This is a genomic window from Scytonema sp. HK-05 (genome assembly GCF_963872035.1).
Classification (GTDB): Bacteria; Cyanobacteriota; Cyanobacteriia; order Cyanobacteriales; family Nostocaceae; genus Kalymmatonema.
The window spans coordinates 1-57,671 of sequence record NZ_CAWMYC010000147.1 but is presented as its reverse complement, the minus strand read 5'-3'; the positions used below and the strand labels follow the sequence as shown (position 1 = coordinate 57,671).

Genomic DNA, 57,671 nt, shown 5'->3' with positions numbered 1-57,671 from the left:
AATGACTCATAACTCATGACTAATGAAAGCGTGACTCATGACTAATGACCAATGACTGAACCGTTGATTGAACTGAAAGGCGTTTCTATATCCTTTGATAGCAATAAGGTTTTAGATAACGTGGATTTGACGATTTACCGAGGAGAAGCACTAGGAATCATCGGTCCTAGTGGTACAGGTAAATCAACAATTTTACGGGTAATCGCTGGGTTAATTGCTCCTGATTCTGGAGAAATTTATGTCCAAGGAGTGCGGCGAGAGGGGTTGATTGAAGATGCTAGAGATTTGGTTGGGATTGGCATGGTGTTCCAGCAGGCGGCGTTATTTGATTCTTTGACGGTGGAGGAGAATGTGGGGTTTTCACTTTATCAATACTCAAAACTACGGCGATCTCGTATTCGAGAACTGGTGAATGAAAAACTGGAGATGGTAGGGTTATCAGGAATAGGCGATCGCTACCCGGCGGAACTTTCCGGGGGGATGCGAAAACGGGTTAGCTTTGCCCGTGCGATTATGTCTAACCCCGATAACCCCAGAGACACTCCAGAAGTTTTACTGTACGATGAACCAACAGCCGGGCTTGATCCCATCGCTTCTACGGTGATAGAAGATTTAATCCGGCAATTGCAATGTACACAAGGAGTTTGTAGTACCTACGCCATTGTGACTCACCAACACAGTACCATTCGTCGCACGGCTGACCAGGTGGTATTTCTCTACCAAGGTAAAGTGCAATGGCAGGGTAGTGTCAGTGAAATAGATACTACAGACCATCCTTTGATTAGACAATTTATTAGTGGAAGTGTATCTGGACCGATTCATGTTGTTGGTTAATCAGTGCTAAGCAGCCACTGCGTTGCTCCCGCCAGTACGCTCAAAAGGGGTTTTCCTCAAGAGGAACTGCCGTTTTCCCGTCGCTGTTCTTGGAACGTTCGGGTTTTCCCCCCAACCCTAGCCCGCACCCTGCCTTAAGCCGGCACGAGGGAAAACGCCACTGACAACAACACCGGCTCAGCGCCCAAGGCAGTGGTTCCCCTCCTGGAGCTTATGCTCACCACACCCGCTGGCTCCTCCGTGGGGACTCCAAAGCCCCCGAGTCCCGCAAGTGGCGTGCAAGTGGCGTTATTGAATGCTGAATGCTGAGTGAGAATAGGTATTGTAAACATACTCAGCACTTGCAACTCAGGACTAATTGTTGATAGGAGAAATAAAATGCGATCGCGAACATTTCGAGAAGGTTCTGTCGGGTTGTTGCTCCTGCTAGGACTGGGAGTGTTTGGGTTAATTATTTTGTGGTTGAATAGATTCACTGCTGCTCGTAGTTCATACAAAGCTATTGTTGAATTTGACAACGCTGGCGGCATGCAAAAAGGAGCAGTGGTTCGGTATCGTGGCGTCAAGGTAGGCACTATTTCTGCTATTCGACCAGGACCAAACAACATTGAGGTGGAAATTGATATTACCAAATCCGACCTGATCATTCCCAGTAATGTCACAGTTGAGGCTAATCAGTCGGGACTCATTAGCGAAAGCGTTATTGATATCACACCAAAAACGCAGCTAGCGTCTGGGGTTGCTATTGCTAAACCCTTGGACAAAAATTGCAACCCCCAAATTATCGTCTGTAATGGCTCTCGGTTAAAAGGTCAGATTGGTATTAGTACCGATGAACTTATTCGCGCGACGACAGAGCTAGCTGATGTATACTCTAGCCCAGAGTTTTATAAAAACGTCAATAAAGCTGTGGAAAATACTGCTGTAGCTGCAGCAACTGTCGCTGAATTAAGCCGCAACCTCAATCTTACAAGCAAAAGCTTACAACAACAGCTCAACAACTTTGCCGCGACGACCAATACAGTACAACGAGCGACAACTCAACTCACTACATCCTCCACAAGAACCTTAAATCAAATTGGTACCACAGCAAATCGATTCGGTAATACCGCAGAGCAATTCGGTGCTACCGCTAGAGAAATTCGTTCAACTACCGGTCAAGTTAATAAGCTGCTTAACAACCTCGATACTTTGGTGACAAGCAACCGTTCTTCGCTGGTTACGACATTAAACAATATCACTGAAACTAGCAACCAACTGCGCCAGACAGTTAGCAGCTTATCACCTGTTGTCAATCGCGTTACCCAAGGAGAATTAATCAAAAATTTAGAAACTCTGAGTGCTAATGCTGCACAGGCTTCTACGAATTTGCGCGAGGTGACTAATAGCCTGAACAATCCTAATAACGTGTTGGTACTGCAACAAACTTTAGATTCTGCTCGCGTGACATTTGAAAACACCCAAAAAATTACATCTGATTTGGATGAGTTGACCGGAGATCCCGCTTTTCGGCAAAATCTACGGCAATTGGTAAATGGTTTGAGTAGCTTAGTGTCCTCTACACAGCAGATGCAGCAGCAAGTGCAAGTTGCAGATTCTCTAGATTCAGTCAAAGCTGTCATTTCCAACCACAATGCTGCAATTTCCCCAGCGAATACAAATCAACAGCAGATAAAGTTTAATCTCTCACCCACTGCTGCTAAGAGTGCCGACAACATGTTTCAACCTACCACCATTACCTTTACTTCTCCCCCAGAAAGCAGCAATCAAGATTCGTTAAGATTTAATACCTCAAACACTGCTGTTAAGAGTGCTGACAAAACGTTTCAACCGACCACCATTATCTTTACCTCTCCCACCCAAAGCAGCAATCAAGATCCGTTAAGATTTAATATTTCAAACACTGCTGTTAACAGTGCTGGCAAACAGCCTCCTCAACCTACCACCAGCCAAGTGAGACCTTCCTCATCTCAAGAAAACCTCTTGAGGCAATTGAGGGAGCATCGCCAGCAGCAGGAGCAGGGGAAGTAGGGGGATGAGGGGAATGATTTGTGACTTTTGACCGTTGACTAATTCCAATCTTCTTCTTCTTTTTTGCCCCGGCTTTTGTAAATGCCTCCAAGATTGTGTAAGGAGCGCGTTTTCTCAAAAAGTTCTTGTTCGCTAAGACCCCACTGCTGTAGGACTTTATCCAAGTCGCTTTGGATGTCTCTTGCACCAGGAAAGCCTTGGTAGCGGATTCGCAATCTAGCGAGTTCTGCTAAATTATGATCAGTCGCCTCACCAATTAGTAAATTCTCAACGATAGGGCGATCGCGATTGTACAGTGGATGCTGTTGGTCTTTATTTGCTTTGCTCATATAATTTTATTTTTCTGATTTGGATTTTAGATGGGGAATTGTTAGAGACGCTTTCATTCACCGCGTCTGTACATCTTAGGGTTGTCAAAAAAGTATCACTAACCACCAAGAACTTACTACTCATCAAACACCCGTCTTTATAGCTCTGTGTCTCGACTGACGGCAAACACACCTCAACTCTTACGGCTCTCACCACTGTCACTCAATTTTGAATAAAGATACATTGTCATTAAGAAAGTACACAAATGTTAAGGTGAGGGTGAGTCACCAAACGGTGCTAAGCAATGAGTGTTGAGTGAGCAGTAAAATTTCACCATAATCGGAAATGACTCAGAATTCAAAACTCAGACCTTAGCACAGCTGAAATCACCCAAAGCCCAAGCAGCAAGGGAGCAAGAACCCGATATGTTTGAACACTTCACATCCGAAGCAATTAAAGTCATTATGCTCGCCCAGGAGGAAGCGCGTCGCCTGGGACACAACTTCGTCGGAACAGAGCAAATTCTCCTGGGGTTGATTGGAGAAGGAACAGGGATTGCTGCCAAAGTGCTGACCGACTTGGGCGTTACTCTCAAAGACGCACGTCGCGAAGTAGAAAGAATTATTGGTCGGGGTTCTGGCTTTGTACCCCCGGAAATTCCTTTTACCCCCAAGGTGAAAAGCCTCTTCGAGCAAGCGTTTAAAGAAGCTCGCAGCCTGGGACATAACCATATAGGTACTGAACACTTACTCTTGGGATTGACTGAGGCTGGTGAAGGCGTCGCCGCTAAAGTCCTGCAAAATTTGGGGCTTGAGTTGTCGCAAGTCCGCACCGCAGTGATTCGTCAGTTAGGTGAAGCGACATCTGTTTCCACAGGTCGCGGTGGCAATCAAAGGCGCACCCAAACTCTCAGTTTAGAGGAATTTGGTAGAAATCTTACTAAGCTAGCAAAAGAAGGCAAGATCGACCCAGTTGTCGGTCGTGAGAAGGAAATTGAGCGTGCCATCCAGATTCTTGGTCGCCGTACTAAGAATAACCCCGTGTTGATTGGGGAACCAGGAGTTGGTAAAACAGCGATCGCCGAAGGTCTAGCTCAACGGATTATTAACCAAAATGTCCCCGAGATTTTACAAGACAAGGAAGTCATCAGCCTTGACATGGGATCACTGGTGGCTGGGACTCGCTTCCGTGGCGATTTTGAAGAACGCATTAAGAAAGTCATGGATGAAATCCGCACGGCGGGTAATATCATCCTGGTGATAGATGAAGTTCACACTTTGATTGGTGCAGGCGGCACAGAAGGTGGCATGGATGCAGCTAACATCCTCAAGCCAGCCCTTGCAAGAGGCGAACTCCAGTGCATTGGCGCAACGACCCTAGATGAGTACCGTAAGCATATCGAACGCGATGCCGCTCTAGAGCGTCGTTTCCAACCGATTATGGTAGGCGAACCATCGGTTGAGGAAACTATCGAAATATTATACGGTTTGCGCTCTGCTTACGAGCAACACCACAAAGTTCAAATATCTGATGCAGCTCTGGTTGCTGCAGCTCAGTTGTCAGACCGCTACATCAGCGATCGCTTCTTACCCGATAAAGCGATCGACTTGATTGATGAAGCGGGAAGCCGCGTTCGTCTGCGGAATTCTATGAAGTCAGCTGATCGCGAACTCAAGCGCGAATTGGCGCTAGTGACAAAGGAAAAAGACCAAGCTGTCAGAACTCAGGACTTTGACAAAGCTGGACAACTGCGTGACAAGGAGTTGGAACTCGAAACTCAAGTGCGTGATTCACAAACTGAGAAATCTGTCAATAGCCCCATCGTTGATGAGGAAGACATTGCTCAGATTGTGGCTTCATGGACTGGCGTCCCAGTGAACAAGATCACTGAATCCGAATCAGAGTTGCTGCTGCACTTAGAAGACACACTGCACCAGCGTCTTATCGGTCAAGAGCAAGCAGTTACGGCAGTTTCCAAAGCTATCCGTCGCGCCAGAGTTGGGTTAAAGAATCCGAATCGACCGATTGCAAGCTTTATCTTCTCTGGTCCTACAGGAGTCGGTAAGACAGAATTGACGAAAGCATTGGCTTCCTACTTCTTCGGTTCCGAAGAAGCGATGATTCGCCTGGATATGTCCGAATTCATGGAACGCCACACCGTCTCCAAACTCATTGGTTCGCCTCCTGGTTACGTCGGATACGACGAAGGCGGACAGTTAACCGAAGCCGTGCGGCGCAAACCCTACACAGTAGTGCTGTTCGACGAAATCGAAAAAGCACACCCCGATGTGTTCAATATGCTGCTGCAGATTTTGGAAGACGGTCGCCTCACCGATGCTAAAGGTCGGACAGTGGACTTCAAGAACACCCTGATTATCATGACTTCCAACATCGGTTCTAAGGTGATTGAGAAAGGTGGCGGTGGTTTGGGCTTCCAGTTCGCTGAAGATGAAGCTGAGGCTAGTTACAACCGCATTAAAACACTGGTGAACGAGGAACTCAAAGGTTTCTTCCGTCCAGAATTCCTCAATCGTCTTGATGAGATTATCGTCTTTACTCAGCTTAAGAAAGATGAAGTCAAGCAAATTGCTGAGATCATGCTGCGCGAAGTCACAAGCCGCTTGACTGAGAAGGGAATCAGCCTGGAAGTGAGCGATCGCTTCAAAGACCGTGTGTTGCAAGAAGGCTACAACCCCAGCTACGGTGCTAGACCGTTACGTCGAGCAATTGTCCGTCTCTTGGAAGATTCTTTAGCTGAGGCGATGCTCTCTGGTCAAATCGGAGAAGGCGACACAGCCGTTGTAGATGTTGACGATGACGGTCAAGTCAGAGTTGGTAAGTCGGAGAAACCAGAGTTGTTACTCGCAAATGTTGGCTAAGATTATACCACGTCATTTGTTGCTGTAACATTTGAAGACAATCCAACCCCTGCTTCATGCAGGGGAGCCATAAAGGCTCTTCTCTGGTAAACATTTTGTGAAATGGTAATAGTTATTTTTCCCCTGGTATCTCTACCAGGGATTTTTTTTGTGTGGCAAAGACAACACTGCTGAAATTACCATCACTCAGGCGCATATACACAGCAGCTTACCTCTTGGCATCTGGGCTTTGTGGTGAAGATTGAAATTCTTTGTTGTAAAGATTTGTAACAAATAAAAAAGCTTTGCGTAAAATGCACCTCACTAACCCGAGATATATATGGGCGAAAGCTTCTGCCAACCTCAGAAAATTCTCAGGAGAATCCTAAATGGTAATAGCTCAAAGTAACACCACTTTTACTCCAGATGCAGCGATTGTCATTCAAGGCGCTAATAACATCCAAACTTTGGCGGTAGCAGAGAGAAACCTGATTGAAGGGACTGACAACCCAGATATCATTTTTGGCACACCAGGGAATGATGAAATCAGGGCTAAAGGAGGCGACGATATCCTGTTAGGTACCACAGGCGATGATTTACTCGATGGTGGCAGTGGGTTTGATACTGTAGATTACAGCAACTTAGGACAAGCTATCACACTGCTTCCCAGAGGTGCGATCGGCGAAGGAAACTCAAGTGGAGGTCAACTCCAAAGCATTGAGAAAATTGTCGGACCTATTGGTCAAGCCAATACGATTGACGGTTCCAATAGTACAGGAGGAGCATCCTTCGACATCAACTTGGGAGCAAACCAACTCACTGTAAACAATATCCCCAATATCGGTTCGATTAGCTTTACGGTGGAAAACTTTGTTAATGTCACAGGAACGCCTTTTGATGACAGTATTATCGGCAGTGGTGGCAACAATACTCTTGATGGGTTGGGTGGCAATGATACTTTAACTGGTGGTCTAGGTAACGACACACTCCTGGGTGGAGATGGGAATGATATCTTACAAGGTACCACAGACGCATCAACCGTAAGTTCAAACGAGCAAGATGTCCTCACAGGCGGATCTGGTTCAGACAGATTCATTCTCGGCAATGCTTCTGGTTCCTTCTACAAATTTGCTGGTGACAATGACTTTGCTCAAATCACAGACTTCTCCTCTGGCGATCAGATTCAATTGGGAACAGGAGATGTTTACAATGTCCAACGAAATGATGCTGGATTTGACGTATTTGTGGTAACAAACGGCGTGAGAGATTTAATCGCGGATGTGACGGTCATAACAGGAACGGGAACAGCAAGGAGTACAAATACGGCGGGATTATTGGCTGGTTCTGATACTACTGCTGTCTCTATTTTGGATACTCTACCTGAAGGAAATTTCCAACTGACTTCTGGACAGACTTTAGGTAACTTTGTAGGTGCATAGCTTTGTACAGTGCCAATGTAATGTTTGTCTAATGTAAAAGGGCGGGATCGCTCTGCGAAATCGCCCTCACGGGCGATCGCCTTGAGTACGCTTTGTGCTATCAAACAAGCTTATACGGGCGATCGCTCATACCCCATCGCCCAAGCGCAATTTTTCAAATTGTACTAACGAGTTAGATATTTTGTTTGCTTCAAAATCATCCCGACCAAAAAGCCAATAATTACCCCAGAAGTATGACCAACAAAACTAATTTGTGGGGTTGTGTTGTCAAAGATGGCTTGCAGCACAATAAGTGTCAAAATTCCTCGCAAACTTCTAGCAGCTAGGCGCGTTTTTTTCCTTAGCCAATCGTGTAATAAGACAGCGGCAAAAGCACCAACAAGACCCATTACACATCCAGATGCACCCACGACAAAATCAGCTTGAGAATAGCCCATAACTGACATATAAGTAACAGCCAGCATTGAGCCAATTGCACAAGTGAAGTACAATAGTAAAAATCGCGGTATTCCTAGGGCAAATTCCACTAAGCGACCAAATAAATAAAGACCTAACATATTTAGTAATAGGTGCAAGAAACCGAAGTGAAGAAAAGCAGCGCTTAACAAGCGCCACCAACTTCCAGTCACAACTTCTTCTGGCACTAACGCACCTAAACGGTATAAGTTATTGACGTTGGTGCTACCTCCAAGTTTTACCTCTAGGGCAAAGGCAAGTACATTCAAACTGATAATTAAATATGTGGCAATTGGATGACGTGGCTTCAAGCTGATACCGCTATATGTTGCCTCATACTCTATTTCTGTAATGATTCTGGATAAAATCTGTTCGGATTTGTCAGTAAGTACTGATTGGGCTACAACCACAGGAGCGGACAAACGCCTTGCTACTGCGTTGCGGATGCGAACATCACTGCTATGTGCTATACTCAAAAATTGCTCACGAGCTATAATTTCATTTCCAGCCGCTTGGTCAACTGTTGCTAGCCAGAATAGTTTGATGGTGTTTGAATAATTTGCCAGTGAACCACTCAATAATGTTGCTACCTGTTGTGTTTGACCGCAGAAGGCTAGCACCAACATACGTGCAAAATTGTGCGTTCTCAAGTTAGGTATTTTCTCCAGGCTACGCTCATAGCGCTCCCAAGCTTCGAGCATACCATTTAAGTCGCCAGTCTCACCGAGCGCTCTTATGTAGCCGCTCAGCATATCGAAATCCTTGTGCAATACTGCTTCTGGTACGTTATCCTGTATCCACAGCAGCAGTTCTTCCCAACGAGCATCCATTTGGTAAAGGGTGACGGTTGCACAGCGACCAGTCGGTGTTGTAGCGGTTTGATAACGGTCTAAAATTGCAATAGCTTCAGCCATTGCTCCACGCTGACTTAATTCCATAGCGTGTAATAATTTCGGTTGCTCGCGCCAACCATCTAAGGGATGAAGCCAGGAAATCAGGCTAGCCACTCTGCTGGCTTGACCAAAGCGTTGTTGAGCAATAAGTTGGTCAACTTTCCTGTGACCAATGTTGGGCACGATGACTAGAATCGCCCACAAGCATCCACCAATCAAGCCACCCAGGGATGGAGTCAGATACAACAAAACTGCAACTGCAACCAAGATTAATCCTGACACTATAATCCAGCCACGATTATTCTTAGCAGAAATACGAGATGCACTCATCATCGTCGAGATGCATGATAGACACACTAGCCAAATCAGTATGTGATTGAGATCCATCGGATTGACACCAATCAGGAAATCCCTGGTTGTAGAGCAATTACTATTATGATTGTCTTTTGAGTATGCGTGTATTACACTAATACAAAAGCAGTACTTCCTCTGTGTAGCGACAGATACAAAAATTTTAGAAACAAAATATTAAGTAGAGTGCGCCTTATCATGTGGAAGCCACGCTTTTGGCGTCTACCTAAGCGTTACGCACCACCCAATCATAAGATGGTGCGTTAGGGCAAAAAACAATCAAAATAATAATTAACATTGGTTAGCGCCGTAACACACTATACGCAGCTATACTCACGAAAACAACGCGGGAGTGCGGAAGCCCCGAACTGTGTCTGTCAAAAAATTAAATGAATTGACAGACACACGTTATTTATATTTATATCGGGGAGGAAGCACGACACGGCTAATTTATTAGCCGTCAAACAAAGAGCGAATGAACTCACGAATAACGTCAGACTTGCTTCTTTTGTGGTTCTTGCAATAACGCTCAAGTTTTTCGTACTCTTCTTGATTAACCCGAATATGCAACTGTTCTCTTGACATCTTGTGTACCAATACGGTACATATATTATCTGCCGAAATAGCGAAGGGCGCTGTGGTAGCCACGCAGAAAGGGTCTCGCAGTAGGCAAGTATCGGAGATTGATACGCAAACCGTGGCTTAATGGGGGTGTCCGGGAATTGCCAAGGGAGGTAGAAGCAATATCGAGTAGTCGATGTTGAGTAAGCCATCCTCGAGGTTCAAGGGCTAGTGTTGCGAACCGTTACAGGAACCAACCGCTAGTTTCTTAGGGCTACTGAAAATCTTCGTTCTAGAAGTTGTAAGCGTGGCGAAAGCCCCTGGCTTCTAGCCGGGGGTAAGCTTACTACTTATTTGTTAGCATTTCTGGTAATTCTTTACCCTTAACAGCATTGTCGGAATAACCGGATACAGGAGGAACTTGCCAACCGTCTAGCGCGTCTTTAATGACACCAGCTAAAGGTACAGCAATCAGCAACCCCAACACTCCACCAATGTAGGTTCCCACTAGCAAAGAAATTAAAACCCATATTGGTCTAAGTCCTGTAAAACTTCCCAAGAGTCTCGGAGCAATAGCTTGGTCAATTAATTGGTCAATGACAACGGCTACAGCCAAAACCCTTGCTGCTAGCCAAAAATCATTTGACGCTATGAGGAGAGTGACTATGGCAAGACTAACAACATCACCGAAGGGAATTAAGCTCAAAATCCCTACTCCCAAACCAAAGACTAAAGCAAACTGGACTTGAAAAACTAGAAACAGTATAGTTAGTGAAATCCCCATCAGGAAAGCCAAAGCTACCTGACCAATTAAGTAATTTTGAAAATTCTGCTGAACAGATTGCCTTAACTGCTGACCAAAACTCAAGGGCAACTTCTTAAATAAACTATCCCAAATTCTCTCACCATCTATTAACAAATAAATAGTTAGTACGACTGTAATTAAAGCTTCGGAAATACTATCAATGGTGTCGAACACAATACTAAAGAGTTTATCTACCACATATTCCAATTCATTTGGTAAGTGATTGGTTATTTGAGTAAATATCTGATCGAAATTAACCTTCAAGCCGTGGCTAACTGACCACTCATTAAGATTCTGGAATTTTTGCTCACTAGAATCAATCCATTGAGGAAGTACTTTCGCCATTTCATGAAACTGATCTAAAATAATAGGAACTACAGTCATTCCTAAAGCAAATATAATTATTAAAGTTGATAAAAAAACTAATGTTACTGCAAAATTTCTTTTCACTCCGCGTTTTTGGAGAATCGAAACAGGATAATTCAAAATGAAGGCAAGTAGAGCTGCTAAAAGAAAAGTTGTCAATAGAGGTTGAAAATATTGAAATACTTGAACCGCTAGCCAGCCATTAAGAAAGACCAGTGGAAACAGTAGTGTCAAAATTAACCACTGTAGTAGTTTGGTAAGTGAAATATCCATACTAAAGAGTCAAAAATTGTAATTTGGGCAAAGCCCATTTATCATAATAAATCTAATTAATTACAAAGCATTCGGTAGAGACGCTCGGATAGTGCTTTTGATACTCTTGCCGTCTATAGCCAATCATTGTTGTTGATCCAGTTGCAGATCATCTCTAGCTCAGTTACAGTACACTGCTGAACCATGCATCGAAATCGATCCCCATCATGACGGGCGCGGAAGGTTGAATATGATGCAATACGGTTCGGTTAACGGTAGGCGTCACTCGCGCACGCTGCGGATACGGGCAGACAGATAAAGCCTGCGTAGGCAGGCTTCGTACCCTACCCTAGAAGCATCAGTAAGTGTTTGTGAATAATTGTTAGCAAAGTTACTACTGTTAATTAACCCTCAGAACCAGGTTCTGAGGATGGCGTGGGTTTGAGCCTTTCTCGCCAAGAACGTGTTGGAGATGAAGAACCTGAGGAGGGCGAGGAGTTGGTTTCAGGAGGTGTATACTGTCGTCTACTCCTTGTTGGAGTTGAAGAATCAGATTCTTGTGTTCTATATCGCCGTCGCCGTGGACGATCCGATGAGGATGACTCACTACTGGAACTTGATTCTTCGCTACGATAACGACGACTGTAGCGCCTTCTTGGTCTTGAGGTTTCCTCTTGTTGTTGCTGCTCCTGTTGATAATAGCGTCTCCTATTTCTGCGTCTTCTAGATGAATCTTCACTACTATCATCAGAATTTACTTGTTGATTTCTTCGTCTATATGACCTGCTGTTCGTTTCTTCATCGGATTGCTGGTCATCTGAGGTAATAGAGCGATTTATAATTCGCTTGGCTTTGATAGGTTTCGCCTTGATACTGGCTTTTCGACCTTCTAGCTTGGGTCTTTCAGGAAACTTTTCAACGGGTATTTCCTTGACTGCTTTTTCCATGAATTCATGCCAAGTGTAAGCAGCACTACCACTGCTACCGTCGGTGGGTTTGTTATCGTCATTACCTAACCAAACCCCTGCCACCATTTGGGGAATATACCCAATAAACCATAAATCGCGAGCATCATCGGTGGTGCCAGTTTTGCCAGCAACGGGTCTATCTAATTGAGCAGCACGACCAGTACCATTTTGCACCACGTTGCGGAGCATCCAGGTCATAATGGCAGCACTTTCAGCGTCGATCGCCTGCTTCGGCTTGAAGTCAGCAGACCAAATCACCTTTCCTTGACGGTCAAGAATGCGAGTAATACCATGAGGTTCTACGTGCAAACCTTTAGTCGCAAACGAACCATAAGCGCTGGTCAACTCCAGCAGATTGACTTCTGAAGAACCAAGTGCCAAGGAATACATGGGTTTGAGGTCTGATTGAATCCCCATTTTGTGGGCGAGTTGAATAATTGGTTCAAATCCCACTTTCATCAGCACCCTCACCGCAACAATATTGACGGATTTGGTGAGAGCATCCCTCATGCTAAGCATACCCCGGTAACCCTCATCAAAGTTTTTTGGTTCATAACCATCTATAACTAGAGGTGCATCGAGGTAGGTGTCGTAGGGGTCCATCCCACTTGCTATAGCGGCAGCATAAACAAACCCTTTAAATGTTGACCCTGGCTGACGCTGTGCTTGGGTTACCCGATTAAATTGGTTCTTCCCAAAATCTTTCCCCCCAACCATTGCCTTAATTTCACCACTGCGGGGATCAACGGCAACTAAAGCCGCTTGCTTAAAGTTTTCCCAGCGACCTTGATTTCGCAACGTTTTGGCAACAGTTGCTTCCGCCGCCTTCTGCCAATTCAAGTTCAGGCTAGTTTCCACTGTGACGCCTGCTTTTAGTGCTTCGGGGGAAACATACTTGGGCAATTCTTTTTGAATGTAGCTGATAAAGTAGGGAGCTTCTACTTCCCATCGCTTAGGCGAACTGGGTTTGATGTTGATTGGTTCTGCGCTTGCTGCTTGTTTTTCGGCTGCTGTAATAAATCCATCTTCCTGCATCCGTTGCAACACCAGATTTCGCCGCTGCTTTGCTGCTTCTGCATTCACTTGTGGTGAAAAGCGATTTGGTGCGGGAGGTAATGCCGCGATCGTTGCCATTTCGCTTAACGTGAGTTGATCCACAGTTTTACTGTAGTAAACCCATGCTGCATCTGCAACACCGTAAGCTCCAGAACCTAAGTACACCAAATTCAAGTAGCGTTCCAGAATCTCGTCCTTGGACAATTGTTCTTCTATTTTCTGTGCCAGACGAGCTTCCTTGACTTTTCGCCAGACAGTTTTCTCTTGTTTCAGAAAGAGAATTCTTGCGACTTGTTGCGTGATGGTACTACCACCTTCTACCACGTCTTGCGATCGCACGTTATTTAAAACTGCTCTGACAATTCCTTGGGTATCAACTCCATTATGTTTGTTAAATCTTCTGTCTTCCGAAGCAATAAAAGCTTGCTTAAATTTATCTGGTATTTCCTCTATCTTTAACTGTTCTCTAGTTGCTTCGCCTTGCTGTTGTATGATCGTTCCATCACCAGCTTTAATAGTCAGTGTACGCTCACGAACAATCGCGTTGAGTTCAGCTTTATCGGGTAAACTTTGGTCTATTGCCGCAATACCATAGCCTATAGCAATCATTCCACTAGTTATACCCAAGCCTGCCCAAAACCAATAGCGACGATAAAGCGGTTTATTACTGCCAGGAAGTTTGGAGAGTATCTGGTTCAGTAATTGGTTTCCCTTTCCCTGCTTGATTGGTGATTTCGTCTCCGAAGTGGATTCTTCGTTGTCAGTTTGATGACCAGGGGGCGGTTCTGGTTTCTCTTTATCAGCGTCACTCGAGTTTGCTGGTTGTTCCTGGAACCAGGAGTTAAACTTTACCACGTCAATTCCTCACTTCAAGCAGTTGCAATCTAACCGCCATAAAAAGAAAGTTTTTAGAGTTTTTAGATTAGTGCGCCACATTCGTGATAGTATATCACTTCATGATTAATTAAATATATTCCTTTTGGCAAAATTATATTATAATTTTGCGTTATTGTTTATACAAAATTATATTTGATTATTGCATCAAGCAATACTACTGTAGAAAGAATTTGAAACAAAAAAGCAAAACACGTTGCTTAAAACAGTGAACAGTGAACAGTGAGTCCAGCGCTGCAGGCGGGTCTCCCGCCGTAGGCGACTGGCGTTCGTCGAAGACGTGCCGAAGGCATACCCGAAGGGTGACCAGTGACCAGGCGTATAGTGTGGTTGTACTGACACCAACGCTTTCTGTGCTCTTGGTGGAGGACTTAAACCTTTCGGATGAAACTGATAACTGATAACTGATAACTGGTAACTGTTAATGAATGTTCATACTGCAATTGCTCTTGGGAGTAATCTTGGTGATTCTCGTGCTATCTTGGAAGCCGCTATCGAAACTTTAGCCCAAACACCGGGAATTCTCTTAGAAGCCAAATCAAGTTGGTACAAAACTAAAGCTGTCGGACCACCACAACCAGATTACATAAATGGCGCTGCAATACTGCGGGTGGAGATGCTACCACAGTTGCTGTTAAAAACTTTGTTACAAATTGAAAATAAATTTGGACGCGTACGACAACAACGTTGGGAAGCACGCACCCTAGATTTAGATTTGTTGTTATATGATGACTTAATTTTGAATACACCAAACTTACAGCTTCCTCATCCCAGAATGCGGGAACGAGCGTTTGTGTTGGTACCACTTGCGGAAATTGCTCCAGATTGGATAGAACCAATTTCCGGGTATGCTATTAAACAGTTGGTTAAAGCGGTAGACTGTTCTGAAGTACACCGATTGGTGAGCAACTTATTTGACCAACCATAAACACAGACAACGCTGATTTTTACATCCTCCGAAAGTGTTAGTCTGTGTCTTTTTAAACAATGGAATTCGCTTATGCCATTAGGTAGAGAATTACCCCAGCTGCTGAAAGAGCGCTTGTACTACAAAGGGCGCAAATTTAATTTTGAGGTCAATCGCTTACGTTTACCTAACAACGTAGAGGGAGAATGGGAATGTGTTCGTCATCCAGGTGGCGCTCTGGCTATACCCGTAACTCCAGAAGGTAAACTAATACTCGTGCGCCAGTACCGTTTCGCGGTTCAGGGAAGAGTGTTGGAGTTCCCTGCTGGTACATTAGAACCAAACGAAGATCCGCTAGAGACGATTCAGCGTGAAATAGAGGAAGAAACTGGCTACCGCGCCCAGAAGTGGCAAAAACTAGGAGAGTTTTTCCTCGCTCCAGGGTATTCTGACGAAATCATCTATGCTTATTTAGCACAAGATTTGGAAAAGCTGGAGAAACCACCAGCACAAGATGATGACGAGGATTTGGAAACAGTGTTTTTCACTCCAGAAGAACTGGAAAAATCTATTCTGGAAGGAGAGCCTGTAGATGCTAAATCAATTTCTAGCTTTTTCCTAGCTCGTCCCTTGTTGAATCAGTTCTATTCAAATAAAGCGGGAGGGTGAGAACCCCTACCTTTTAAGGAGGGACGGGATACCCGACACGTACGACTTCAGTCCGCAGCGACCTGTTAAGTACCTCAATAACATTATTGAACAAGACCACCGCTTTATCAAACGACTAGTGAATCCAGGGATGGGAGTCGGATCGGGAGTTGTTGCATAATTAAGAGCTCATTCATACGAAAGCTCTGTCCTTTAATTGTTTTTGCAACATAACCCTAAAAAATAACCATGAGAAAACTCATCCTCCGGCTGATCTTCGTCATTCTGGTGGTATGTAGATTGGTGGGTTACGGTGCTGTGGATAGCCCAGCGTCTGCTTCAGGCTGCGCGATCGCCACCCGTTCCGCCCCTATTAGCAATGGAACGTTGTCCTACAACGAGGTTGGCACTGGACAACCGATCTTACTGCTGCATGGACTATTTGCAGACAAAGAGCAGTGGAACAGTATGATGTGTCAGTTGTCTCTTGCGGGCTATCGGGCGATCGCTCCCGACTTACCGGGCTATGGTAACAGCACTCTTGTCGCAACGAGGGACTATGCCTTGGAAAATCAGGTTGCACTGCTGCACCAGTTCACGAATCAATTAGGAATTCGCTCGTTTGATATAGCAGGGAGTTCGATGGGAGGAGCGATCGCCACCCTTTACAGCCAGCGTTACCCGGAACAGTTGCGTAGCCTTGCCTTTATCGGTTCACCTTTAGGTGTGACTGATTGGGCTTCAAGCGTCAGAAATTCCATCTTTGACGGCATAAACCCCTTTATTCCAACCACCAAAGAACAGTTTGACCTGGAAATTAGCCTGCTGTTTGTCACGCCTCCCACCATCCCTGATTCTGTCAAAACAGAGAAAGTGAACGGCTACATCACTCGTAACCGTCACTATCAACAGGTTTGGGACATCGTGAACCTGTACGATGACGTTCTCTGTCAGGGGCGAGCAACTCAGCTTCCGACGCTTGCTATCTGGGGCACAGAAGACAAGATCTACGACATTCGTGGAGCTGATCGGCTGCAACGCTGTATTCCCGGAAGCAAAGTGATCCGATTACCAAAGGCAGGACATCTGCTGCTAATAGAAAATTCAGAGGAGGCAACTGCGAATTACTTAAGATTTCTCAATGTGTTTCACTCTAAAAGCACATTGCCAATGTCTTAGAAAGCAGTAATTTTTATGCGTAACTTCTGTATTTCGATGTAAAATCTACATTCTGTAGAGTGGTGTGGCAGTGCGTGCAGCATAGGTTGCCATTTATCCAATTGTTTTATAACCGTTAAATATTTAAGAAAACCATCATAACAAGAATAATGGCTAAAAATTTTAATAGTAATTCACAACTTCCCTTAAAGAGCCAAACTCCTATCAGTCGCACAGCAAAGCCAAGTTCTGAGTTCTACTCTATTTTTTCTGAAGAAGAAGTTTTAGGGATAATTCATGCATTAGAAGTCAGACGAGAAATACCTTTAAAGTATTCTTACAAAGGTAGAGGCGCAAAAATTTGGGATGATTTTTATCAAAAATATATTATTCCTAGATGGTATCGGACATCAAATGTAGAAATTGACCTTTTAAAAAAGAATTTTGAATACATTAATGGCAATCATCAAAATTGTGAGAAAGTTACTATTGTAGATGTAGGCTCAGGAAATTCATATCCTGTCAAAGAATTCATTGGTAAACTTAATAAATTAGGTAAAATTAATAAATATATTGCGTTAGATATTAGCGAAGAATTACTGAATTTATCCAGTAAGAATTTTAGTAAGTGGTTTCCATTAATAGATTATAAAAGTTACACACTTGACATAGAAAATCATTCTATACCAAAAAAATGGTTAAAAAATCAGGCTAGCCTTGAAACTGAGGATACAGCGAAAATCTTTTTACACTTAGGTGTGACAATTGGCAATCATCAAAATAGAAATGGAGTATTCAAAAACTTTAGAGACAGCATGGGGAAGAATGATTTTCTGGTGTTCACTAACGAAATTGGTTCTAACTCTCAATGGGATGGAAGAGTGAGAGGTGGCTGCAAGTATCATGCAGAACAAGTTTATGCATGGATTAAAAACAAGATTGGGATTAGGTCGCAAGATTGTGAACTTGTGAGAAAGTATGATTTAGAAACAGATAGTGTAGTTGCCAATATGAAACTCCGTCAGGGCTATACTATAAATTTCAATTTTATGGAAATAGATAAGAACATTGAAATCTCTGAAGGTGAAGAGATAACTATTTGGAGACATCATAAGTACGAAATACCTGAACTTCTGCAGGAAATAGAACGAGCTGGACTACAACTTGTCCACTATAGTACTAATAAATACTTTTCACATATCATGGTGATTTGTAAGGTTGCCAGTAATATCGTGTCCGGTTAAAGATTTATCATTAAGACCGCAAGGGGGCAGGGGGCTCTTAGCAGAGGGAGACAGGTAGCTTTATTCACTTCGCAATGCAGCGATGATATCAATCTTCGTCGCTTTGAGTGCGGGCAAGAAACTAGAACCGACTCCTACCGCAACTGCAGCTCCCATTGACAAGGCAGCATTACGCAGAGAAAACTGATAGGGAGCTTGGATGATGACTTTGGTTGCTGTCTGGGTTAAGCCATGCACGCTGATAATCGCCAAGCTACCACCAAAAATGCTCAAAAGGAGTGCTTCTAGGATGAATTGCACCATAACCTCAAATTGAGTTGCCCCAAGTGCGCGGCGAATGCCAATTTCTTCGATGCGTTCCAAAACAGAGGCGATCGTGATATTAGCAATACCTACACCACTAATCAGTAGAGCAATGACTCCCACAACAGCAAGTGCTTGTGTGGCAGATTCCTGGAGTTCCCGTTCTTTGAGCAAATCTGCAGCGTTATCAAACGTTTCCACAACTGTCTTGGGATGACGCTTTGATAACACTTGTTTGACCTTTTCTTTCAACTGTGGCATATCTTCCAGTCGATCAGGACTAATCTGGAGAGTGCTAAACTGAAAATTCCCTGCCACAGTACTTGCAAAAGTGGAAGGTAGCCAGAGAGTACCAGATTTTTCCCCAAATTCTTGACCACTCGATTTTGTTTCCACAACTCCAATTACAGTAAGACGGGTATTTGCTAGAAAGATTGCCTGGTTGACGGGAGATTGCTCTCGGAATAAAGTTGCTGCCAATTTTTGATCGATGATTGCCACAGGGCGATATTGCTCAAAGTCAACTGTCTTAAAAAAGCGTCCTTGTAGTATTTGGCGTCCAGTTGTGCTGATGTAATTTTGAGAGACACCGTAGGTACGCACATCTTTTGCCTCGTTGTCCTCATACTGCACAGAACCAACATCATAAATTTGACTAACAAAACTGACTGAGCGAATGATTGCAATACTACGTTTGAGGGCAACTTCATCGTCCTGATTTAAATCGTCGCCAACAGCATACCCATTTTCACTCATTATGTAAGGTGTTAGGTAAGGTTTGTCTCGCTCAGCTAATTTAGCTTCAATTTGAGCATTGGTAATGTCGGCAATATTCAATGTAGCGCTAATCGCTGCCACTCCCATAAACACCCCTAGTGTTGTCAATCCAGACCGTACTAGGTTAGTGTGAAGCGATTTCCAAGTTAGGGAAAGCAGATCAGGAATAGAGATGCTCATAAGCAATTCAAAATTCAAAATTCAAAATATGTCCTCCGGACACGCTACGCGAACAAAATTCACCCATTAAGAAAACCAGTGCTGAGAAGCCGCTTATTGTGCTTTTGTGTCTGCAGGATTTGGTGAAATTGATGTCTCTTGTAAGGGAGTGTTGGGGGTAATAGTTTGAGTGGGCGGAACTTGGACGACTTGCTCGCCTTGACGTAACCCGGATTTGACCTCTACCGTAGTTAAACCTTGTAAACCCAGGTTAACTTCGCGTTTTTGTACTCTGCCTTGTTGATCCTTAATCCAGACAAACGGTCGATCGGCTGTTTGTAAGACCTCTAGAGGAATTGTTAACACGTTCTGCCGTTGTTGTTGAATCACCTCAACACTAACTTGGCTGCCTGGAATGAGCGTTCTGCTTGGCTTATCGAGTTGAACGATCGCATCCACCTTTGCCTGATTGCTAGAAGATGAACCCATCATGGATGCAGTTCCGCCATCAGATGTTGAAGTTGTTGCCTGGGGAGAAAGGCTAATCACTCTACCGATGAATACTTTGGGGTTGGGACCGATTGTGCTAACACGGGCGACTTGATTGATGCTGACTTTGGCAGCGTTGAGTGTGGTCAGTTTTAGTCGCACAATTTCTTTTGCAGGGTTTCCTAAGGTCAGCAGTTTACTTTCTGTCTTGACTCCATTGCCTGAATTCACTTCTAGCTTAAGCACAATACCATTCATTGGTGCTTTCACGGCGCGATCGCTCAATTGTTGCTGGATTTCGCGTAACTTCTCTTGACCTCGTCGCATATCGAATGCTGCCTTGCGTTGTTCAGATTCTGCATCTTTCACGGCTGCTTTGGCTTCATCGACTTTATCTTGATCACTGTTCAACTTCTCTTGTGTATTGTTCAGTGCTATACGAGCATTAGTGACCTTCTCTTCATCGATTTGTAACTCTCTATCAGAAATGACCCCCTGCTGCAACAATTCTTGGGATTTCTTCAACCGCCTTAGGGCGTTCTTCAAACTCTCAAACTCAAAGGTAAGTCCTCGCTCAAATGTTTTTTGAAACTCTCGGAATCGCTTTTCAATATCTTTAAACTTCTGTTGTTTCTCCGCAACTATCTGTTGACGACGAGTGAAAGTTTCTTTGTTCTTTCTGTTTTCCAGTAGTTGTTCTTGAAATTCTTTTTGAACTTGGCGATCGCGCAGCAGCAGTAAAGTCTGTCCTGAACGTACTTGCTGCCCCTCTTTAACCAGAACCTGCTCTACAGTGACATCCCTTGGAGCCTTTAGGGTTTGCTGTCCACCTAACTCAACAGTACCTGCCTCAGTGACTGTGACTTCAACATTGCCACGTTGAACTGGAATGAGACTCACTGGCACAGGGGACACTCGCTGATTTAACAAATAATTGTAACCAGCCCATCCACCAATTCCAGACAACACCACTCCCGTTGATGTCGCTAGCCACTTAATTCCTGCTCGATATTTGCTCTGCTTCTCAATTTCTGAGAGACTCGGGGACTCGGACTCAGAAAGGTTTGGTTGTATGGTATTGTCGCTGGCTTGTTTCTCCTGAGGCAGCCTTGGCTCAAACCTCTGGTTCATACTGCTGTTCTCCTAAGTCTCCCCAGGCGTTGTTTTTGACACTCCCCATTTCTAGCGAAAACAAGGCTTGCGCTCATTTATGCCTAGTGGGTACGGCCACGGCTATCGCCGTTAGCGCAGCTCCTCCGGAGGAGGCACGGCACGCTACGCGAACACAAAAAGCCTGGGGATTCTTGCTTCAGTGTTAACTGGAGCTCCACGATTTCCGTGGTCGTGGTAAGTACCCTGAGTAAGCTTTCACAGACTGCACGACTGCGACGTAGATTTTTTCTACAGTAGATTTTTCTACAACTGGAAAGTTATCCTTTCTTACTTGACGCTCGTTGGGCTTGTCCTGTCGGTGCAACCAACAGAGCGAATTAACCCGCGCCATGTTAGTGAAAAAATCCAGTTTTCATGGCAAACAAACACTTTTGAATCTTTTTACACGCTTTAGCGCTAAAAATCCGGACAAGCAATAAAAATAAAAGTTCTTATGTCCACTTTTTTAAGATTTTTAAAGCAAGCACGTGTAAATCTAGGTGCGGAAAATCCGCCTAGTAGCCCACTAGAGAGCTTTGCTGGGTGATACCAGTACCATTGCTCAACTTAGTTAATTCACGAACATCGAATTGCGTTCCCTCTCGTGATACATTACAAAATGAATTTATACATCTATCAGTGTGAGGAAAAGTAAAAATGTCCGAAATTCATAAAAACCAACACATAGCTAGCAAAGTAGTTGGTAGTATTTTTGTCTTGACTGGTTTTGTCTCACTTGCTACTGACAATGGTTTGGTGAGCCAGTTAGCTAAGAGTTTAGACCAGTATTTAATGCCCGTTACTGAAGCCAAAGTTAGCGGCTCTGAAGCGATCGCTGTGGCAGATCAACAGTTAATCAAAGTACTTGGTTCTGACACTCTCCTCATCCAAGGTCAGAAAGCTGTTGCTCTTGGTTCAACTGGTGAGCATAAAGTGCTGCCAGATGGTTATTATAAGCTCTCCAATGGGCAAATGCTCAAAGTTCAAGATGGACAGGTAACCCGTCAGTCTACTGAAAAATTTGATACCGATAAGATTGCGCGTCCCTCTTTTATGCAGTGTATTGGTAAAGGCACTTGGGGCAGAGCTTGTGTAGCACCGCAGACACCAGATGGCAACACTCTTGCTAGTAAAGAGCAATCCGTTAAGGTGAGCGTGCGAGACACACTGAGTCAGATCCTCGATTCATAGCCTTTTTATTCCGCAGGTAGTCAGGGTTCTCTAGTGATAGCTCTGTCAAGGTGATACTAAAACAGGGCTATTTCATCACTTTGGTAAAAAATAACATAGCAAAATAGCTAAAACCTCTATTTAGAGTGTGTTTGAGATGTATGTGGTGATGATTCAGCGCACACTCAAGCGATTAGCCTCTAATTCAGCAGCTGCTTAAACCTAGTTCTGCTTCTCAAACACACTTCCAAAAAGTTGGCTTATTGATAATTAAAAGACGAACAAGGGAGTTGCTCAAAGTTAAGGTTGCAAGCAATTAGCTCTCAAATAAAAGTTTTTGCGATACTTGCAATCACCTTGATGGTTCTGGTGGTCAATGCACACCTAAGTTGTTGTATTTTCATCAAAATTTAAGTGCAAAATTCATAGGAGGCATTATGCATCTTGTTATGAAATTAAGCAAGTTGTGCAATTTAAGATGTACTTATTGCTACGAATATGATGAGCTATCTCATAAAGAACAGATGCCTCTTGATGGTATTGAGTTTTTTTTCAAAAGTGTAGCTGAGTATGTTTTAAGTCGAAATCATTCCATCCCAATTGATTTAGTATTACATGGTGGAGAACCCCTGCTACTTCCTCCTGATTATTTACGAGCAGTTTGCACTCTTCGGGATAAATATTTTGGGGCTAATGGCATAGCTCATACCACTGCAGTACAAAGCAACCTGTTTCAGATTTCGGATAAAAAGATAGACCTGCTGGAAGAATTGAACATCTCTTTAGGTATTTCCCTGGATGTATTTGGAGAACAACGCATTGATATTGCTGGCAGAGTTTCACAAGAAAAAGTTTTGGATAATTTGCAACGTTTGTTGGACAGGAATTTTCCCGTAGGAGGGATAGTTGTTCTTCATGCCCTCAATATAAATAAAGCCGTCAATATTTACGAATTTTATAACAAATTAGGTATCACCTTCCGATTTTTGCCAATTTTCTCTCAACACAATCCTCCAGAGCGAATGGCACATCTAATGCTTAGTTTTGAGGCAATTGTTGCTGCACTCCAAAAAGTTGCTAAGGCTCAATTCGCCGCTCCATCACGGATAGAAGTTCTACCGCTGAAAAACTATTTTGAAGCAGCAGTTAGATATTTAGCTGGTCAGGACATTGGAGTTTTTATACCCTCTGAGCACGAGTGGGTGCTGATCGTTAACACCAATGGAGATACCTATTCGCATGGAGATCCCTATTCTGCTGCTGGCTATATGGGTAATATTTTTCAACAATCTTTAACTGAAATTTTTACCTCTAAAGCGTATGCCAACGTCACAAAAATTCGGATGGAACGAGGCGAAACTTGTCGTCGGTGTCAGTTTGACCGCAAATGCAATCAAATAGATATTGTAGAAGCCATTCCCAGTGAGCGTTTCTATGATGAAGCAGGCGTAATGCAGTGTTCAGTAGCCAAGCCAATGATTCAATTCATGGTTGATGAAATTCAGCGATCGCCACAAACCCAAGCACTGATCAATCTCTCTTGTTATCAAGAAGAAGCCCTGCCACTGCTTAGGATGTAAAAGCTGTTGCCGAAAACTTCGGCAATCATCTTAAGCTTAGTAGATTTCATTTGACATGACGAATCATGAGACACCATGCTAAGGTTCCCGCTACCAACAATGACGGTGTCAACCAATCACCCCAACGTACGTATAAAGTCTGAGTTTGCCGTCGATATATTGTTTCTGTATGTACTTCGTACGTATTATGCCCAGATATCCAGACTGTTCTGCCGTGGGGATTCACAAAAGCTGAATATCCCGTGTTGGTTGCCCGCACTGCCCATCTATCAGTTTCAATTGCCCGCATGATATCTTGTGCATGGTGCTGAGCGGGCATAGCTGCACTGTAATGGGCATCATTGGAAGCACTTAGTATAAATTGCCCACCCGCAGCAGCTTGACGGCGAAATTGCCCAGAAAAAGCAGATTCGTAACAAATACCAACAATAGCGCGACCAAAAGGCGTGTCAAATACCTGATTTGGCGAACCTGGAACTTGATGTTCGTCTAAAGGCGATAAACGGTTAATGATACCACCTAAAATTGGTTCAAAGGGAATGTATTCCCCGATAGGAACCATCTTTGCTTTGCCGTAGCGGCTTTTTATCTCACCATCGCCAGCGATCGCAAATAAACTATTTGTATAGCTGCTTCCTTGTTTATAAAAACCTCCAATCCAAGCAACCACGCCTTTTTCTCGCACTGCTGTCACCAAAGAACTAGCCATAATCTCATCCTGGAAAAAAGGCAAAGCGCCTTCTGGGGTCAGCACTGCATCTACACCTTGGTTTGCTAGTGTTAGATATCCATTGGTGTAGCCTTCAATGGCGCGACGAAAACCTTCTGGATAAAGCTTGATTTCGTTGGGGACATTTCCCTGAACAATCCCCACTTTCAGGGCGGCTTTTGGTAGTTGGGTAAGAGGACGGCTGTATAAACCAAAACCAATAAGGTGGAGAATAAGAAATAACGCTACAGCACTTCCGAAATAAAACAGTCGTATAGGCGGAGAAAACTCAGAAGAAATCTTGGCGTTCTTGGCGTCTAAAGCCGTTTGGACATGCGCCTTCGGCGTAGGGCGGTTTATGAAAGCTTCAGCAATCAAGCCATTCACGGCAACAATAGCCGCTGTCACCGCGCTAGGTCCAGAAAGTTGACCAAGGTGTAATATTGCGAGATTATGCGGGCTTTGAGTGTAAGAAACAGAACTCCAGTACAAAGGTCCTGCACTCCAAAGAGCTTCTAATGCGCACCATAGGGCTGTGCCAATGAGAACCCGAACAAAACCGTTGTGGATGGAACGGCAAATCACTCGTATCGCGATCGCCCAACTCGCAACTAACGCAGCTCCCCAAAGGCTAATGAATACCCAGCAAAAGAGAGCGATCGCTAAACTCGCCAACCAAGGAACCCCCATCCAAGTCATAGGGTGAATCCCCGTAATCCAGGATAGGGCAACGCCGTGATAACCGATACCCCAAGCGAGTGATAGGGGGAGAAGAGCAGAAGGGGATGGGTTTTTGCGTTGTGCAGAATAACTCACAACTAATACCCACAGGGGAGCAAGGGCAATCCACGCTAATAACCACGCGCCGTAAGGTGCGACGGTCAACCCCATCAAAACACCACTAAATAGAGCAATCAAGTAGGGGATTAAGATTGTAAACTTCTTCCCCTGCTTCTCCTGCTCCCCCTGCTCCCTCTGCTTCTTACTCTGCCTCTGCTGCATCACCAGTATCGGGGGGAACGATCGCCACTCCCGTAATCACATCATCTTCGTCTAGGCGCTGCACTCGCACCCCAGTTGCTGATCGCGATTGGACTGATATCGCATTCACTGCCTGACGAATGATGATACCGCGACTGGTAACCATCATAATTTCATCGTCACTGTTGACAATGTGCAGAGTTGCTAGTTGGTCTTTGATTTTGCGATTTTTGAATTTGGTTGCCGTTAGACCTTGACCGGCGCGATTTTGCAGGCGGAACTGGGCAACTGGGACGCGTTTGCCGTATCCTCCCATTGTAATCACCAAAGCCCAAGGACCAGTACTGCCGTTGCCTGGGACTTCTGTGGATTCTTCATTTTCAATTTCTTCTGTTTCGATTTCCTCGATTTCGGCTTCTGTGTCTGTATCTAAAGTGGCAAGAATGGCAGCGGGCAGAATATCCATTCCCACTAGTTCATCACCCTTACGCAATTTCATCGATTTTACTCCACGAGTTGCCCTTCCCAGGGGACGCAGTTGTTCGTGGGTGCATCTAAAGTGAATTGCCATCCCCTGACGCGAACCAATGATTACGCTGTCTTCTACTCTGGCGCGTCGTACCCACCGGAGTTGGTCGCCTTCTTCTAAGGATATGGCAATCAAGCCGTTAGCACGAATATTGCTAAACGCTGCTAACTCGGTTTTCTTGATATTGCCGCCCTTGGTAAGCATGACCAAATATTCATCGCTGCTAAACTCGTCAACAGGGACAATCGAGGTGATTTTCTCTTCTTTGGGAATGGGTAGCATTTGCACAATTGGTGTGCCGCGACTGGTACGAGAACCAACAGGGATTTGATACGCTTTCAGGCAGTAAACAACACCTCGTTCGCTAAAAAATAGAATGCTGTCATGGTCGCAGCAAGTCAAGAAATGCTCAACGTTATCATCTTCTTTGATTTTGGCAGCTGCTTTACCTCTAGTTGCACGGCTTTGCGCTTCAAAGGTACTGACTGGCATTCGTTTGATGTAACCTTGCTCAGTCAGCAGAATCAGAGCTTTTTCATTGGCAATCAGATCACGCTCATCAATTTCTCCTTCAAGGGGTGAAATAACCGTGCGGCGCGGTGTGGCGTGTTTCTGTTTGAGTTGCGTGACTTCGTTTTGAATGATTTCTAAAATCCGCTCTCGCCGTGCCAAGATATCCTGCAAGTTAGCAATGATTGCTTGTAATTCTTCGTGTTCGGAGCGGATTTTGTCTGCTTCTAGCGCTGTTAAACGCCGCAGTTGCATTTGCAATATCGCATCTGCTTGCGCTTCCGAAAGCCCGTAGGTTGTGATCAACTCCCCTTTTGCCGTCGGTGCATCAGATGCATTGCGAATTAAGCTAATAATTTCATCTAAATGCAGCAGGGCAATTAATAACCCTTGCAGTATGTGATCGCGTTCTTCGGCTTTCCGCAGTTCGTAACGGGTGCGTCTGGTAATCGCTTCGATGCGGAAATCCAAAAAGACTTGCAAAAACTCCTTCAGGGTGAGTATCTGCGGTTCGCCATTCACCAGCGCCAGCATATTCGCCCCAAAGTTTGCTTGCAACGGTGTTTGCTTGTAGAGGTTGTTGAGGACGACACGGGGATAAGCATCGCGCTTAAGTTCGATAACAACTCGCATCCCATCGCGATCGCTTTCATCCCGAATATCGGCAATTCCCTCGAGCCTTTTTTCGTTCACCATCTCGGCAATTTTTTCAATCAACGCCGCCTTGTTGGTTTGGTAAGGCAATTCGGTGATGATAATTGCGTCTCTGTCAGGGCGTCCCCGTTGTTCAATAGTTTCAATTGTAGCCACGCCGCGCATGGTGATGGAACCGCGCCCGGTGGTATAAGCTTCTTTAATTGCTGTCGTCCCTAGAATCTGACTTCCAGTAGGAAAGTCAGGTCCGGGGATATACTGCATTAACTGAATGTCGGTTATTTCTGGATTTTCAATCAGTGCTACCAACCCATCAATCAATTCACCCAAGTTATGCGGGGGGATGTTGGTTGCCATACCCACCGCAATCCCAGAGGAACCATTCAGCAGCAACTGTGGGATACGGGCTGGCAAGACTGTAGGTTCTTGCTGGGAAGCATCGAAGTTATCGATGAAATCTACTGTTTCCGATTCGATATCTTGCAGAAGAGCATCGCTGGTTAAAGCTTCCAAGCGGCATTCTGTGTATCGCATTGCCGCTGGTGGATCGTTGTCTACCGAACCGAAATTTCCATGCCCTGCGATCAGCGGAAATCTCATGGAAAAATCCTGCGCCATCCGCACCAAAGCGTCATAGACTGCTGTGTCGCCGTGGGGATGATATTTACCCAATACTTCCCCTACCACACGAGCGCATTTACGAAAGGGGCGATCAGCGCTTAACCCTAGTTCATGCATTGCGTAGAGAATGCGACGATGCACAGGTTTCAGACCATCCCTGGCGTCTGGTAGTGCCCGACCTACAATTACGCTCATCGCGTATTCCAGATATGACCGGGACATCTCAATCCGCAGATCTGTTGGGATAATCCTCTCCTGAGAGGTTGTCATAACCTAAAAAACTCCAAAAATTGCAAATTTTAGCCGTTATACTGAGAAAAGAGCAAAAATGTTCCCAATTATTGCTGAATTATTGCCGTTATTTGATACAATTTTAACATATGCTCCTGTTTTTTGGCTTGTCCGTGAACAGTTAATAGTGAAAATAAACAGTTCTTAAGCTGTTAACTGCTAGCTAATAACTAATTACTCATGACCGATGAGTGCTTCTTGCCCAGACTTAAGTTGAGATGCAATAAAAGGGGCTTTGGGCGCAAGAAAAAATCCAATCAAACTAGCAAATAGGATTGGAGTCAAGGGGCTGAAGTTGGTCAATTTTGACAGTAACAAGGTCGTACTTATGGGTGTGCGCGTCACCGCTGCATTGACCGCCGCCATCGTACAAATCATTGCCAGGGTAGGATTGAGTCCGGGGATCAAGGCTGCGACTGCTTTACCGACACAAGCACCAGTGAAAAATAGGGGAATGATAAATCCACCACGCCATCCACCTGTGACAGTCATGCTGATGGCAGCCATTTTAGCCAAAGCAAGCGCAAGCAAGAAAAGAGCAGGAAAGCTTTGATTGACAACCTCATCTAACTCCTCATGTCCAAAATAACGGGTGAGAGGTAAAACAGTTGCTAAAATGCCTAGCCCCAACCCTGCTATCGTTGTACGTAGATAAATTGGTCCACCAATCAAGGCAAAAACTCGGTCACATAAGCGAAAAATACCCATAAAAATCCATCCTGCCACTACCCCGACAATCCCAAATATGATAGCTACGGCAAAATCATCAATGCTATCTAGGTGGTACTGAGGGAAATGCCAGGTGGGTGCAATGCCCAAATGTGTAATTGCTGCAAAGACGAGATAACTAGCGCAACTCGAAACAATAGCAGGCATCAGGGCTTCGTAATACTCCACAATATGCTGGTGGTGCAAAATCTCCAAGGCGAACATAGCACCGCCAAGAGGTGCGCCAAACAAAGCAGTAAAGCCCGCAGCCATCGCCGCCAAACTCATGGATCTGACGTCTTCACCTTCGAGTCTTAAACGGTCAGCAACCCAAGTGCCAAAGGAACCTGTAACCTGTACCAGTGGTGCTTCTGGTCCAGCACTCCCGCCAGCTGATATGCTGACTAGGGAAGCAAGAATCATCGAGGGATTTTTGCGAACATCCAGCCGTCCGCCCTGAAAATGGATGTTATCTACGATGACAGCAATTTCACCAGGATTCCCAAGGTAATGAATCACCACACCGATAATTAAACCAGCCAGTGGCATGACGAACAGGAGACTAGGACCCTGAAATTTTTGGAGTCCATGAATCATGAGTTCTAGGAGATTCCAGTACAGCCCAGCAAATAAACCACAAAAAGTTCCGACAACAGCCCAGCGTAAAACCCAGCGCGAAATCATGAAAGGATTACGCCTTGCTCGTCCAAAAAGCTGAGAGAATGTCCAACGTTGAGTTTGTTCGGTGGGGGGGCGCTTGTTTGGTAGCACTGCTGATTTTCCTGTCTAAATGAAACGAAAGTTACAAAAATTTTACAATTTTTATGCTTACTTTCATCCCCCCCTCACTCCCTCACTCCCTCATCTCCCTCATCTCCCTCACTCCCTCACTCCCTCATCCCCCTCATCCTCAATTTAAGCCCCAAGATAGTGTATGCGTCGTAACAGGAGAGTTTAAGCTGAGGCGTGTAAGGTTGGATAAACAATCATGTCTAGCGACGAAACAACTCCTAATCAAGCCGAAAAGACAAATCCACCAAGCGATGAATCCGAATTAAGCCCGGAGATGCTTGACAAAATTAAGCATCCGCCAAGAATAGATGATGTATTGCTTGGTTTATCACCAGATGAACTTAGGGGGAACCCAGCAGTAGTACCGGAAATGCTGGATGAACCAACCGATGAAATGATTGGTTTCACCAAAGAGTAGTAAGGATACAATTTCATTCAGTATCTTGCTGCCAACCTTTTTCGCCCTATGCTGAGCGTCATTTATTCCGAAGAGTTTCTGGATCATAAAACTGGGTCTTTTCATCCAGAGAAACCAGAACGCCTAACGGCGATCGCCACCGCCCTAAAACAAGCTGCGTTTGCACAACACATTGAATGGCGCTTACCCACTCCACCCGAAAAGCGACCTCTGATGTCTGTGTTGTCACAAGCACACACGCAGCGCTACATCAAAAAAGTCCAAGAAATTGCTCTTGCTGGTGGCGGTTCTTTGGATGGAGATACGCCTGTTTCCCGGCGCAGTTATGATGTTGCTTTGTTGGCGGTGAGTGCTTGGTTGGATGGAGTTGATACTGTGCTAGGAACTGGCAAACCAGCATTTGTGCTGGCGCGTCCACCAGGACATCACGCCGAAAGTGATGCAGGAATGGGGTTTTGCTTATTTTCTAATGCGGCGATCGCAGCTCTTTATGCCTTGCAACAACCAGGAATTCACCGCGTCGCTATTCTTGATTGGGACGTGCATCACGGAAATGGTACACAGGCGATCGTAGAAAATCACCCACAAATCGCCTACTGTTCTCTGCATCAGTACCCCTGCTATCCGGGGACTGGACATTATACAGAGCGAGGCTTTCATAACAATGTATTGAATTTGCCTTTTCCTCCTGGCAGCGATATCGGAATATACCAACCAGTTTTTGAAACAAAGGTTGTGCCTTTTATATCGAACTTTCAACCGGATTTACTGATTGTGAGTGCAGGTTACGACGCCAACGCCGATGACCCCTTAGCTAGTATAAATTTACAACCACAAGATTATGGTTTATTCACAGATTATTGTCTGGGAATAACTCGTAAAATTTTGTTTGGCTTGGAAGGGGGTTACGATTTTGACGCACTTGCCAAATCTGTTTTAGCAACAATTGAGCGCTGTATTGCGTGAAGAGTCAGTCTAAAAATGTGACCATGCACGTAGGCGTCAAAAGTAAAACAACCCAACTTTTCGCAACATCAGGATGATCTATTATCTGATTGCCCAGAGCTATTGTCGCGAGTCACAACCCCACAGGCTATTCGTCCCCCGCCTGCTTCTGCTGCGGTTCCGCCAGCTTTTTGTTGATCCGTTAACTGGTGAATGATGATTGCACTACCATTGTTGTCAAACAAGGTGATGGGACTTTCACTTAGGGTGACTCGACTGGTTAATGCATTGTACGTTGCGTATCCCTGCTCATCCACCACCAAATTTGGCAAGTCACCCAGATGGTACGGATGGTTTGCCTCTACAGGAACTTCCGAACCAAAAGGACCAGGGTCAAAGTGTCCACCACTGGTGCTAAAAGGAGGTTGAGCACCGGGTTCGCACACGCCCACGCTATGAATGTGGAGTCCGTGCAGACCGGGAGTCAGCGTTGCCGGATCACCTTGAATTGTGCCTCGAATCCTTACCAACCCATTCTCTTGCTGCGTCAGAAAAAGGGTGCCAGTAATGTCTGCACCCACCACATCGACTCTTGCTCCAAGCGAACTTTGAGCGAAGCTGACTTGTCCGAATGCGAGTCCGCAAACCAGCACTATGCAAAAGGTTATTCCGAAGAAAAATAAAGATTTCAACTGTGAAAACTTGATGACCATGACTTCCTGCGGTAATACAAAATCACTTAAGTAGATTCTACATTCCGCAGGTATCTCGTTCAGTAAAGAATATTTTTAAAGTTACGAGTTGACATTTTTTTCACAATATGTATATAGGTGAAGAGTTAAATAGTGAAGCGATCGCCTACAACGGGCACTCGGTGCGATTGGCAATGCCACACCCGGCAATCGCACTGCTAATTCATAATCACAATTGGACGATCGCGATCGGCTATTACCATCAATACGTCAATTTCTGAGATTCCTGATTTGTGATGAAAGCTTTGTACTGAGTAGTAGTAGGTTGTTGGTCTTCATAGGTATCTTTATAGTACGCGTTGAATGAACTACCTACGCACAACGCGAGCGCTACGTGCGAGGTTTCTGACGTTTCATTTAAGGAGGGTTAAACGAGCGCAAGACGTGAAGCTAGGAGTTGGTGGCTGTTCCGCAGTACCTTTACCAAAAAACTGGGTCTAAAGCCCCGTCCTTCGTTTGACGGCTTTTTATTTGTCTCTGAAGGTTTTAAGAAACGGTTAGTTATTTTTTAAAACTAGTGTAAAATAGATCCAAGGAGGTGATGCAGATGTTTAGCTTGACATACGAATTCAAACTTAAACCCACATCGGAACAAATAGCTATTTTCACAGATTGGCTTGAACAATGTAGGCGCATATATAACTATGCGTTAGGCGAGAGAAAAGATTGGTTTAAGTCTCGTAGTTGTCAGATTAACGCTTGCTCACTTCGGTCTGAATACATAATTCCCGCAGACACTATACGTCCAACTTATGCCAAGCAGTGCAAGGCATTAACAGCTTATAGAAAAACTAGCCCACGATTGCAGAAAGTTCAATCTCAGGTTTTGCAACAAACTTTGAGAAGACTTGAGCAGGCATTTGTCAGTATGTGGGAACAGAGTCATGGATTTCCTCGGTTTAAAAAACCGGGAACTATGCGCTCCTTCGTTTTCCCCCAATTAAGTAAGGATGCAATCATAGGCAACACTATTAAGTTGCCTATGATTGGATGGGTTAAATTCCGTCAATCCCGAGAGATCCCGGCGTCTTCCAAAGTAGCGCAAGCGCGAATAGTTTGTCGTGCTACTGGCTGGTACATCATGTTGACATTGCAGTGGGATGTAACTGTTCCCGATATCATGCCTCATGGTGAAGGTATTGGGATTGACCTAGGAATAAGCCACTTTGCTGCTGTTTCCAACGGTAAATTGTTCCCTAATCCACGACCTTTTAAGAAGCTCGAACGCAAGCTTAAATTGCTGCAACGGAGTGTATCTAGAAAGGTTAAGGGTTCAAATAACCGTAAAAAAGCACAGTTTAAAGTGAGTAAATTGCATGAGCGCATCGCTAACGTAAGGGCATATTACCACTGGCTATACGCCCATAATCTTTGTGATTGGGCAGGGATGATATTTGCAGAAGACTTGAACCTCAAAGGACTAGCTCGCGGCTTTTTAGGAAAGCACTGTTTGGACGCTGGCTGGGGTCAATTCTTCCAAATACTAGAGCAGTGCTGCTTTAAGCGTGGTGTATTCTTTCTGAAAGTTGATAGCAAGAAGACAAGCCAAATTTGTCCTAACTGTCTCATTGAGACGGGCAAAAAAGACTTGTCTGAGCGTACACACTCATGCCAACATTGCGGCTATACGACCGACAGAGATGTCGCAGCCGCTCAAGTAGTTCTCATTCGGGGACTTGCAGCCGTGGGGCACACGGGTCTTGCATGCTTTCCGAGGGTAAAGCGGTTGCGCTCCCCGTGACGAAAGAATCTTCGCCCTTATAGGGCTCAGAGTGTCAACAGCTAATCTAGCTTAGCTGAGGGTAAACTTTGTTCTTTTGTCTTGTGCTAGGCTCAATGTTTAACCAAGCACGAGGTAGCGATACGCTTGGGGATGATCATCGTCTGCATAAACAAACAGATGTATCCATGAGCAAGCGATCCGCGATTAACCTCAATCAAATGATCAAGCTATTTCTCAGGAGATTTCAAAGCCTGATCTAGCACCTGTCGAGCCTGTTCTGCTTTTGCTCTTGCTTCTTGATAACGCAGATTAGCTTGGGCATAATTTTTGAGAACTTTAAAACCTTCCTTCAGGCGAGTAATTTCCTCCTCAGTGACGGACTTATCTAAAAATAGGATGTCAACCGCCTTGCGAACTTCCATCGCTTCGGCGCGTGACTCCTGCACTTTCAACTTAAGCGTGGCTAGGTTGCTCAAAATCTGGACAGCCTGTGTAATGGCGTCCTCATCGCTAGAGGTTTCTGTTGCTGTTTCTTTAACTTCAATCAGTTGTTGGGGACCAAATCCATCTTCGAGTTCCGTAGGTAATTCACCTTCATCCATCAGTTTCAGCAACTGATCCATTGCTTTTTCACGGGCTTTGGCTGAATCTTTACCAGGAACGGTGAGGATGATTTCTGGGCTTTGAGCAAGAGTGTACTGAACCATAATTAGGCAGAAAATTTGCTAGTAAACCAAGCCAGGGTAATAATTTTAACGCGAAATCAAGCTGTAAAACCACCAAATGATGAACAATCCAAGAATAATCGTTTGTTCAACAGGAGCGGGAGACTTTTTCTTTTTTGAGGGAATGGAAAGAGCGATGTAAACGTTTTTTTCCTTCGTCTGCAAAGCCAGCCTTAGCTTCTGCAATTTTTAATAAAAGCAAGACATTGCCTCTCGTCGCATCTTGCCAAGTTCTTAAAAATCAAACTTTATACTGGAAGAAGTAAGAGTATTTTTCGCTGCGAGGGAAGAGCGATGGCTCCCAATCCCACCATCATGCAAGCTGTGGAACAATTAGGTTACCGCGTCACTGTTGGAGACGTGGCAACTCAGGCTGGATTAAATGTTGCGCTGGCAAATCAAGGGTTATTAGCTCTTGCAACTGAAGCTGGCGGACATTTACAAGTTTCTGATACGGGTGATATTGTTTACTTATTTCCAAAAAACTTTCGAGCAATTTTACGTAATAAATATTTGCAATTACGGTTACAGGAATGGTGGAAAAAGCTTTGGGGCGTTCTGTTTTACCTAATTAGGATTTCCTTTGGAATTTTCTTGATTGTTTCCATCGCCCTGATAACTATCACCATTATCTTAATCATCACCGCTGCCAACTCAGACCGCGATAGCAACGATAGGGGTGGCAATTTTAGTGGTGGGTTTTTCTATTTCCCAGATTTATTCTGGTATCTTAGCCCAGATTATGACACCCGTCAGAGGGAAAGACGTCGGGAAAAAAGCAATCTGAATTTTTTTGAAGCTGTCTTTTCGTTTTTGTTTGGCGATGGCAACCCTAATGCCAAGTTAGAAGAACGCCGTTGGCAAGAAATTGCTACGGTAATTCGTAACAACCAAGGTGCCGTAGTCGCCGAACAAATTGCACCATATCTAGATAATATTGGAGAAGGTTCTGCAAAAGAGTACGAAGATTATATGCTGCCGGTTCTGACTCGCTTTAACGGGCAACCCAAGGTGAGTCCTGATGGGCAGATTGTTTATTACTTCCCAGAGTTGCAGATAAGTGCTGCCAAAAAGTACCGTCAGCCTCTTTCAGCGTATTTGGAAGAATTTCCTTGGCGCTTTAGTGCGGCAACTTCAGGACAAATTCTGCTAAGTGCAGGGTTGGGTATTGCAAATTTTGTCGGTGCATTAGTGCTCTTGAGTTTGCTGAGAGATGGTACGGTAGCCGCCCAAGTCGGTGGACTAGTCGCTTTTGTACATGGGATTTATTGGCTATTATTGGCTTACGGAACAGGTTTCTTAGTTGTCCCGTTAATACGGTATTTCTGGATTCAGTGGCGCAATAGCAAAATTGCTGAACGCAACCGCGATCGCCTATCCCGGGCAAGACAACTAGCAAGCGCAGACTCTGTTTTGCAGCAAAAAATAGCTTATGCTCAGCAGTTTGCCGCAGAAAAAGTCCTTGGTGATGAAGATTTGGTCTACTCTACCGAAACTGACTTGTTAGAACAGGAAGTAGAACGTTCTGAACAAATTGACGCTGAATGGCAAAAACGCCTGCAGCGAGGGAGTGGGGAGTAGGACAGCATCCGGCGCAGGGGAGCAGGGGAGATGAGGGAGACAAAGGAAATAATTTCCTCATCATCCGACAGCATCCGACAGCATCCTCTTCGGCTATTTCTTAACCTGAATAGGCGCTAGAGCAACACCTTTGTAATAGTAATTCAAAATTTGTAGGTGATTGTATCCGCGCTTTGCTAGATTGTAGGCTCCCCACTGGCTCATGCCCAAAGCATGACCATAGCCAAGTCCTCTAAGTGTAAAGCTTCCATTCCCGTTGCTGACGTTAAAGCGGGTGCTTTTTAGCTTTAGAGCTGTACGCACATCCTCGCCCCTCAGGACTTTCTGGCCTTTATCGCCGACAATTTTCAGAGATGTGACGCTACCGAAAGGTGATGTACTCTCAGGAATCATTTGCTTGACATTGCCGATTTCCGGAATTTGGGCGCTGATTTCCGTAGGGGAAAAAGTTCTGATCCAGTTGCATTCGCTGATATTTTGGTCAAAGTCTGGAACAGCACGTAGGTATGGTTCGCGACTTCCCCAAACATCTTCTGAGTTTTCAGTGTGTCCGCCAGAACACGCGTGGAAGACAGAAAGAATAATCCTATTTCTATAAGTAAGTACTTTCCCGGCTGTAGCATCAACTGCGGCTAAGGTGGTACGAGATTCACTGTTGACGCCTTGGTAAATTTGCCAACGATCAGGTGTATCACCCAAATCGTAAATGGGATTATTGCGTTGTTTTTCGCGCTCGTAAAGAGCATATGTACGGGCGGCGATCGCTTGAGCTTTTAAGGCTTCTAAAGGCCACCCGGAGTCCATTTCGCCACCGATTACGCTGTAGAGATATTCTTCCAAATCAACCCAGTTCACAACAGATAAGCCTTTTTCTGAGGGAACAACAAGAGTTCTGCCCCGATACCAGCGATCGCCTATATAAACGAATCCCTTACCTGTTGGCTCAACCCAAAATAAGTTAGATTGCCACTTATCCAAAGCAACTCCACCAGGAACTGCTTGGGCATAATAAGCACTCATTCCTGGCAACTGTCCCAGAGTACGACCGCTGCTATCCTTGACAACTGCAGTTGTAGAACTACCGACTTTTACCTGTTTGACGTCTCTTTCAATCGCCACGCGCAAGATGACAGATGCTTGAGCTGGGGCAACCAGAGCGATCCAGATGACGATACCAAGCCACCAATGGCGTCCTTTGATATGGGAAAATAAAGATGCTAGGAACAGTTGGAATTTCATGCTGACAATTATAGTTACACTCGTGTACGCTTGACGCTCGCTTTTGTAGTAGTTTCCCGTAACATAGCATTTCAACTCCATCAAATGATAGATGAACTCCCACAACCTAGCAACACTTTCATGATTTAACGCTCTACATAACGTTATAATGTTTAACGACCTACATAACGTTATAATGTTTAACGACTTACATAACGTTATAATGTTTAACGACCTACATAATGTTATGATGTTTAACGACCTACATAACGCTTGTCGTTGAACAAGTGAGACCAACTAGTGCTTGCTTGTCATTGTCACCGCTTACACCTACGCTATCGCTCGTCGAAATCCTTAAGTGTAGTCTACCCTTCAAGCTTTTAGCAAGCCTCCTCTACTATCTACGGGAAGCCGCTGAGAGCAAAACACACATATCGCGAACGTGTCGCGTGTGGCGATATCGATTTATCTTGCCGACAGGAGGCATGCGTCTACGCTGCACTACTTTACGCAACTCGCTTTGCGATGATTCTGACTGCCTTTATATGCAACCGCGTTAGCGTAAGCGCAAAGCACAGGCTTTGCCAACGCGAGATTTGTCATGCTAGCGACTCAGTACCTCTGCAGGAGGTACGCTAACAGCATGATAAGGATACTACCTTTCACAATTTTGGATGAAATGTTCAGATTGATAATACTGCTTTTGATAAGCAGCTTAATTGTGCTGTTTGATACAGCGAACAACCACATGATGACTGATTTGTAGAGTGCTTAGATCCTATTTTTTTGTGAACGTGATGATACTTGAAATCTTTTTGCAATGTATTAATGGTGGCGAAGTGTCTTTGAAGAAAGACAGAAGTACGTAAGTCCTATGTTCAGAGGACACGCTACGCGTTTGCGCCTCCGTAAGCGCAAAGCGTGCCGCTAGGCATACGCGTAGCGTTCCGAAGGAAAGGACTCAGCGTGTGCTTTAGCACTCAGCTGGTCATGCGCAGAGGCACGGACACACTTCGTGCCGAGAGTGGAAGCTTGCTGACTTACGGCGTAGCCGTGCCGCACCGCGAGTGCAGAAGGCAATACTGAAACTGAATTCTTCCCTTGTGTTCTCTGCCCACCCTTTGGGAAGGGCTTTGCCCTACAGCATAGCTGCCTTGCCCGTAAGCGCAAAGCGCAGGCTCCGCCAAGCGCGTAAGCTCCTCGCGAAGCGAGGCACGCGTAGCGTCTGCGACAGGAGAAGGGCGATAAAATGACACGAAAATCATTTTTGCGTGTAATTACTCAAGAGATTTTTTGAAGTAGGAAAATTTCGCCTCGGTCTTTAATCAGGAAGCATCGACCTTGGCTGTCTGAAAAAAATTTAGATAGCAGCCATTTAGTCTGTTTGTCCTTGTATATACATAGGAAACTGAGATGCAGCCTACAAGCAGAATTTTACAGGTTTTGACAATTGGTCAGTTGCTTTGTGAACAAGCCGAACAAAATCCTCACTCAATAGCGATCGCAGCACAAGATCGTCTTTCACTCACCTATAGTCGCCTATATACCCACATCCAAGACACGGTCAAAACCTTGAATTCAATGGGTTTGGGTCGAGGCGAGCGCATTGCAATTGTGTTATCCAATGGTCCAGAAATGGCGGTAGCATTTTTGGCGGTGTCTGCGTGTGCCACAAGTGTCCCCCTAAACCCAGCCTATCTTGCGCCTGAGTTTGAGTTTTACCTCGACGATTTAAATGCTAAAGCGCTGATTGTGCAATCGGGAGTCGATTCACCCGCCAGAGCAGTGGCAAAGGCTCGTCATATGCCCATTATTGAGCTAGAGCCATTGGAGGCAGAGGCTGGAATTTTTCAGCTTGTGGGTGATTCCAAGTTGCCCGCAGTCAGCAACGCTTTTGCTCAACCAGAGGATGTTGCTTTGGTTCTGCATACATCGGGAACCACTTCACGACCCAAAATAGTGCCACTAACGCAGGCTAATTTATGTAACGCAGCTAACAACATTAGAACAGCATTGCAACTACGGCAGAGCGATCGCTGTCTGAATGTCATGCCCCTGTTTCACGTTCAAGGGTTAATTACGGCAATCCTTTCGTCCCTAAGTGCAGGAGCTAGCGTTGCTTGCACTTCTGGATTTGACGCCTCTAAATTCTTTGTTTGGCTGCAAGCAATGCAACCAACGTGGTACACAGCAGTCCCAACCATCCATCAAGCAGTTTTGGCTGCAGCCGCAGACAAGCACACAAGCCTTGCTCACTGTTCACCACTGCGCTTTATCCGTTCTGGAGGTGCTGCCTTACCAGTCAAGGTCATGAAAGCCTTAGAGGAGTTATTTAGCGCTCCGGTGCTAGAAGGTTACGGGATGACAGAGACTGGCAGCATAACATCAATCAATCCCTTACCGCCACGCCAACGCAAACCAGGTTCAGTAGGAATTGCCGCAGGGGTAGAAATCGGCATCATGAATGAAGCTGGTCACTTACTCTCACCTGGTGAAATCGGAGAGATTGTCGTTCGGGGTGGCAATGTGATGTCTGAGTACGAAAATAATCCAGCAGCGAATCAAAACGCCATTTACAATGGCTGGTTCAGGACAGGTGACGAAGGCTATTTCGATAGCGATCGCTATCTTTTCATTACAGGTCGCTTGAAAGAAATCATTAATCGGGGAGGTGAAAAAATTTCCCCTCGTGAAGTTGATGAAGTGCTGCTAGATTATCCAGAAGTGACACAAGCACTCACCTTTGCACTACCCCATCCTACCTTGGGTGAGGATGTGGGAGCAGCCATTGTACTGCAGGAAAAAGCCACCATCACTCAAAGGGAAATTCGTGAATTTGCAGCAACCAGACTTGCTGATTTTAAAGTACCTGCTCAGGTAGTGTTTGTTGACGAAATTCCCAAAAGCCCCACAGGCAAACTACAGCGCGTTGGTTTAGCCGAGAAATTGGCTACCAAACTGAGGATATCTTTCGTCGAACCTAGCACTGAGGTAGAGAAAGTGCTGGCAGAAATATGGACTGAGGTGCTTGGCGTTGAGCGGGTAGGGCTTTACGACAATTTCTTTGCTTTGGGCGGTGACTCTTTGAATGCTGTACAATTGTTCACGCAAATTGAGAAGACTTTTGGCAAAAATTTGCCCTTGGATACCCTTTTGGTGGCAGCAACTATTGAGGAACTAGCCGATATTATCCGTCAGGAAGAATCGTTAGCACCCTCGTCCTCCCTGGTAGCAATTCAGCCAAATGGTTCAAAACCGCCTCTTTTCTGCATAGCTCCATTGGGCAGCAGTGTTCTTATATATCGAGATTTGGCAATGTCTCTGGGTGATGATCAACCAGTTTATGGTTTGCAAGACACAGGAATTTCCAGTACCAGAATTGAGGACATGGCAGACCACTACATCGCCCAAATACGTACTATCCAATCTGATGGTCCTTATTTTCTGGCAGGCTTATCTGCGGGAGGGGTTGTATCCTGGGAAATCGCTCAGCGCTTCGTTGCCCAAGGTCAGAAGGTGGCTCTACTAGCCTTATTTGATAGCTTCGGTCCAGAATATCCCAAACTGCTGCCACCAATACCAAGATTTTTATCAGTATTCAATTGGGCAGTGTTTGATTATCTACCAAGGCTAAGAAACTTACCCAGAAAAATTCTGGCTCAGTTCAAACAACAAGCAATTAAAGAGAATGTCAACCAGGTTCTTGATGAGAAGCAAAAGCTCAACGAACTCAACAGGCAAGACCCTGTTCAGTACCGAATTGATGTCTACAAAAAGAACTCTAGTAATGTTAGTTATCTGGAAAAATGGCTCAACTTTTTAATCATCTTCATATTCAGAAATTCTTCTTGTGGTCACTACACTCTTTTATTTACTGGTGGCTTGTATCTGGATACTTTAAATAAGTTATCCCAGGAGCAGCAAAAGTTTGAACGAGCTAACAGCAAAGACACAAGAGCGTATGTGCCGCAAGTCTACCCTGGTCGCGCAATCTTGTTCCGAGCCACTCAGCCCCTCCCAGGTGTTTACCGTGACCTCCAATTAGGCTGGGATGGTATGGCTACAGGAGGATTGGAAATTTATGAGGTTCCTGGTAATCATCTATCCATAATGGCATCACCAGTTCTGGCTGAAAAATTAAAAGCTTGTATTGACGAGGTGGTACGCCAAAAAAGTCTCGTGAATTTGCGTTAGCCGCTTGGGTTAATTCTTCAGCAGAAGCGGTTTTGCAGCAATGTCATTCAAGCCGACAAAGATAAGCAAATCCTGCCACTCTTGCTGAAGAGTTGCATCTTGGGGACTGTTCTGACGCAGTTGTGCTAGTGTCGTTAATGCCTCATACCATATTCCATTGCTGGCATAAAGAGCAATTTGCTGTGTTGGCTGTGCTTGCTGGATCTGTTGGGCGATCGCCGCGTTCAAGTTGACTCGTTGTACCACTCCTTCAACATAAATAGGGGCTTGTTGCTTTTGGCTCTCGCAGTAAACATTAAAGAACCACCGATATTGTTTGCCTACACTCAGAGAGGGAGCACTCGTAGGTAGAGAAACACTGATCACTCCGGGTTGACTCGGTAGGGTAATATCCTGGCGATAGACCGGATTCGATTCCTGATCAAGCAGCACAAAATCAGCTGGGTAGCCAGAACCTTTGACGTAGGGTGCGTAGAACCAAAAAGTCGGGCGTTCTACTGTAGTCAATCCCCAAACATTCATGACCGAGGTTGGTTGCTCGGTTAAAGGGACTAGAGCAGTAAGTCCAGGATTCGCAACTGGACACGCACCCCGTCTGGCTCCACCATAGCGGCGACCTCCTGGAGGGGGTCCAGACGGAAGTGGAGGTAGGACAAGGCGCAAACGTTCCTTACGAGAAGTCGTTGGTAACGGTTTTGACTGTGATAAAGAATTGGAGCGTTGGGTTACATTTTGTTGAGGAGACTCAGCCAGAACCCACGTTGTGCTATGTAGCAAACTGAAGCAGCCGAGAGTCACTCCCAAAACCAGTTTCATCGGATATGAAATCATTTTCATAAATCACTTTTAACTGTTGAGTGTTAACTATTAATTGTTAACTAGGGACACAAACATGTAGAAAATGTACAATTTTATTTACTACGACTATTTACCTTCAACCATAAATTAAGCACGTTTCCAAAGTGCTGTAGGCGTTAGGTTCTGCATTTTATTCCAGCTCAATTTGCTAGAACTAATCTTGAATTTGAATTTTCAAATAAAACGACGCTAACCGTTCCGACTAGTGCTAAAGCTGAAGGTACAAACGGCACCCAATATCCGTGGATAAGTAGACCAAAACAGAGTACGTAGAGAACTCCAGAGGAGACAATGACTAAGATTGCCAATCTGGGGAGCGATCGCACAGCAAGAACTCCTCCTACCACAGACCAACCCCAAATCCAGATGACCTCACTCCACAATGACCAAACTCGTAGCAACGGACGTTTATCTAGGACAGCACTAAGGAGTTGACTGACCATATGTGCTTGTACAAAAACTCCTGGCATTTGCTTATCAAACTGATTTTCGTATGGTGTAGCCCAATAGTCACGAGACTCCCCTTTAGCTACAACACCAATCAGGACAATTCGGTTTTTGATGGCACTAGAATGAACCTGATTTGATAAGATTTGTGTCAGCGTCACCTCTTCGGCAATCTTCTGGGAGGAACGATAGTTCAGCAAAATTTGACCACCATTGGCATCAATTCCCTGATATCCGCCAGTACGAGAGCTTAGACCAGGAAAAATAGTATTCCCAAGCTGCAAATCTCCTTGAGAAGTTAGCTTTGGTTGAATTCCTTTATCAGCAAGCAAATAACGAAATGCCAACTGGGCTGAGAATGCATAAGTAGCATGACACGAAGACACAGGTTCCTGGTTCATAAACAGGAGATGTCGCCGCACCACGCCATCAGGATCATGAATAAAGTCGCTAAATCCCAAGCGTTCTTCTGGGATTTCCGGCGGCGGCGCAATACCCTTGACAGGTGTTGCGGTATCGCTATTCTTGCAAATCCCAATCAAGTGTTCAGTTTGGTTAAGACGAGTGGTTAAATCTGGGAGTTCAGCTTTAAAGTCGCGGTAAATATCTAAGCCAATTGCTTGGGGTTTGTACTGCTGGAGTTTCTCCAAAAGTTTATTGAGAGATTTGTCTGACAGAGATTTGCCATTCACATTCTCGCCATTTCGTCGTTGAGCATCAATATCATCATCATCAATCGCCACCACTAGCAGCCGTGGATCGGGTTCTTCATGGAGGATGAAGGGACGTAAGCGCATCATCTGGTCAAAAGCTTCGAGTTCACTCGTTTGCAGTAGCCCGAAAAACCTCAGCCCGCAAACTAAGGCAGTCATCACCACCGAGGACAACAATGCTACAGCGAATCTGGGTGGAGGCGCGCTTTGAGGTGGCGTAACTTCTGGCGGTTGCAGTTCAACCTTACCTGTAATCTCCTGCCAAGTGGGAGGGACTTGTGCTAGATTTTGGCAAATCACTGGTAACCAAGTCGCGCAGGGAAACTTATCCTCAAGACCTTGCAACCGTTCCCGAGAATCCCGCACTGCTTGGTAAAAGGACTCACCACCAGCAAACCCTTCTAAAAAAGACTTCAAGAATTCCTGTGCCACTAAGTCTGGAACGGGTTCGCGCATCACGATAATCTGTGGGATTTGCAAATCAGCCAGATCTCGCGCCAGTCCTAATCCATCGCAGGAGTTGAAAATTGCCAATTGTAACCCACGTTCCACGGCTTTTCTAAGGGCGTACCGTAATTCGCTGATGGTCAAGCTCTCAGTTTGATTCAGGTATATGCGCCCAGTTCCATCTTTCCCCTGACTCGAACTGTGTCCAGCGAAGAAAAGAATATCCCAGCTTTTCCCCCACAGATAGTCGGTCAATTCCTTGCGCTGGGGTTCCACCAAAAACGAGACATCTGCATCTCTTAGCTGTTGTAGCAAAGCACGGTCAGCCTCAGTGTCAATCCCCTGACTATTGCCGACAATTGCTAAAATATTTACTTTTTCATTACGTGTTTTCTTGTAAGTAATTTTTTCGTAGGTTGGTGATGCTAGGGCAAATTCAGCCTTGGGGTTGCGTTCCAACAAGTCCCAGAGATGCCAGGGCAAGAGTTGCAACTGACTATTTTCGGTTTGTAAAATGACCCGGACTTCATCCGTAGGTAACAATTTTTCTAGCCATTTCTCCCGAATCGGGCGAAACTCCTCCGTTCGCAGCCAAGTGTTGAAGTGCGATCGCAAAATATGGGCAATGTTATCGCAGTCTTGGGTGATGGATACATTTGTTACCTGCATATCGTCAGCAGACAAACGATAACGGTTGCTCAGCCTTCGATAGCTAGACTGCCAGTGGCTATAGTACAGTGGCATTTCGACGGCAGCAGGTAACTTCGCGGTGATTTCAGTTGAGGGACGCTCATCTTCTTCACCAATCTGTAGCGTCACGGGAAACCCCTGCTCAAAGCTACCATCTGCAAATTTTAAAACCACTAACTTACCCATGATTGAAATAGGAGTGGCGACAAGTGGACGAGACTCTTGACTCTTGACTCTTGACTCTTGACTAAATTACAAAATGTTCTGTGACACTTGCATCATTGAGTGCCACCTTAACGCTAAATTGCTCTGCGCTTTCACCTCTAAACTGTAACTGTAGGTAGTTATCAGCACTTCTAGCTTGAGTTTCCAGAAAAACTGCTCCAGACTGATCCAGCACCGTCAATTGTACTCCAGGGATTAAGTAAATTTGATGACCAGTCGGGCGCAACTGCAGGCGAATGCTAGTTTGTTGGTTAACTTCTGGTCTAATTTCTACAATAAGCATGACGGGTTGGTTGGCAATTTGGATTCCCAAATCAATCAACTTTGCGCATCTGGTAAATACATCATTTTGGTTGGCAGCGTTTTGCTCAACAGTATCACCACTGCGAAAAGCATAAGCGGGTCTAAATTGTGGCTGGTTCCATATCGATTCAACGCTCTGCCACCCGCTATCCAAGATACCAGTAAACCACTGGCTCAAATTCACTAAAGTCCTGGCTGGGGTCTGTTTGAGTTTTGCAAGGTGTTCGATTAAATCTTCCAAGGGTTGGAGTTGACTTAAAGGTAGTTGTTCAGCTGTCATATTGGGAACAAACCCCAGCAGCTTTGCTTCCTCAAGCGATTCATCCACTTGGACAACCACATAACCGACTCTTTCTTCCCAGGTTTCTGGAGGAATGTAACACGCCTGTTGAGAAAGATGCACGGGGCGACACTCTAGACGACCCACTCCTGGCAACTCCAAGTCTGCTATATTGGCACACAAACGTATAACTGGGTTCCAACTGTCACTGCCTGTTAGGTTAGTGGGAATACCCATCATTTCCAAGTAGTCATTCACCACCCACACGCAAAGCGTATTCAGCAGGACTTGTTCGGCTTTTTCAGGAGTAGGCTGGTTTGAAGCAAACTGCTGCGCAGTTGTGCGAGCTGCCTGGGTAATAGGCAACGTTAAGGCAAAATCCTCTAGCTCATAGGTGGTGCGCGTCATAGTTTTGTCCCCGCTGATGAATCCTCTCTTAGATATTTATCGCTCGGAGTCATGAACTTTACGCAATATTAATTACTTATTAATCATTAGTGATTAGTTAAAAAAAGCTAATCACTAATAAACTGTTACCAAAGAATTTTGGACTTAAAGCAGTTATCAGTCCTGAGTCCTGAGTCAGTCAGGCGGGCGCTTTGGGAGATGCGCTCACCGCCCTCCGGGTATGCCTTCGGCACGTCTTCGACGAACGCCACTTGCTCTACTTGGGGAAACCCCAAGACCGCAGTGGCTCACCACCAACGCATAAAGGTGCTCTTGGTGGGGGACGCGCGACCACTCGTATTTAACTGATAACTGCGGCTGGTACTGTTCACTGTTAAAGCCAGTTGCCAATAAGTACATAGGCAGACCAAAAGCTGGGTGTGTTGTAGTTAGGATGTTTTAACAGTTGTAGCTGAGCAAGGCGAAGAGCTTCAGCTTTGGTAATATTGCCATTCTTCAACTGTTTATAAAAAGTACCAACAAACTGTGCTGTTGATTCATCATCAATCTGCCACAAGGATGCTACAGTACTGCGTGCCCCCGCTTTAACAGCTGCCCCAGCTAGACCCAACGCTGCACGGTTGTCTCCTGCTGCTGTCTGGCAGGCACTCAAAACTAATAATTGCACTGCTTCTGGTCTATTTTCATCCCGACTGCGGAGGATACTGTCGAAATCTATGACGTTGATTGGACCATTGGCAGCCAAAATAAAGGTTTTATCAGCGCGGGAACTAAATTGACCGTGGGTTGCCAGATGCAAAATATTGAAGGAAACAGCATTGACTTTGCTTTCCAAAGCTTGTTTGGTGAATTGCTGATCCAAAAGGCTAGTTGTTGAGACTCCGGCTTGGGTTATCAGGTTTAATTCTCTCTTGATGGCAGGCAAGGGTGCAAATTCGCTGTATCCTGGGGGGGGTTGAGTTAGCCCTGCGGTGAGAGCATTGAGCTGCCGTCGCACTAGTGGTTTGGGATCTTGAAGTTGCAACCCTATGCTGAGGGCGATCGCATATTTCTCGACCAAGTATTCCTTACCATTGTAAAGGGCAGAAGGCGGTATATTGCGTAACGCCCCATCCAGTACAAATACCAAAGTCTTTACCCCACTTGTTTGCAGTTCGGACTCAATTGGTTTTATCAACCAATTGTAAACCTGTTGTGACTGCGTTCTAAATGCTTTAATGGCAGATGGCTGGACAATATTTTGCCGCATTGCGCCGATAATCTTTTCTACTTCTGCTTGGCTAATTTTGGTGCTGTAGTGCCGCAAGGGTTGTTTAGGAATTTTAACAATCACTTGCAATTCGTCGGGAAGAATAATCGGGTAAAGAATGGCAGCAGTGGGGTTATCTTGGTCTACCACTTTGTCAAGCAGCACTTTCTGACCTTGTAGGCAAGCTTCCCGGAAAAAGTTATCTAGTTCTGCCAGTTGCAGTGCTTCCATCCGCTGGCGAGCTTTTTCTAAAGTTTTTTCATCAGGTTTCCCTTGTTGCAGTTGCAGCAGTAATTCCACTGATTCTCGATAAACAGGTTCTACACTATCTCGGAAAGAGAATTGCACATCCTGTTTAACCGCCACCAAGTCACTTCGCAGGGATTGGAGAGTATCCACAGCAGCATCATATGCCGCGATCGCTCCTTTGACATCTCCTTGTGCTTTTCGTAACCTTCCGAGTTGCCATTCCCATCGATAAGCAATCTCCGGTGCATTGCTTGCTTGTGCTAATAGTAACGCCTGTTGGGTCAGGTTTTGCGCCTCCGACCACTGCCCAGTTTTTTCGTACAAACCACCTAAACTTCCCAAAGCATACGCTTCTGCTTGCTTGTCACCCAAATTGCGGGCTTGTTGGACGGCGGTGGCGAGGAGTTGCGGTGGAGAGGATGAGGAGGATGAGGAGGAAATTATTTGCTTTGTCTCCCTCATCTCCCTTGTCTCCCTCATCTCCTCCATGCCTAATTTGGCGAGGCTATGAGCAAAGTTAATCCGGGCGTAGACAGCAGAACGACTGGCGGGCAGTGTGTTCAGTTGCGATTGAATTAAAGGTATGAGAGTTTGGGCTTGTGGTGATTGTTGATCCTCAATAAGAAGGTCTAAGTGATTGAGTTGCGCTTGGACTTTTGTTAAAGGTGAGGTGGAAATCTTAACTGTTTGTTGATAAAAGTCAATCGCTTGTTGTTTTTGCTGCTGTGTACGAGCATTATTTCCCAAACTAAAAAGACTTGCACCAATTTCTGCTGGAGATTGCAGGCGTTGGGCAATTTCCAGACTTTGCTGTAGCGCACCTTGGGAATCTTTCAAATTACCCACGAGTTGGAGGATATCACCAAGCGATCGCAATCCCACTGTCTTTTCTAACGAGTCTGGTTGTGATTGTAAAATTTTATAAACATCTTGTAGTGTTTTTTCTGCACGACGGTAAAAGCCTTGGGTTCGCAATGCTTGTGCTTGATTGATATGCGATCGCACTACGCCATTCGCGTCACCAGCCTTGCTATAAATCTTTTCAGCCTGCTGCCAAGTTGTCAAAGCTTGCTGTGTTTGTCCCGTCGCCAGTTGCAAACGACCTTGTATATCAAGGCTTTGGGCAAGAATTTGGGGTGTATGAATTTGCTCCCTCATCTCCCTCGTCTCCTGCTGTTGATATCCTAAGATATTTAAGCTTTGGGCGATCGCCTGCTTTGCCTCAGTCCACGCGCCGAGTTGCTGGTAAGCAAGGGAAAGATTACTTAGGGTTGCAGCAAGTCTTAGGGTATCCCCTTGCGTTCGGTATTGCTGAACTGCTTGCTGCAATATCTGCACGGCTTCGGCATATCGTCCAGCGTCGTACAACACTTTCCCCTCTTGCTGTGGGGAGAATGAGGAAACGGGGGGAGCAGGTGAGGGAGGAAGTTTCGCCAGCACAGGTGAACCAAGGACACACAACGAAGTGGTAACAACAGCTAGAACTAAGTAATACCGAATTGAATTGTGTCTTTTCATATCTTTTGTTTATTAAAAACGCATGAGGAGCGAGTAATATCAAGTTTGCTTAATCGCTTATAAATACCGAAGAACCCCACCCCGGTTTGTAAGAGCGCCAAAACCTCCCCTCCCCGCAAGCGGGGAGGGGATTAAGGGGAGCCAGCGCTGCAGGAGGGTTTCCCGACAGCAGGCGACTGGCGTGTGGGGTTGAAATATCACGGAAATCATAACTAATTAACCAAACTTAATATCAGGAAGAGAAAAATTTTTTTGACTTTTGACTTTTGACTTTTGACTTTTAACTTTTGGCTTTTGATTTTTGACTTTTAACTTTTAACTTTTTAAAAAGGATTGAAAATGATGGAAAAGTACAAACCGTTTTCCTGCCATGTGTCTTTATCCCCAGGGATGGAAATTATGGGAATACCCCAGTCCAAGCGGGCAGTAAGGCGGTTTTCTAATTGTAGGCGCAACCCTAAGCCTACAGAAACAAGTGTATTATCATCTAGCTCCGAACTCGGGCTGTTTTCTCTGCCAGAACGGTTCCAGCCTGTGCCAACATCGAAAAAGGGGGTTACTTGTAAAAGATTGTTGCGTTCAGAGAAGCGGACAATCGGAATTCGCACTTCCGCAGAAGCAAAGATGCCATTGTCTGTGAGTAAGGCGTCTTGGCGGTAGCCTCGGACACTTTCCAAACCACCTAAACCAAATTGTTCAAATGGCACAAGCGGTCGGTCTGCCAACTGCACATCTGCTCTCAGTAACAGCAAGGTATCGCGAGCCAACAGGCGCACCCACTGTGCTTGTCCTCTCCAAGCAACGAAACTCTTGGAATCAAAAGCGTCAAGTCCGAAACTGAACTGAGAACGCAAGGCAAAAACTTGCTGGCTATTGCGAGAAGTCCAGTCTTGAAAAAAACGCAAAGCGGTTACGCGCGTTTTTCCTTCTTCATCTGCGCCGAAAGCCGGAAAGGGAATTTCGCCATTGAGTAAACTGGCTTCGCTTTCCCGGCGAGTTGCACTCAGACCCAATGCCAATTCCTGAGTTGGAGATTGTATGATGGGCTGGCGTAGTGTGAGTTCATAGTAGCGAGAGTTCGACTGGATATCAAGCTGATTGAAGGGTCTTTCAATGACATCGCTGTCAGAAATTCCAAAGCTAAAGCTCACAGTGCCATTGCGGGGATTAAAGGGAACAGAGTAGCTAAAATCGAAGGTATTGCTGCCATCAGTATTGGTGTAAGCCGCGATGACGCTATCTCCCCATCCCAAGAGATTGGCTTCGCTGAGTTGGATTTGGCGGCGAAAACTCCCTACAGCAGGAGAACGTCCATTATCTAGGGCTATCTGTAGGTTAAAAGTATCTGCCTCCCTGACGCGTATTTCTAGCAAACTCACTCCCGGACGCGAACCTGCGGATAGTTCAGCGGATAGGTTTTCAATCAGGGGATTGAGTTGTAAAAGTTGCAATGCTTCCAGCAGGCGATCGCGATTTAAGGGTTTGCCTGTGGCTAGGGCAAGGCGGCTGCGCACATAGCCAGGATTAAGTCTGCGTGTGCCTGATACTTTGATGTCTTCCAGTGTACCCTCAACCACCTGGATTTCTACGACACCTCGCTGAAGCTTCTGCGGTGGGATAAAGGCTCCGGATGTGATGTATCCTTTGCTAACATACAAGTTAGAGATTTCTGTACGTACTTGGTAAAGTTCTGCAAGTGTTATCGGTCGTTTGGTATAAGGTTTGGTGATTTTGGCAAAATCTTCTGGACTAAAGACACTGCTGCCTGTGATTTCAAATTTTTCAACAGTAATGGTTTGGGGAGTTTCCTCAAATGGTGCTTGTTCGGGACTCGGGGGTGTTGTGGTGGGTGGAGGAAGTAACTCCTCTGGTGGCGGTAGGCGGGAGGGAGGCGGCTGTTCCGGTAATGGCTGGGTAGAAGGTGGCTGGTTCTGCCGTCGTGGAGTGGGTGGGGAGCTTGGGGTTTGGGCGCGTTGCTGATTTGATGGTTGCGTTGTATTTACGACTTGTGCTTGCAGTGGTTCTACTGGAATTGTGTTCAGAATTGCAACCAAGCTCAAGCAATGCCAGTATTGAGAGAACCCTGAGTTTTTGCGAAGTTTACCGAGCATGACAAGAGAACATTGGGATAGGATTTAGCGTCTGTGCTTGGGCAACAAGGATGACATCACCGTTAGCATCGACAATCCATCCTTGCGCTTCGATAATTTTAGGGGAATCTGGGTTTTTGGGCAAAGAATAAAAACGATAATCGTTGTTTTTCGAGGATTTTCTAGAATTTAGGCGATTTTTCACCTATTGTGATTTCCATTCCCAGAATTTCCTACTTCTGCTTGTCCCTCTTTTGAGTTATCTGCAGTATGTGAGGGAGTGACGCTAAACTTTACAAAAGTTAATATTTTTTTGATAAGCAGTCAAGCGATCATTTAAACAGCAAGACTCGGTGCTTTCATTGGTGCGGTGGTTTCGCGATCGCCTTTATGGGGGTACTGAGTCTTTTAGGGACACGGTGGTTTGAACGTGCGATCGCCTGCGGCGCTGGGCTCTGCGCCATCGCGCCGATTCGGGTGCTTTTGCACCATCGCGCTCAGGACTACCGCTTAATTTTGGAGTAGACTGCACGAAAGACAAACTTTTCGCTATCCTGCGTTCTGAATTCTTCTCAAAAAGGCATCACAGTATTAACTTGTCACGGATGATTTACTAATAAGCTTTGAAAAATTCGCTCAAATTGAATAATGTTGACTCACCTCTACCAAAAATTAACGGCAGCTTCCCATCCCATTTATCTAATGCTCGGTTTTGCAGGATTTCTGGAGTTAAAGTCTCATGCAGCACCTTATGTGCTTCCGCCTCTCCTTTTGCCAGATTAACCTTTGCCTCTGCCTCTTTTGATGCTTTCAGTGCGACAAACCCTGCCCGTTTTGCTTCCTGTTCGGCAATTTGTTTCGCCTCTACCGCCTCATCAAATCTCTGAGAAAAGTGAACATGCACAAGCGAAACATCATCAATTGCTATATGATAATTTGCCAGTCGTGCAGTTAATGCATCGTCTACTTCAGCTTTGACTTCTCCTCGTTTAGTAATTAATTCTTCAGCAGTATACTTTGCCATAACCGCCTTGAGAACTTCTTCAATTGCTGGGTTGAGAATTCGGTCTACAACGTCCCTTTCATCTCCTATTTGTTGAAAAATAGCATTTGCTTCCTGTGGAATAATATGCCAGTTAAGCGCTACATCTGTGAAAATATCCTGTAAATCTTTTGAAGAAGCTTCAGCAGAAATATCCTGTTTTTGAACTCTAACGCTCAATCTTTTAACTGTATTAACGACAGGGATAATAACATGAATTCCTTCTCCTAATATCGTGTTTTGTACTTTTCCAAATTCCATCAATACTCCCCGTTCCCCTGCATTAACAACCACAAAAGGCGTAAGGAAAATGGTTATCAGGCATAAAAGAGCAGTGAGTTTACTAGCACCGTTAAAAGCTTTAATTTTTTTCATAACTGACTTGAAAACGGCAATATTTTAATAGTGTTCAGTAAACAAGAGTTGAAGAAGACCGCAGAGTAGGAACGCAGAACTCAGCTTGATCACATAAACTTTTATGGGCAAGGAACACCTTACGATTTGTGGTCTAATCATAGAATAAGCGCTCGAAATGCGCGACAGTTTCATGGCAACATGGTGTCTGCTTTCTCAGAGTAGCAAAATCTTACACCTAAGTAAATTTACTAGATTCAGCAGACGTTCAAGGTAAATTTTTTGGACAATTAACGTATTCACTCAGATAAAATTTTAACTTGATTGTATGAAAGAGCAAAAAACTACAGTAAATTGGGAAGAATACCGTATTTCATAATATATGAATAGGAGTATGTTATTACCGCAGCTTGCAAACAAGTTTATCGCGCGGCATATCACAGACGAGTGCAAACTCAGCCGACAGCCGATACTTTGCTACCCAAACTTAAGCAGGAAGCAAGGTGACAGTGGCTTCAATACGATTGGGTTAGCCATGTTCATCCCTCAAAGATCCCCGCTAGCCTCCCGAAGATCGGCGAAATTAGCGCTTAATTTTGCATTAGTCCACGGAGGTGGACTTTGCTTGTGTAGTAGCGAATTATATTCGCCAATGACTTTTCTTTCTCCTTCTCTAAAGTTATACAAATCTGTTACGAAATCGTAATATTTGAAAAGCTGACGTTCTTCCCCAAATGATAGAAATTTCCTCTAAAATCAAATATTCTTTATTGGCGCTGCTAGAGCTGGTTAGATGTTATCAGCAGGGAGAATTCTTGCAAATAGAGCAAATAGCATCTTGTCAGCAAATACCAGACCGCTATCTCGGACAACTTTTGATGCAACTGCGGCGATGTGGAATTGTCCGCAGTCAACGGGGAGTCAAAGGAGGTTATCAATTGGGCAAAGCACCTGACGAAATCACGATCTTGGAGATTTTGACTTGTCTGGAAGGTTCTGGTATCCAAGAACAGAAGGAACAAACCCAATCAGCGACAATGGAAAATATGATGATCCAAGAAGTTTGGCAGGAAGCAGCAAAAGCAGCAATGGCAGTTTTTGGACGTTATACCCTCAAGGATTTGTACGAGAAACAACAGGACAGGAAACGGTTGAATCCAATGTATTATATTTAACTCAAAATGCTCAGATTCCCGACTTCTTAACCTCACCCCCTGCCCCTCTCCGTGAGTTCGGAGAGGGGTGCCCGTGAGGGCGGGGTGAGGTGATACGTATGGATGCAACGTGCGTATCAAATTGGTGTCAACAATCACGTTCAAGCGTTTATTGCACGTTGATTTACCCCACCCCTTAGCAAGCTACGGTGTACAACACAGCAGATCGCTTTTCACCTCACCCTCCCTTTTAGCGCAGCTAAAATCTTTCCCTCTCCTTTACAAGGAGAGGGATGCCCGACAGGGCAGGGTGAGGTTCTTACAGCAGTTTTCACGTATTTGAACCACACTGTAGGGGCACAGCAATGCTGTGCCCCTACGGCAAATGTGGTCTATTTACCTGAAAATAGCTGTAAGGAATTTTGAATCATTTGATGACTTGTGTGTACACCGTAGCTTGCTAAAAGAAGCGGCGGTTTTGGCGCAAGACAAAACCGGGGTGGGGTAAGGCGCGGCTAACAAAAAGCTCTAGGGAATAGTCATTTTTTTATACTAAATAGTTAACTTAATTACTACAAGACATAACTTACAACCGCGTGATTTTATTGGCATACACTTCAACTTCTGTACCAGCCTCTAAGTGCCAAATATTACTTTTCATCATCTCTTGGGTGGCTTGTTGGTTACGCTGGTTAACCTGAGGTACGATCACCTTACTAGCGCCTTCTAAAATCGCAGCCGGGATGTTTCTTTGTTGTTCAGTTCGGCTAGTTGGGGCACAAAATTCATACTCATTCTCGTCGTTATTGCTGTTATTGTTGGGGTTATTAACACGCCTACTCCTAGTACAGTAGACTTCAGTTCTTGTCTCAGGACGGTTAAGTATATCTCCTACTTGACCGAGACCCCCCAACAAACCTGAAAATGTATCATTACCTGCTATCTTTCCGGATTTGTCAGGATATTTTCTAGCTAGTAACGGTCTTCCTCCAGGTCTGCGAATTTTTATTGCATCCGGAGGTAGGCGAATTTCTGTGATATTGCCGTTATTTTGGAAATTCACTGAAACTACAGAAAGTTGTACCCATCCGCCTTCGGTAATTTGCTTAATTTGAGCTACTAATTCAGTATTTTTAGGAAGTGCGATCGCCCCATCTACAGATTTCAATGGTTCCTTGAGACGCACGACAAATTGACTGTCATCTTTATTATTATTGTTATTACTACTACTACTATTATTACTTCCTGGTCTATTTGCTTCTCCAGTGATATCAGCCGCTAGAACAGCTTTAGCCTTGGTTCCTATTGCGATCGCTTTACCACCATACTGTTTTGTCTGGTTTGAGGCTAGTGATTGTTCCTGAGGATTCGTTGTTGTGTTTGTTCTATTTGGAAGAGGTTGTCTAGCCCTGGAATTGAATTCAGAAGCTAAAGGAGCTGGAGGAGAACTTGCTACCTGTGGTACGGTTGGTGTTGGAGTTATTGATCTATTTGTTGATAAAGCTTCTCCTACATCCGATGGCATTGGGATTGGGGCGAGTTCTGGTACAGAGGTAAGCTCAAATGTTGCGCTTGGAGTAGCAGTGACTGTTGGTTGAGGAGTCGGAGTCGGAGTAGCCCGAGGAGGCTGAGGAGACTGAGTAGGAGTAGGTTTCACCTGCGCTACACGCTGAGGAACCCTAACAATTCGTTCGACAACGCGAGGTACGTAAACAGTTCGTGCTGGCGTAGGTACTCTTTGTACCACCACGCGCGTTACAGGTTGTGGCTGAGATCTTGTTTGTGTGGGAGTTGGCGTCGCCCGAGTTGGAGGGCGTACAGTTCTCAACTGTAGTTGCGCTGCTTTCACAGCCTTTGCTTGTTCAGCTAATGCCAGTTTTGTTTTTAGGATCTCAATTTCTTGTTCCGGTTTTAATTGCTCTGTTTTGTTCAATTCATTCGTATTCTGGGTTATCGTCGGCGAAATTTTTCGCGGCTGTTTGTTATTTCCACTCATTAATTGAGAGAGAAAAATACCAGCTATCAGAACCCCAGAGAGGGTAGCAGCACCTACTACAGCTACCTTGGCAAAAGGATTAGATGAGAATCGTTGTTGTGTGCGAAGTGAGGATGGATGAGACGGTGGTACTTCGTCATTACTACTAGCATTACTACTACTAGTAGTCTCTGAAGCACTGCTTTCTTCCTTGGGTGGGGGAATTTCTTCTTCTAAACCAACCAAATTTGCCATCCGCTGATGCCAATCTGATGATTGTCCTTCTTGCTGTGGAGGAATTTTTAATTCAGCGTCTGAATTTTCATAATTGGAGGAATTGTTAGAGGATTTCTTAGGGCTTGGTAGTTGAGTCATTTCTGTACTTCCATCATTTTGTTAGCACATGTTTTATCTTGGATATCGCAAATATTAGAAATTTCTAGCCTCGCTTCGTTGAGGCGGTATATTGCTGAGTCTAGAGGATTTTGTGGATTGGGTATGCTAATTGCTTGTGTATCTAATGCTCGAATAAATATTTTTTTATTAAAAGGAATTGCTTCCCCATTTTTGTTATTATAACCTGCAAAAATCAATCGATTAGCAGCTATGTCTACTTGCCATTGACCATCAGCTATTTTCTCTGGCTGAGAAATACTGCGAACTAATAATACACTTTCTGCTCCCACGGGATTCACCAAAACATTTTTAGGAATTCCTTGAGCAATTTCAGCTTGAACTTTTCGCCTAATATCACCCGTTAAAAGTTCTGAAGTTGTTTGCCAAACTGTTTGTGGTGGTTGTTTGTCTGACCAAGTAAACATCATGGTCATTGTTTCACCAACGAAACGCCGAATTGTTTCTGGATTGCGTTCTAAATTTTCTTGGGAATCTACTGTTATGGCACGACCATCAACAAGTTGCACTAAACTTTGTGGTAAATTACCACTCAGCCTTTTCAACAGAGAACTATGAAACATCAGCAATAATATGGTAAACAAATGCAACCCAAATGTTGCGACAACGAATATGGAAAGAATATTAGTTTTGTTGTTTTTTGGAGTAAATAACATTATTATGTCCTACCTATCTTGTAAAGCTACTAGAATTGGGAAGGTCGCTACAGCGTTGTAACCGAGTTTGGGGCGAAGAATCATAGGGATTGGTTAAACATAAATCGCTGACTTCATAAATTTCTAGCTTTTGGTCACGGACACTATAAATAGCTTTTTGTACTGGAGTAATACTGTTTGCTAGGGGATGCTCAAAAGAATCTACTGCGCGTACTAAAAAATCTTTATTAAAAGGAGTTAATAACTTTTTATTATCAGTACGTCTCACCTGTACTATATTAGCAACCATACCAACTCGCCAGCGACCAGGCGCGATTTTTTCAGGAGGATAAACCCGCTGGATAGCTAACTGCGCGGTTAACGCTTGGTTCTTATTTTTAGAAAAAACTTCTGGCGGCGTCATATCCGCAACAAGTGCCAAGAAACCTTGGCGAAAATCTTCTGAAAGTCCAAAACTCGCTACCCAACTACTTGTAGAAACTCTTTTCGTGAGATTTTGTGACGTACTAATAAGTATTCCTGCATCAGCTTTGGGGTTAGTCACGTCTTCAACCGTTGCTGCTGGAAGTCTTCCAGACCAGTCGAACATAGCAGCCATTGTCTTACTGACAAATTGACGAATAGCTTCAGGTTCTCGTTCAAGAGTGTTGGTTTGAGGTACTGCTTTACCATCAACAAGTTGCACGAACGTCAGGGGCTTTCTTTGAGTAACTTCGTAAATACGCAAACCTTGAAACAATAAAAAAATGACGGTCACAAAATGCAAGCCAAAAGTAAAAATAGTAAATATCGTTAAAAGATTGACTGCTGATTTTCTTTCTTGTAATAGCTTAGTCATACTTTCAGTCACCTCTGGGTTATTTTATTCTTCCTCTATTTGTCAAGAACTCAAATTTCACAACTTATAGCTTAAATCGATTTTCAATTGAATGGATTACAATTTAATTTTCTTGTGAGATGGGCGTCTCGCCCGTCTTAGATTTAAAGCGGGCAAGATGCCCACCCCACAAAAACTATATTCAATTGCCTCGTTCCCAGCCTCAGGCTGGGAATGCAGCCTTAGGAGGCTCTGCCTTAAGAGCGTTACTAGCCGCTTCAAGGGCATTTCCAGGTGGAACCACCCTACAGTTATTGAGAATGGTGCGAGATGTCAGTTAAAACGGAATTCGGCTATTACTCAGATCTTGCACCCAACAAGAGCCAGAGGCTCTAATATCTCGTTACCAGGTTCAACCTGGTAACGAGGGTTTGGAGACTTCGCCTCCTCACTGTTGCAACAGGTGGAAGATCTCAGATTAGACTCCTTGCAAAAGTATGATTTAAAGATAGACATAACAACAGATGCACACAGATTAACACAGATAACTTATCTGTGTGCATCTGTGTCCATCTGTGGTTTTATTTTCATAAATTTGACTTTTCTAAGAGGTTTATTAGCCCTACAATTTCTTCCAAGGTGTCATCCATAAAATGAAATAGCCCTGGCATTCACCTCCTGATATTTTAAACTTTTGTAGAGACGCGCTGTTTGAAGCGTCTCTACAGTTATGGCGCGTCTCTACAGTTATGGCGCGTCTCTACAGTTATG

At 44.8% G+C, this 57,671-nt stretch carries 44 protein-coding genes and 1 pseudogene; 21 read left to right on the top strand and 24 right to left on the bottom strand.

What is annotated here, in order from left to right:
• Nucleotides 1–51 precede the first annotated feature (51 nt).
• Together AACT52_RS33600 and AACT52_RS33595 are read left to right on the top strand one after the other, a co-directional pair.
• Nucleotides 52–834, top strand: coding sequence for an ABC transporter ATP-binding protein (locus tag AACT52_RS33600; RefSeq protein ID WP_073628141.1), 783 nt, complete (start codon nucleotides 52–54; stop codon nucleotides 832–834).
• 378 nt (nucleotides 835–1,212) lie between these two features.
• Nucleotides 1,213–2,865 (top strand): MlaD family protein, encoded by a 1,653-nt coding sequence (locus tag AACT52_RS33595; RefSeq protein WP_073628139.1) that lies wholly within the window; start codon nucleotides 1,213–1,215, stop codon nucleotides 2,863–2,865.
• 38 nt (nucleotides 2,866–2,903) lie between these two features.
• Here AACT52_RS33595 and AACT52_RS33590 read toward each other — a convergent pair whose 3' ends face one another.
• Nucleotides 2,904–3,194, bottom strand: a complete 291-nt coding sequence (locus AACT52_RS33590) for a DUF3288 family protein (protein WP_073628137.1) — start codon at nucleotides 3,192–3,194, stop codon at nucleotides 2,904–2,906.
• Nucleotides 3,195–3,599: 405 nt separating this feature from the next.
• Here AACT52_RS33590 and AACT52_RS33585 point away from each other — a divergent pair, with 405 nt between their 5' ends.
• From AACT52_RS33585 to AACT52_RS33575, 3 genes are all read left to right on the top strand, one after another.
• The gene (locus AACT52_RS33585) at nucleotides 3,600–6,053 is read left to right on the top strand and encodes an ATP-dependent Clp protease ATP-binding subunit (RefSeq protein ID WP_073628135.1); all 2,454 of its coding nucleotides are present in this window, start codon (nucleotides 3,600–3,602) and stop codon (nucleotides 6,051–6,053) included.
• A gap of 368 nt (nucleotides 6,054–6,421) precedes the next feature.
• On the top strand, nucleotides 6,422–7,471 hold the full coding sequence (locus AACT52_RS33580) for a calcium-binding protein (RefSeq protein WP_073628133.1): 1,050 nt from the start codon (nucleotides 6,422–6,424) through the stop codon (nucleotides 7,469–7,471).
• Between the two features lie 24 nt (nucleotides 7,472–7,495).
• The gene (locus AACT52_RS33575) at nucleotides 7,496–7,639 is read left to right on the top strand and encodes a hypothetical protein (protein WP_158054524.1); all 144 of its coding nucleotides are present in this window, start codon (nucleotides 7,496–7,498) and stop codon (nucleotides 7,637–7,639) included.
• On the opposite strand, the gene AACT52_RS33570 is transcribed toward AACT52_RS33575, so the two are convergent.
• The 4 genes from AACT52_RS33570 to AACT52_RS33555 form a co-directional block, all read right to left on the bottom strand.
• Entirely contained in the window at nucleotides 7,636–9,207 is a 1,572-nt protein-coding gene (locus AACT52_RS33570) for a rhomboid family intramembrane serine protease (protein WP_073628131.1), read from the bottom strand. The two genes, AACT52_RS33575 and AACT52_RS33570, sit on opposite strands and share 4 nt — an antisense overlap.
• Nucleotides 9,208–9,624: 417 nt before the next feature.
• Nucleotides 9,625–9,756 (bottom strand): ribbon-helix-helix protein, CopG family, encoded by a 132-nt coding sequence (locus AACT52_RS33565; protein WP_096549287.1) that lies wholly within the window; start codon nucleotides 9,754–9,756, stop codon nucleotides 9,625–9,627.
• A 322-nt stretch (nucleotides 9,757–10,078) separates the two neighbouring features.
• Nucleotides 10,079–11,176 (bottom strand): AI-2E family transporter, encoded by a 1,098-nt coding sequence (locus AACT52_RS33560; protein WP_073628129.1) that lies wholly within the window; start codon nucleotides 11,174–11,176, stop codon nucleotides 10,079–10,081.
• Between the two features lie 383 nt (nucleotides 11,177–11,559).
• Complete coding sequence (locus tag AACT52_RS33555) at nucleotides 11,560–14,034, bottom strand: transglycosylase domain-containing protein (RefSeq protein ID WP_073628127.1); 2,475 nt, start codon at nucleotides 14,032–14,034, stop codon at nucleotides 11,560–11,562.
• A gap of 463 nt (nucleotides 14,035–14,497) precedes the next feature.
• Here AACT52_RS33555 and folK point away from each other — a divergent pair, with 463 nt between their 5' ends.
• From folK to AACT52_RS33530, 5 genes and pseudogenes are all read left to right on the top strand, one after another.
• The gene (folK, locus tag AACT52_RS33550) at nucleotides 14,498–15,001 is read left to right on the top strand and encodes a 2-amino-4-hydroxy-6-hydroxymethyldihydropteridine diphosphokinase (protein ID WP_073628125.1); all 504 of its coding nucleotides are present in this window, start codon (nucleotides 14,498–14,500) and stop codon (nucleotides 14,999–15,001) included.
• Nucleotides 15,002–15,073: 72 nt separating this feature from the next.
• Nucleotides 15,074–15,649, top strand: a complete 576-nt coding sequence (locus AACT52_RS33545; protein ID WP_073628123.1) for an NUDIX hydrolase — start codon at nucleotides 15,074–15,076, stop codon at nucleotides 15,647–15,649.
• A gap of 58 nt (nucleotides 15,650–15,707) precedes the next feature.
• Nucleotides 15,708–15,785: pseudogene (locus AACT52_RS33540) on the top strand (IS6 family transposase); the annotation flags it as partial.
• Nucleotides 15,786–15,877: 92 nt separating this feature from the next.
• A complete protein-coding gene (locus AACT52_RS33535; RefSeq protein WP_073628121.1) occupies nucleotides 15,878–16,807 on the top strand; it encodes an alpha/beta fold hydrolase in 930 nt (309 codons plus the stop codon).
• 149 nt (nucleotides 16,808–16,956) lie between these two features.
• Nucleotides 16,957–18,030, top strand: a complete 1,074-nt coding sequence (locus AACT52_RS33530) for an L-histidine N(alpha)-methyltransferase (protein ID WP_073628119.1) — start codon at nucleotides 16,957–16,959, stop codon at nucleotides 18,028–18,030.
• A gap of 60 nt (nucleotides 18,031–18,090) precedes the next feature.
• Here the strand turns inward: AACT52_RS33530 and AACT52_RS33525 are convergent, their stop codons facing one another.
• On the bottom strand, nucleotides 18,091–19,290 hold the full coding sequence (locus AACT52_RS33525) for an ABC transporter permease (protein WP_073628117.1): 1,200 nt from the start codon (nucleotides 19,288–19,290) through the stop codon (nucleotides 18,091–18,093).
• 93 nt (nucleotides 19,291–19,383) lie between these two features.
• Nucleotides 19,384–20,889, bottom strand: a complete 1,506-nt coding sequence (locus AACT52_RS33520; protein WP_083630045.1) for an efflux RND transporter periplasmic adaptor subunit — start codon at nucleotides 20,887–20,889, stop codon at nucleotides 19,384–19,386.
• A gap of 678 nt (nucleotides 20,890–21,567) precedes the next feature.
• Here AACT52_RS33520 and AACT52_RS33515 point away from each other — a divergent pair.
• Together AACT52_RS33515 and AACT52_RS33510 are read left to right on the top strand one after the other, a co-directional pair.
• Nucleotides 21,568–22,101 carry a hypothetical protein gene (locus AACT52_RS33515; RefSeq protein ID WP_073628115.1) on the top strand — a complete coding sequence of 178 codons (534 nt, stop codon included), beginning with the start codon at nucleotides 21,568–21,570 and terminating at the stop codon, nucleotides 22,099–22,101.
• Nucleotides 22,102–22,517: 416 nt separating this feature from the next.
• Complete coding sequence (locus AACT52_RS33510) at nucleotides 22,518–23,660, top strand: radical SAM protein (protein WP_073628113.1); 1,143 nt, start codon at nucleotides 22,518–22,520, stop codon at nucleotides 23,658–23,660.
• 46 nt (nucleotides 23,661–23,706) lie between these two features.
• Here the strand turns inward: AACT52_RS33510 and lnt are convergent, their stop codons facing one another.
• The 3 genes from lnt to AACT52_RS33495 all read right to left on the bottom strand — a co-directional run bounded on the left by lnt (nucleotide 23,707) and on the right by AACT52_RS33495 (nucleotide 29,434).
• Nucleotides 23,707–25,371 carry an apolipoprotein N-acyltransferase gene (gene lnt, locus AACT52_RS33505; protein WP_073628111.1) on the bottom strand — a complete coding sequence of 555 codons (1,665 nt, stop codon included), beginning with the start codon at nucleotides 25,369–25,371 and terminating at the stop codon, nucleotides 23,707–23,709.
• On the bottom strand, nucleotides 25,352–27,934 hold the full coding sequence (gyrA, locus tag AACT52_RS33500; RefSeq protein ID WP_073628109.1) for a DNA topoisomerase (ATP-hydrolyzing) subunit A: 2,583 nt from the start codon (nucleotides 27,932–27,934) through the stop codon (nucleotides 25,352–25,354). The genes lnt and gyrA overlap by 20 nt, the downstream gene beginning before the upstream one ends.
• A 195-nt stretch (nucleotides 27,935–28,129) precedes the next feature.
• Nucleotides 28,130–29,434: a chloride channel protein gene (locus AACT52_RS33495; RefSeq protein ID WP_073628107.1), complete on the bottom strand. Its 1,305-nt coding sequence runs from the start codon at nucleotides 29,432–29,434 to the stop codon at nucleotides 28,130–28,132.
• Between the two features lie 217 nt (nucleotides 29,435–29,651).
• Between AACT52_RS33495 and AACT52_RS33490 the strand changes: the two genes are divergently transcribed.
• Both AACT52_RS33490 and AACT52_RS33485 read left to right on the top strand, forming a co-directional pair.
• Nucleotides 29,652–29,873, top strand: coding sequence for a hypothetical protein (locus tag AACT52_RS33490; protein ID WP_073628105.1), 222 nt, complete (start codon nucleotides 29,652–29,654; stop codon nucleotides 29,871–29,873).
• 48 nt (nucleotides 29,874–29,921) lie between these two features.
• A complete protein-coding gene (locus AACT52_RS33485) occupies nucleotides 29,922–30,839 on the top strand; it encodes a histone deacetylase family protein (protein WP_073628103.1) in 918 nt (305 codons plus the stop codon).
• Nucleotides 30,840–30,907: 68 nt separating this feature from the next.
• Here the strand turns inward: AACT52_RS33485 and AACT52_RS33480 are convergent, their stop codons facing one another.
• The gene (locus AACT52_RS33480) at nucleotides 30,908–31,531 is read right to left on the bottom strand and encodes a superoxide dismutase family protein (RefSeq protein WP_073628101.1); all 624 of its coding nucleotides are present in this window, start codon (nucleotides 31,529–31,531) and stop codon (nucleotides 30,908–30,910) included.
• Between the two features lie 107 nt (nucleotides 31,532–31,638).
• On the opposite strand from AACT52_RS33480, the gene AACT52_RS33475 reads away from it, so the two are divergent.
• The gene (locus AACT52_RS33475; RefSeq protein ID WP_158054522.1) at nucleotides 31,639–31,791 is read left to right on the top strand and encodes a hypothetical protein; all 153 of its coding nucleotides are present in this window, start codon (nucleotides 31,639–31,641) and stop codon (nucleotides 31,789–31,791) included.
• Nucleotides 31,792–32,117: 326 nt separating this feature from the next.
• Entirely contained in the window at nucleotides 32,118–33,311 is a 1,194-nt protein-coding gene (locus AACT52_RS33470) for an RNA-guided endonuclease InsQ/TnpB family protein (RefSeq protein ID WP_198940835.1), read from the top strand.
• A gap of 209 nt (nucleotides 33,312–33,520) precedes the next feature.
• Here AACT52_RS33470 and AACT52_RS33465 read toward each other — a convergent pair whose 3' ends face one another.
• Complete coding sequence (locus tag AACT52_RS33465) at nucleotides 33,521–34,000, bottom strand: hypothetical protein (RefSeq protein ID WP_073628099.1); 480 nt, start codon at nucleotides 33,998–34,000, stop codon at nucleotides 33,521–33,523.
• A gap of 312 nt (nucleotides 34,001–34,312) precedes the next feature.
• On the opposite strand from AACT52_RS33465, the gene AACT52_RS33460 reads away from it, so the two are divergent.
• Nucleotides 34,313–35,599, top strand: a complete 1,287-nt coding sequence (locus AACT52_RS33460) for a hypothetical protein (RefSeq protein WP_073628097.1) — start codon at nucleotides 34,313–34,315, stop codon at nucleotides 35,597–35,599.
• A gap of 93 nt (nucleotides 35,600–35,692) precedes the next feature.
• Here AACT52_RS33460 and AACT52_RS33455 read toward each other — a convergent pair whose 3' ends face one another.
• The gene (locus AACT52_RS33455) at nucleotides 35,693–36,838 is read right to left on the bottom strand and encodes a SpoIID/LytB domain-containing protein (protein ID WP_198940834.1); all 1,146 of its coding nucleotides are present in this window, start codon (nucleotides 36,836–36,838) and stop codon (nucleotides 35,693–35,695) included.
• A gap of 1,392 nt (nucleotides 36,839–38,230) precedes the next feature.
• Between AACT52_RS33455 and AACT52_RS33450 the strand changes: the two genes are divergently transcribed.
• Complete coding sequence (locus AACT52_RS33450; RefSeq protein WP_073628095.1) at nucleotides 38,231–41,011, top strand: AMP-binding protein; 2,781 nt, start codon at nucleotides 38,231–38,233, stop codon at nucleotides 41,009–41,011.
• A 9-nt stretch (nucleotides 41,012–41,020) separates the two neighbouring features.
• Here the strand turns inward: AACT52_RS33450 and AACT52_RS33445 are convergent, their stop codons facing one another.
• From AACT52_RS33445 to AACT52_RS33420, 7 genes are all read right to left on the bottom strand, one after another.
• Nucleotides 41,021–41,848 carry a DUF928 domain-containing protein gene (locus tag AACT52_RS33445; protein WP_073628093.1) on the bottom strand — a complete coding sequence of 276 codons (828 nt, stop codon included), beginning with the start codon at nucleotides 41,846–41,848 and terminating at the stop codon, nucleotides 41,021–41,023.
• Between the two features lie 161 nt (nucleotides 41,849–42,009).
• A complete protein-coding gene (locus tag AACT52_RS33440; RefSeq protein WP_073628091.1) occupies nucleotides 42,010–44,352 on the bottom strand; it encodes a CHASE2 domain-containing protein in 2,343 nt (780 codons plus the stop codon).
• Between the two features lie 61 nt (nucleotides 44,353–44,413).
• Nucleotides 44,414–45,382: a DUF1822 family protein gene (locus tag AACT52_RS33435; RefSeq protein WP_073628089.1), complete on the bottom strand. Its 969-nt coding sequence runs from the start codon at nucleotides 45,380–45,382 to the stop codon at nucleotides 44,414–44,416.
• Nucleotides 45,383–45,586: 204 nt separating this feature from the next.
• The gene (locus AACT52_RS41605; RefSeq protein ID WP_143172721.1) at nucleotides 45,587–45,781 is read right to left on the bottom strand and encodes a hypothetical protein; all 195 of its coding nucleotides are present in this window, start codon (nucleotides 45,779–45,781) and stop codon (nucleotides 45,587–45,589) included.
• Nucleotides 45,756–48,398, bottom strand: a complete 2,643-nt coding sequence (locus AACT52_RS33430; RefSeq protein ID WP_073628087.1) for a CHAT domain-containing protein — start codon at nucleotides 48,396–48,398, stop codon at nucleotides 45,756–45,758. The genes AACT52_RS41605 and AACT52_RS33430 overlap by 26 nt, the downstream gene beginning before the upstream one ends.
• A 323-nt stretch (nucleotides 48,399–48,721) precedes the next feature.
• The gene (locus tag AACT52_RS33425; RefSeq protein ID WP_073628085.1) at nucleotides 48,722–50,509 is read right to left on the bottom strand and encodes a ShlB/FhaC/HecB family hemolysin secretion/activation protein; all 1,788 of its coding nucleotides are present in this window, start codon (nucleotides 50,507–50,509) and stop codon (nucleotides 48,722–48,724) included.
• Nucleotides 50,499–50,693 (bottom strand): hypothetical protein, encoded by a 195-nt coding sequence (locus tag AACT52_RS33420; RefSeq protein WP_073628083.1) that lies wholly within the window; start codon nucleotides 50,691–50,693, stop codon nucleotides 50,499–50,501. The genes AACT52_RS33425 and AACT52_RS33420 overlap by 11 nt, the downstream gene beginning before the upstream one ends.
• A 185-nt stretch (nucleotides 50,694–50,878) precedes the next feature.
• Between AACT52_RS33420 and AACT52_RS41600 the strand changes: the two genes are divergently transcribed.
• The gene (locus tag AACT52_RS41600) at nucleotides 50,879–51,013 is read left to right on the top strand and encodes a hypothetical protein (RefSeq protein WP_445263938.1); all 135 of its coding nucleotides are present in this window, start codon (nucleotides 50,879–50,881) and stop codon (nucleotides 51,011–51,013) included.
• 88 nt (nucleotides 51,014–51,101) lie between these two features.
• On the opposite strand, the gene AACT52_RS33415 is transcribed toward AACT52_RS41600, so the two are convergent.
• On the bottom strand, nucleotides 51,102–51,905 hold the full coding sequence (locus tag AACT52_RS33415; RefSeq protein ID WP_073628081.1) for a prohibitin family protein: 804 nt from the start codon (nucleotides 51,903–51,905) through the stop codon (nucleotides 51,102–51,104).
• 713 nt (nucleotides 51,906–52,618) lie between these two features.
• On the opposite strand from AACT52_RS33415, the gene AACT52_RS33410 reads away from it, so the two are divergent.
• Nucleotides 52,619–53,059 (top strand): RrF2 family transcriptional regulator, encoded by a 441-nt coding sequence (locus AACT52_RS33410; protein ID WP_073628079.1) that lies wholly within the window; start codon nucleotides 52,619–52,621, stop codon nucleotides 53,057–53,059.
• A gap of 565 nt (nucleotides 53,060–53,624) precedes the next feature.
• Here AACT52_RS33410 and AACT52_RS33405 read toward each other — a convergent pair.
• Genes AACT52_RS33405 through AACT52_RS33395 form a run of 3 tightly spaced genes read right to left on the bottom strand, consistent with a single transcriptional unit; the run spans nucleotide 53,625 to nucleotide 56,921 of the window.
• Nucleotides 53,625–55,388 carry a hypothetical protein gene (locus tag AACT52_RS33405; protein WP_073628078.1) on the bottom strand — a complete coding sequence of 588 codons (1,764 nt, stop codon included), beginning with the start codon at nucleotides 55,386–55,388 and terminating at the stop codon, nucleotides 53,625–53,627.
• Nucleotides 55,385–56,086: a hypothetical protein gene (locus AACT52_RS33400; protein WP_443216606.1), complete on the bottom strand. Its 702-nt coding sequence runs from the start codon at nucleotides 56,084–56,086 to the stop codon at nucleotides 55,385–55,387. The genes AACT52_RS33405 and AACT52_RS33400 overlap by 4 nt, the downstream gene beginning before the upstream one ends.
• Before the next feature lie 10 nt (nucleotides 56,087–56,096).
• Nucleotides 56,097–56,921 (bottom strand): hypothetical protein, encoded by an 825-nt coding sequence (locus AACT52_RS33395; RefSeq protein ID WP_073628074.1) that lies wholly within the window; start codon nucleotides 56,919–56,921, stop codon nucleotides 56,097–56,099.
• 119 nt (nucleotides 56,922–57,040) lie between these two features.
• Here AACT52_RS33395 and AACT52_RS41595 point away from each other — a divergent pair, with 119 nt between their 5' ends.
• Nucleotides 57,041–57,241 (top strand): hypothetical protein, encoded by a 201-nt coding sequence (locus tag AACT52_RS41595; RefSeq protein WP_158054520.1) that lies wholly within the window; start codon nucleotides 57,041–57,043, stop codon nucleotides 57,239–57,241.
• Nucleotides 57,242–57,671: the final 430 nt, after the last annotated feature.

Bases quoted from the DNA above. Each gene is read 5' to 3' on its own strand.
- AACT52_RS33435 (WP_073628089.1), bottom strand. From the start codon at position 45,382: ATGACGCGCACCACCTATGAGCTAGAGGATTTTGCCTTAACGTTGCCT.
- AACT52_RS33565 (WP_096549287.1), bottom strand. From the start codon at position 9,756: ATGTCAAGAGAACAGTTGCATATTCGGGTTAATCAAGAAGAGTACGAA.
- AACT52_RS33510 (WP_073628113.1), top strand. From the start codon at position 22,518: ATGCATCTTGTTATGAAATTAAGCAAGTTGTGCAATTTAAGATGTACT.
- AACT52_RS33515 (WP_073628115.1), top strand. From the start codon at position 21,568: ATGTCCGAAATTCATAAAAACCAACACATAGCTAGCAAAGTAGTTGGT.
- AACT52_RS33455 (WP_198940834.1), bottom strand. From the start codon at position 36,838: ATGAAATTCCAACTGTTCCTAGCATCTTTATTTTCCCATATCAAAGGA.
- AACT52_RS33415 (WP_073628081.1), bottom strand. From the start codon at position 51,905: ATGAAAAAAATTAAAGCTTTTAACGGTGCTAGTAAACTCACTGCTCTT.
- AACT52_RS33490 (WP_073628105.1), top strand. From the start codon at position 29,652: ATGTCTAGCGACGAAACAACTCCTAATCAAGCCGAAAAGACAAATCCA.
- AACT52_RS33535 (WP_073628121.1), top strand. From the start codon at position 15,878: ATGAGAAAACTCATCCTCCGGCTGATCTTCGTCATTCTGGTGGTATGT.
- AACT52_RS33445 (WP_073628093.1), bottom strand. From the start codon at position 41,848: ATGAAAATGATTTCATATCCGATGAAACTGGTTTTGGGAGTGACTCTC.
- AACT52_RS33600 (WP_073628141.1), top strand. From the start codon at position 52: ATGACTGAACCGTTGATTGAACTGAAAGGCGTTTCTATATCCTTTGAT.
- AACT52_RS33460 (WP_073628097.1), top strand. From the start codon at position 34,313: ATGGCTCCCAATCCCACCATCATGCAAGCTGTGGAACAATTAGGTTAC.
- AACT52_RS33595 (WP_073628139.1), top strand. From the start codon at position 1,213: ATGCGATCGCGAACATTTCGAGAAGGTTCTGTCGGGTTGTTGCTCCTG.
- AACT52_RS33525 (WP_073628117.1), bottom strand. From the start codon at position 19,290: ATGAGCATCTCTATTCCTGATCTGCTTTCCCTAACTTGGAAATCGCTT.
- AACT52_RS33545 (WP_073628123.1), top strand. From the start codon at position 15,074: ATGCCATTAGGTAGAGAATTACCCCAGCTGCTGAAAGAGCGCTTGTAC.
- AACT52_RS33585 (WP_073628135.1), top strand. From the start codon at position 3,600: ATGTTTGAACACTTCACATCCGAAGCAATTAAAGTCATTATGCTCGCC.
- AACT52_RS33430 (WP_073628087.1), bottom strand. From the start codon at position 48,398: ATGAAAAGACACAATTCAATTCGGTATTACTTAGTTCTAGCTGTTGTT.
- AACT52_RS33530 (WP_073628119.1), top strand. From the start codon at position 16,957: ATGGCTAAAAATTTTAATAGTAATTCACAACTTCCCTTAAAGAGCCAA.
- AACT52_RS33395 (WP_073628074.1), bottom strand. From the start codon at position 56,921: ATGACTAAGCTATTACAAGAAAGAAAATCAGCAGTCAATCTTTTAACG.
- AACT52_RS33405 (WP_073628078.1), bottom strand. From the start codon at position 55,388: ATGACTCAACTACCAAGCCCTAAGAAATCCTCTAACAATTCCTCCAAT.
- AACT52_RS33570 (WP_073628131.1), bottom strand. From the start codon at position 9,207: ATGGATCTCAATCACATACTGATTTGGCTAGTGTGTCTATCATGCATC.
- AACT52_RS33465 (WP_073628099.1), bottom strand. From the start codon at position 34,000: ATGGTTCAGTACACTCTTGCTCAAAGCCCAGAAATCATCCTCACCGTT.
- AACT52_RS41600 (WP_445263938.1), top strand. From the start codon at position 50,879: ATGGGGGTACTGAGTCTTTTAGGGACACGGTGGTTTGAACGTGCGATC.
- AACT52_RS33410 (WP_073628079.1), top strand. From the start codon at position 52,619: ATGATAGAAATTTCCTCTAAAATCAAATATTCTTTATTGGCGCTGCTA.
- AACT52_RS33450 (WP_073628095.1), top strand. From the start codon at position 38,231: ATGCAGCCTACAAGCAGAATTTTACAGGTTTTGACAATTGGTCAGTTG.
- AACT52_RS33485 (WP_073628103.1), top strand. From the start codon at position 29,922: ATGCTGAGCGTCATTTATTCCGAAGAGTTTCTGGATCATAAAACTGGG.
- lnt (WP_073628111.1), bottom strand. From the start codon at position 25,371: ATGCAGCAGAGGCAGAGTAAGAAGCAGAGGGAGCAGGGGGAGCAGGAG.
- AACT52_RS33580 (WP_073628133.1), top strand. From the start codon at position 6,422: ATGGTAATAGCTCAAAGTAACACCACTTTTACTCCAGATGCAGCGATT.
- AACT52_RS33475 (WP_158054522.1), top strand. From the start codon at position 31,639: ATGTATATAGGTGAAGAGTTAAATAGTGAAGCGATCGCCTACAACGGG.
- AACT52_RS33590 (WP_073628137.1), bottom strand. From the start codon at position 3,194: ATGAGCAAAGCAAATAAAGACCAACAGCATCCACTGTACAATCGCGAT.
- AACT52_RS41605 (WP_143172721.1), bottom strand. From the start codon at position 45,781: ATGTACTTATTGGCAACTGGCTTTAACAGTGAACAGTACCAGCCGCAG.
- AACT52_RS33425 (WP_073628085.1), bottom strand. From the start codon at position 50,509: ATGCTCGGTAAACTTCGCAAAAACTCAGGGTTCTCTCAATACTGGCAT.
- AACT52_RS33560 (WP_073628129.1), bottom strand. From the start codon at position 11,176: ATGGATATTTCACTTACCAAACTACTACAGTGGTTAATTTTGACACTA.
- AACT52_RS33480 (WP_073628101.1), bottom strand. From the start codon at position 31,531: ATGGTCATCAAGTTTTCACAGTTGAAATCTTTATTTTTCTTCGGAATA.
- folK (WP_073628125.1), top strand. From the start codon at position 14,498: ATGAATGTTCATACTGCAATTGCTCTTGGGAGTAATCTTGGTGATTCT.
- AACT52_RS33440 (WP_073628091.1), bottom strand. From the start codon at position 44,352: ATGGGTAAGTTAGTGGTTTTAAAATTTGCAGATGGTAGCTTTGAGCAG.
- AACT52_RS33470 (WP_198940835.1), top strand. From the start codon at position 32,118: ATGTTTAGCTTGACATACGAATTCAAACTTAAACCCACATCGGAACAA.
- AACT52_RS41595 (WP_158054520.1), top strand. From the start codon at position 57,041: ATGGGCGTCTCGCCCGTCTTAGATTTAAAGCGGGCAAGATGCCCACCC.
- AACT52_RS33520 (WP_083630045.1), bottom strand. From the start codon at position 20,889: ATGAACCAGAGGTTTGAGCCAAGGCTGCCTCAGGAGAAACAAGCCAGC.
- gyrA (WP_073628109.1), bottom strand. From the start codon at position 27,934: ATGACAACCTCTCAGGAGAGGATTATCCCAACAGATCTGCGGATTGAG.